General features: G+C 69.1%; 34 protein-coding genes. 18 read left to right on the top strand and 16 right to left on the bottom strand.

Annotated elements, in window-relative coordinates:
• Positions 1-154: 154 nt before the first annotated feature.
• The 5 genes from OP498_RS16695 (at position 155) to OP498_RS16675 (ending at position 5,949) form a co-directional block, all read left to right on the top strand.
• Positions 155-751, top strand: a complete 597-nt coding sequence (locus tag OP498_RS16695; RefSeq protein WP_280549722.1) for a DUF4124 domain-containing protein — start codon at positions 155-157, stop codon at positions 749-751.
• A 481-nt stretch (positions 752-1,232) separates the two neighbouring features.
• Positions 1,233-2,279, top strand: a complete 1,047-nt coding sequence (gene glnL / locus OP498_RS16690; RefSeq protein WP_280549724.1) for a nitrogen regulation protein NR(II) — start codon at positions 1,233-1,235, stop codon at positions 2,277-2,279.
• The gene (gene glnG, locus OP498_RS16685; RefSeq protein WP_280554483.1) at positions 2,272-3,684 is read left to right on the top strand and encodes a nitrogen regulation protein NR(I); all 1,413 of its coding nucleotides are present in this window, start codon (positions 2,272-2,274) and stop codon (positions 3,682-3,684) included. The genes glnL and glnG overlap by 8 nt, the downstream gene beginning before the upstream one ends.
• Positions 3,685-3,803: 119 nt before the next feature.
• Positions 3,804-5,153, top strand: a complete 1,350-nt coding sequence (locus tag OP498_RS16680) for a deoxyguanosinetriphosphate triphosphohydrolase (RefSeq protein ID WP_280554482.1) — start codon at positions 3,804-3,806, stop codon at positions 5,151-5,153.
• A 7-nt stretch (positions 5,154-5,160) separates the two neighbouring features.
• Positions 5,161-5,949 carry a ribonuclease I gene (locus OP498_RS16675; protein WP_280554481.1) on the top strand — a complete coding sequence of 263 codons (789 nt, stop codon included), beginning with the start codon at positions 5,161-5,163 and terminating at the stop codon, positions 5,947-5,949.
• Here the strand turns inward: OP498_RS16675 and OP498_RS16670 are convergent, their stop codons facing one another.
• On the bottom strand, positions 5,950-6,861 hold the full coding sequence (locus OP498_RS16670) for a nuclease-related domain-containing protein (RefSeq protein WP_280549743.1): 912 nt from the start codon (positions 6,859-6,861) through the stop codon (positions 5,950-5,952).
• A 95-nt stretch (positions 6,862-6,956) separates the two neighbouring features.
• On the opposite strand from OP498_RS16670, the gene OP498_RS16665 reads away from it, so the two are divergent.
• A complete protein-coding gene (locus OP498_RS16665) occupies positions 6,957-7,835 on the top strand; it encodes an NAD-dependent protein deacetylase (RefSeq protein WP_280554479.1) in 879 nt (292 codons plus the stop codon).
• Here OP498_RS16665 and OP498_RS16660 read toward each other — a convergent pair.
• The 5 genes from OP498_RS16660 to OP498_RS16640 form a co-directional block, all read right to left on the bottom strand.
• Positions 7,816-8,190 carry a translation initiation factor Sui1 gene (locus OP498_RS16660; protein WP_280549749.1) on the bottom strand — a complete coding sequence of 125 codons (375 nt, stop codon included), beginning with the start codon at positions 8,188-8,190 and terminating at the stop codon, positions 7,816-7,818. The two genes, OP498_RS16665 and OP498_RS16660, sit on opposite strands and share 20 nt — an antisense overlap.
• Positions 8,191-8,298: 108 nt before the next feature.
• Positions 8,299-8,982 carry an HAD-IA family hydrolase gene (locus OP498_RS16655; RefSeq protein ID WP_280549755.1) on the bottom strand — a complete coding sequence of 228 codons (684 nt, stop codon included), beginning with the start codon at positions 8,980-8,982 and terminating at the stop codon, positions 8,299-8,301.
• Positions 8,983-9,178: 196 nt separating this feature from the next.
• Entirely contained in the window at positions 9,179-10,243 is a 1,065-nt protein-coding gene (fba, locus tag OP498_RS16650) for a class II fructose-bisphosphate aldolase (RefSeq protein ID WP_280549756.1), read from the bottom strand.
• A gap of 88 nt (positions 10,244-10,331) precedes the next feature.
• Positions 10,332-11,498: a phosphoglycerate kinase gene (locus OP498_RS16645; protein ID WP_280554478.1), complete on the bottom strand. Its 1,167-nt coding sequence runs from the start codon at positions 11,496-11,498 to the stop codon at positions 10,332-10,334.
• Between the two features lie 38 nt (positions 11,499-11,536).
• Entirely contained in the window at positions 11,537-12,601 is a 1,065-nt protein-coding gene (locus OP498_RS16640) for a glyceraldehyde 3-phosphate dehydrogenase NAD-binding domain-containing protein (protein WP_280549758.1), read from the bottom strand.
• A 174-nt stretch (positions 12,602-12,775) separates the two neighbouring features.
• Between OP498_RS16640 and OP498_RS16635 the strand changes: the two genes are divergently transcribed.
• The gene (locus tag OP498_RS16635) at positions 12,776-13,828 is read left to right on the top strand and encodes a class I fructose-bisphosphate aldolase (RefSeq protein WP_280554476.1); all 1,053 of its coding nucleotides are present in this window, start codon (positions 12,776-12,778) and stop codon (positions 13,826-13,828) included.
• Between the two features lie 91 nt (positions 13,829-13,919).
• Here OP498_RS16635 and tkt read toward each other — a convergent pair whose 3' ends face one another.
• Complete coding sequence (gene tkt / locus OP498_RS16630; protein WP_280554474.1) at positions 13,920-15,926, bottom strand: transketolase; 2,007 nt, start codon at positions 15,924-15,926, stop codon at positions 13,920-13,922.
• 233 nt (positions 15,927-16,159) lie between these two features.
• Between tkt and metK the strand changes: the two genes are divergently transcribed.
• The 3 genes from metK (at position 16,160) to ahcY (ending at position 20,673) form a co-directional block, all read left to right on the top strand.
• Entirely contained in the window at positions 16,160-17,380 is a 1,221-nt protein-coding gene (gene metK, locus OP498_RS16625) for a methionine adenosyltransferase (RefSeq protein WP_280549765.1), read from the top strand.
• Between the two features lie 93 nt (positions 17,381-17,473).
• A complete protein-coding gene (gene ligB, locus OP498_RS16620; RefSeq protein WP_280554472.1) occupies positions 17,474-19,156 on the top strand; it encodes an NAD-dependent DNA ligase LigB in 1,683 nt (560 codons plus the stop codon).
• A gap of 107 nt (positions 19,157-19,263) precedes the next feature.
• Entirely contained in the window at positions 19,264-20,673 is a 1,410-nt protein-coding gene (ahcY, locus tag OP498_RS16615) for an adenosylhomocysteinase (protein ID WP_280549769.1), read from the top strand.
• Positions 20,674-20,950: 277 nt separating this feature from the next.
• On the opposite strand, the gene OP498_RS16610 is transcribed toward ahcY, so the two are convergent.
• Positions 20,951-21,886, bottom strand: coding sequence for an AEC family transporter (locus OP498_RS16610; RefSeq protein WP_280549771.1), 936 nt, complete (start codon positions 21,884-21,886; stop codon positions 20,951-20,953).
• Positions 21,887-22,026: 140 nt separating this feature from the next.
• Here OP498_RS16610 and metF point away from each other — a divergent pair, with 140 nt between their 5' ends.
• On the top strand, positions 22,027-22,875 hold the full coding sequence (metF, locus tag OP498_RS16605; protein WP_280554469.1) for a methylenetetrahydrofolate reductase [NAD(P)H]: 849 nt from the start codon (positions 22,027-22,029) through the stop codon (positions 22,873-22,875).
• A gap of 72 nt (positions 22,876-22,947) precedes the next feature.
• On the opposite strand, the gene OP498_RS16600 is transcribed toward metF, so the two are convergent.
• From OP498_RS16600 to prlC, 5 genes are all read right to left on the bottom strand, one after another.
• The gene (locus OP498_RS16600; protein WP_280554468.1) at positions 22,948-25,134 is read right to left on the bottom strand and encodes a TRAP transporter permease; all 2,187 of its coding nucleotides are present in this window, start codon (positions 25,132-25,134) and stop codon (positions 22,948-22,950) included.
• 93 nt (positions 25,135-25,227) lie between these two features.
• Positions 25,228-26,214, bottom strand: a complete 987-nt coding sequence (locus tag OP498_RS16595; RefSeq protein ID WP_280554467.1) for a TAXI family TRAP transporter solute-binding subunit — start codon at positions 26,212-26,214, stop codon at positions 25,228-25,230.
• Positions 26,215-26,524: 310 nt separating this feature from the next.
• Positions 26,525-28,237 (bottom strand): Na/Pi symporter, encoded by a 1,713-nt coding sequence (locus tag OP498_RS16590; RefSeq protein ID WP_280554465.1) that lies wholly within the window; start codon positions 28,235-28,237, stop codon positions 26,525-26,527.
• 5 nt (positions 28,238-28,242) lie between these two features.
• Entirely contained in the window at positions 28,243-28,488 is a 246-nt protein-coding gene (locus OP498_RS16585) for a YheV family putative zinc ribbon protein (RefSeq protein WP_280554463.1), read from the bottom strand.
• Between the two features lie 53 nt (positions 28,489-28,541).
• Positions 28,542-30,590, bottom strand: coding sequence for an oligopeptidase A (gene prlC / locus OP498_RS16580; RefSeq protein WP_280554461.1), 2,049 nt, complete (start codon positions 30,588-30,590; stop codon positions 28,542-28,544).
• 104 nt (positions 30,591-30,694) lie between these two features.
• On the opposite strand from prlC, the gene OP498_RS16575 reads away from it, so the two are divergent.
• The 3 genes from OP498_RS16575 (at position 30,695) to OP498_RS16565 (ending at position 33,387) form a co-directional block, all read left to right on the top strand.
• On the top strand, positions 30,695-32,035 hold the full coding sequence (locus tag OP498_RS16575) for a sodium-dependent transporter (RefSeq protein WP_280549786.1): 1,341 nt from the start codon (positions 30,695-30,697) through the stop codon (positions 32,033-32,035).
• Positions 32,036-32,085: 50 nt separating this feature from the next.
• Positions 32,086-32,628, top strand: a complete 543-nt coding sequence (locus OP498_RS16570) for a gamma carbonic anhydrase family protein (protein ID WP_280549788.1) — start codon at positions 32,086-32,088, stop codon at positions 32,626-32,628.
• 87 nt (positions 32,629-32,715) lie between these two features.
• Positions 32,716-33,387 (top strand): metal-dependent hydrolase, encoded by a 672-nt coding sequence (locus OP498_RS16565; RefSeq protein ID WP_280549790.1) that lies wholly within the window; start codon positions 32,716-32,718, stop codon positions 33,385-33,387.
• Here OP498_RS16565 and OP498_RS16560 read toward each other — a convergent pair.
• The 3 genes from OP498_RS16560 to OP498_RS16550 are packed head-to-tail and all read right to left on the bottom strand — an operon-like array spanning position 33,363 to position 37,430.
• Complete coding sequence (locus OP498_RS16560; RefSeq protein ID WP_280554459.1) at positions 33,363-34,745, bottom strand: sigma-54 dependent transcriptional regulator; 1,383 nt, start codon at positions 34,743-34,745, stop codon at positions 33,363-33,365. The genes OP498_RS16565 and OP498_RS16560 overlap by 25 nt on opposite strands.
• Positions 34,738-36,648 carry an ATP-binding protein gene (locus OP498_RS16555; protein WP_280554458.1) on the bottom strand — a complete coding sequence of 637 codons (1,911 nt, stop codon included), beginning with the start codon at positions 36,646-36,648 and terminating at the stop codon, positions 34,738-34,740. The genes OP498_RS16560 and OP498_RS16555 overlap by 8 nt, the downstream gene beginning before the upstream one ends.
• A gap of 8 nt (positions 36,649-36,656) precedes the next feature.
• On the bottom strand, positions 36,657-37,430 hold the full coding sequence (locus OP498_RS16550) for a GntR family transcriptional regulator (RefSeq protein ID WP_280549797.1): 774 nt from the start codon (positions 37,428-37,430) through the stop codon (positions 36,657-36,659).
• A 332-nt stretch (positions 37,431-37,762) separates the two neighbouring features.
• Here OP498_RS16550 and OP498_RS16545 point away from each other — a divergent pair, with 332 nt between their 5' ends.
• Genes OP498_RS16545 through OP498_RS16530 form a run of 4 tightly spaced genes read left to right on the top strand, consistent with a single transcriptional unit; the run spans position 37,763 to position 43,504 of the window.
• Positions 37,763-38,518 (top strand): (Fe-S)-binding protein, encoded by a 756-nt coding sequence (locus OP498_RS16545; RefSeq protein ID WP_280549799.1) that lies wholly within the window; start codon positions 37,763-37,765, stop codon positions 38,516-38,518.
• Positions 38,515-39,981 carry a LutB/LldF family L-lactate oxidation iron-sulfur protein gene (locus OP498_RS16540; RefSeq protein WP_280549801.1) on the top strand — a complete coding sequence of 489 codons (1,467 nt, stop codon included), beginning with the start codon at positions 38,515-38,517 and terminating at the stop codon, positions 39,979-39,981. Before OP498_RS16545 ends, OP498_RS16540 begins: the two co-directional genes overlap by 4 nt.
• The gene (locus tag OP498_RS16535) at positions 39,981-40,661 is read left to right on the top strand and encodes a lactate utilization protein C (protein ID WP_280554456.1); all 681 of its coding nucleotides are present in this window, start codon (positions 39,981-39,983) and stop codon (positions 40,659-40,661) included. Before OP498_RS16540 ends, OP498_RS16535 begins: the two co-directional genes overlap by 1 nt.
• Positions 40,658-43,504 carry an FAD-binding and (Fe-S)-binding domain-containing protein gene (locus OP498_RS16530; RefSeq protein WP_280554454.1) on the top strand — a complete coding sequence of 949 codons (2,847 nt, stop codon included), beginning with the start codon at positions 40,658-40,660 and terminating at the stop codon, positions 43,502-43,504. Before OP498_RS16535 ends, OP498_RS16530 begins: the two co-directional genes overlap by 4 nt.
• Positions 43,505-43,757: the final 253 nt, after the last annotated feature.

Here is a 43,757-nt window from a genome sequence, read left to right as displayed (position 1 = left end):
GCGAGATTGCATCATCCCCTTCTTGGATAGTGTATGAAAGAAAGGGGTTCCGCCATGGCGGAACCCCTTTCTTTCATACACTATCCAAGAAGGGGATGATGCAATCTCGCATGGCCGTTGCCGTCGGGCGGCGGCGACGACGCAGGGGGTAGGCATGAACAAGGCACTCGTGATTCTGGCGCTGGGGCTCTCGGTCAGCCTCGCGGCCCAGGCCCAGACCATCTATCGTACCACCGACGCCCAGGGCAACGTGGTGTTCACCGACAACCCGGAGCGCGGCGGCGAGGAGGTCGACCTCAAGCCGCTGACCGTGGTGCCCGGCCGCGACGAGACCCGCGAGGCCGGGGCGCCGGCCGTGGTCGGCGGTAGTGGCAGCGGCAGTGGCGGCGGGACAGCCGCCGGGCCGGGGCAGCCCTTCATGCCCTACGATAGCTTCGGCATCCTCTCGCCCCGCCAGGAGGAGACGCTGCCCACCGGGGCCGCCGGCAACGTCCAGGTGACCCTGGGCATCCAGCCGGACCTGCGCGAGGACCATCGGGTGCGCCTGCTGGTGGACGGCCGGATCAGCCAGACGGCCATGCACACCGATACCTTCGTGCTCAACAACTTGAATCGCGGCGAGCATGTGCTGCAGGCCGAACTGCTGGATGCCAGTGGCGCGGTGCGCCATCGCACGTCGCCGGTGACACTCTACGTGCAGCGGGCCAGCGTCAACCTGCCCCAGAACCCCAACAATCCAGCCAGCAATTAGCTTCCCCTTCGCCGGCCACATCGGCCGCTGTGTCCGGACGGCACCCACAGGCCCTGTCGCGAGCCCCTGCCACGCGACGAGGGGCGCCTCGATGCCTTCGAACATGCCGACCGGGTGAGCGAGGGCAGCGCCTTCGAGCACCTGGAGCGATTGCGCGACGACGCTACCTCACGCCACCCCGATGACGAACGGGAGTGGCCGGCAACCCCGCACCATCGCCACCCACCTCGTGCCTTCCCGTTTCCGGAGGGGCGCTGACCTTCCTGCTCGACGTTCTCCCGCTGCACGACATTGGGCGTTCGGCACTTCCCTGCACTAAAGTGGTGCACAAAGCCGGTGCGCCCCTGCCCCGATACGGCGCCATGCCGTGCGCCATGGAGTGGCGCGCTTCTTGCAAATGTTTTGAAAGACAAGTCTTGAAAGACAAGTCGTGAGAGCGCCTCTCGAGGGAGGCCACCATCGGACCGGGCAGGACCTCTCCATGTACCAACGCTTGATGGAACACCTCACCACGGCGGTGCTGCTGCTCGATGGCGAGCTGCGGCTGCGCTGGATGAATCCGGCCGCCGAGGCGCTGCTGGCGATCAGCCTGAGTCGCCTCAAGGGGTTGCCCCTGCCCTCCCTGGTGGACGGCGGATCGGAGGTCGGCGAGCTGCTGGCCAAGGCGCGCGACGAGTTTCACCCCTTCACCCAGCGCGAGGCGCGCCTGACCCTGGTCACCGGCGAGGTGCTGACCGTCGACTACACCGTCTCGCCGCTCTCCGCCGACGAGCTGCTGTTGGAGGTGGAGCCTCGCGACCGGCTGCTGCGCATCTCTCGGGAGGAGGCGCTGCAGACCCGTCAGGAGACCATCAAGGTGCTCGCCCGGGGGCTGGCCCACGAGGTCAAGAACCCCCTGGGCGGTATCCGCGGCGCGGCCCAGCTGCTGGAGCGCGACCTCGACGACCCCGGCCTTAAGGAGTTCACCCGCATCATCATCGAGGAGGTCGACCGGCTGCGCGACCTGGTCGACTCCATGCTGGGACCCAACCGGATGATTCGCCACGAGCCGCTCAATATCCACAAGGTGCTGGAGCGGGTGCGCTCGCTGCTGATCGTCGAGCAGCCGGGGGTGTGGGTCGAGCGCGACTACGACCCCAGCCTGCCGGACCTCGCCGGGGACGAGTCCCAGCTGATCCAGGCCGTGCTCAACGTGGCGCGCAATGCCGTGGAGGCCATGACCGAGGCCGGCATCGCCGCGCCGCGGCTCACGCTGCGCACCCGCGCTCGCCGCCAGTTCACCCTGGGCGCCGAGCGCCACCGGCTGGTCTGCGAGGTGGCGATCATCGACAACGGGCCGGGCATCCCCGCGTCGCTGCGCGAGACTCTCTTCTATCCCATGGTCTCCGGCCGCGCCGAGGGCAGCGGCCTGGGGCTCTCCATCGCGCAGTCGATCCTGCACCAGCACCATGGGCTGATCGAGTGCGACTCCGAGCCCGGCCATACCCAATTCCGATTGCTGATTCCGCTGGAGAAGCGCCATGACTGATGTCGCACGCGTGGTGGTCATCGACGACGATCGCGCCATTCGCTGGGTGCTGGAGCGTGCCCTGGCCCAGCCCGACCTCGAGGTCGAGACCGTCGATCGGGCCGATCGTGCCCTGGAGCGCCTGCTCGAGGCGCCGCCGGACGTGCTGGTCACCGATATCCGCATGCCGGGCATCGACGGTCTGGACCTGATGGCCAAGGTGCGCGAGGTCCATCCGGAGCTGCCGGTGATCGTGATGACGGCGCATTCCGACCTCGACAGCGCTGTGGCCTCCTATCAAGGCGGCGCCTTCGAGTACCTGCCCAAGCCCTTCGACGTGGACGAGGCCCTGGCCCTGGTGCGACGGGCCGTGGCCCATGCCCGCGAGCGGCGTCGTCCGGTCAGCGTGCCCGAGGGGCTGGATGCCGAGATCATCGGCGAGGCCCCGGCCATGCAGGAGGTGTTCCGCGCCATCGGCCGACTGTCGCACTCGCACATCACCGTGCTGATCAACGGCGAGTCGGGGACCGGCAAGGAGCGGGTGGCCCGGGCACTGCACCAGCACAGCCCGCGGGCTGGCAAGCCGTTCATCGCCCTGAACATGGCGGCGATCCCCAAGGACCTGATCGAGTCGGAGCTGTTCGGCCACGAGAAGGGCGCCTTCACTGGCGCGACCGCCCAGCGCCAGGGACGCTTCGAGCAGGCCGACGGTGGGACCCTGTTCCTCGACGAGATCGGCGACATGCCCGCCGAGACCCAGACCCGCCTGCTGCGGGTGCTGGCCGACGGCGAGTTCTACCGGGTGGGAGGGCACACCTCGGTGAAGGTGGACGTGAGGATCATCGCCGCCACCCACCAGAACCTGGAGACCCTGGTGGAAGACGGGCGCTTCCGCGAGGACCTCTTCCACCGCCTCAACGTGATCCGCGTGCATCTGCCGAAGCTGGCCGAGCGTCGCGAGGACATCCCGCGGCTGGCGCGCCACTTCCTGGCCGAGGCGGCCAAGGAGCTCACCACCGACGTCAAGGTGCTGACCCCCGAGGCCGAGACTCACTTCACCCGGCTGCCCTGGCCGGGCAACGTCCGCCAGCTGGAGAATACCTGCCGCTGGCTGACGGTGATGGCCTCCGGTCGCGAGGTCCTCGTCGAGGACCTGCCGCAGGAGCTGCGTGAGCCCGGCGCCACCGAGGGCAACGCCGGCGACTGGCGCACCGCCATCCGCGACTGGGCCGACCGGGCCCTGGCCGCGGGCCACACCCACCTGCTCGAGGAGGCGGTGCCGGACGTCGAGCGCATCCTGATCGAGACGGCGCTCAAGCACACCGGGGGACGCAAGGGCGAGGCCGCCGAGCTGCTGGGCTGGGGGCGCAACACGCTCACCCGCAAGCTCAAGACGCTGCTGCCGGCGCTGGCAGACGGGGAGTAGGCTTGGTTACAAGCGGCCCAGCCGCCAGGCGTCGTGTTCCGTGCTAGCTGTGATCTCTCGGTAGGCTGGGCGCCGGCGCTCGGGGCTGCCAGAATGGGCCATCCAAGGAGAGAACACCCATGACGCAGATGAGCTGGGAGCGGCTGCTCGATCCGGGTCGCCTGCATGACCGGCGCGGCGAGCGCCCCGGTGGCGGCCGCGACGAGATCGGCCGCAGCCCCTTCCACAAGGACCACGACCGCATCGTCTTCGCCGGCTCCTTCCGGCGCCTGGGGCGCAAGACCCAGGTCCACCCGCTGACCGACAACGACCATATTCACACCCGGCTGACTCACTCCCTGGAAGTGGGCTGCGTGGGGCGCTCGCTGGGCATGATCGTCGGCGAGCGGCTGAGTGGCCGGCTGCCCGACTGGATCACCCCGGCGGACTTGGGGGTGATCGTGCAGGCCGCCTGCCTGGGCCACGACATCGGCAACCCGCCCTTCGGCCATGCCGGCGAGTACGCCATCCGCGACTGGTTCGCCCGCGCCGCGGCCGATGGCAGCGGCCTGCTGGAGGGGCTCTCGGCGCCCGAGCGCCAGGACCTGCTCACCTACGAGGGCAATGCCCAGGGCTTTCGCATCGTCACTCAGGTGGAGTACAACCAGTTCCGCGGTGGCATGCGCCTGACCACGGCGACGCTCGGCACCCTGCTCAAGTACCCCTGGACCGTGGAGCACGGCGGGGCGGCCGGCAAGTTCGGCTGCTACCAGAGCGAGCGCGAGCTGCTGGCCGAGGTGGCCGAGCTGTTGGGCCTGCTGCCCCGCGGCGAGGGGCGCTGGTGCCGCCACCCGCTGGCCTGGCTGGTGGAGGCCGCCGACGACATCTGCTATGCGCTGCTCGACCTGGAGGATGGCCTGGAGATGGGCATCCTGCGCTTTGAAGAGGTCACCGAGATCCTGATCCAGATCGCTGGCGGCGAACCCGCCGACTACGCCACCATGCAGCGCCATGGGGTCTCCCAGCGGCGGCGCATCGCCGCCCTGCGCGGCGCGGCCATGGAGCGGGCGGTGAACGACGTGGGGGCGGTGTTCGTGCTGCACGAGGCCGAACTGCTGGGCGGGCGCCTCAAGGACGACCTGCTGGAGCTCTGTCACCCGGACCTGGGCTGGGGGGTGAAGGCGGCCAAGCAGCTGGCCCGCGAGCGGATCTTCCAGAACGAGCGCAAGGCCAAGCTGGAGATCGGTGCTTATACGACGCTGGGAATACTTCTGGAGGCCTTTATCGGTGCCGCCCATGAGCTGCACCATACCGGCCGGTCCACCTTCAAGCACCAGCGCGTGCTGGCGCTGATCGGCGAGAACACCCCGCGCCCTTCCTGGAGCCTCTACGACAGCTACCGGCGCATGCTCGACTTCATCGGCGGCATGACCGACCACTACGCCGTGGACCTGGCCCAGGAGATGGGCGGCCGGCTGCGGGGGGATTGAGATGGCGATGCTGCGGGCCGCAGCGGCTGGTTGGCGAAGTGCGCTGCTCGGGCTGGTGCTGCTGCTGGCGGCCTTGCCGTCCCTGGCCGAGGCACCCCTCGAGGGGCTTCCGGCCGAGGGCTTCGACCACTACACCCTGGCGCTGACCTGGCACCCCGGCTTCTGCGAGAGCCGCTCGCGCCCACCCCGGGAGTGCCGTGAACCGGACCTGCGCGAGGGGGCCGAGCGGGGCTTCGTGCTGCACGGCCTGTGGCCCTCGCTGCCCGCGCGCTTCGCCGAGCGTGGCATCGACCGGCGCCGCTGGTGGCGCGAGGGCTGCTTCCTCGAGACGCCGCGACCCGACGGCAGCTTCTGCCGCGCTCATCCGCCTCTCGACCTGCCGGAAGCGCTGGGCGACGCCCTGGACGCCGCCATGCCGGGGCGTGCCAGCTGCCTGGGCCGCTACCAGTATGCCAAGCACGCCGCCTGCCTGGCGTTGCCCGAGGCGGCGTACTTTTCGGCCTCGGTGGCCCTGGTCGAGCGGGTCAACGCGAGTGCCTTTGGTGCCTTCGTGACCCTCAACCAGGGCGGCGAGGTGGCGCGCAATGACCTGATCAATGCCTTCGAGGCGGCCTTCGGTCAGGACACGGGGCGTGCGCTGCGGCTGGAGTGCGGTGGGCGCGGCAATCGCCTGCTCACCGAGGTGCGCATCGGGATCGCGGCCGCTCGCCTGGCGGACTTCCCGGCGGCCGAGAGCCTGGTGCGCCAGGACCGTGGCCGCTGCGCGACCCGGGTGCGGATCACCACCTTCGACTGATCAGACCGAGGGGCCCGCCAGGGTCGGCAGGTCCAGCAGGCTGGCGCGATGGCGCAGGACCGTGATCACCGCGTCGTGGGTGGCATCGTCGACCTCGCCCAGCCGGGTCGCGGTGAGCTGCCTGGCCAGGTCGCCGCCACCGACCACCAGCAGGTCGTCCGCTGCCTGGCTGGTGTCGATCTCCCAACCGGGCAGGGCCAGCACGCCCTTGACCGGTACCGGACCGCCGACCTGGCGTTCGAGCCAGCCGGTCAGCCAGCGCGTGGCCTGGCGGGTCTTGCGCAGTGGGCGACGCTCGTTCCAGCCCGGGAAGCGCAGGCGATCCGGCTCCACGGCGACCAGGCTGACCTCGCGGCCGCCGGGCGTGATGGCGGGGGTGCGGGCGCGGGTCTCGACCACGAAGATGCCGTGGGGGGTGACCGCCACATGGTCGATGGTATAGCCATCGCCGGGCACGTCGTGGAAGACGTAGTAGGGGTGCGCCTCGGGGCGGATCATCCGCTCGAGCTCCTGGCCCACGGCGAGTTCGCAGGCCAGTCCCAGCTTGAGCCGGCGGATGCGCTGGAAGTCGCGGATCAGCAGGAAGCAGAACACCAGTGCCAGCAGGGTGCAGAGCGCGCCGTAGAGCGCCCACTCGATCCAGTTCTGCTCGCTGGAAAAGAGCATGCGGCCCATGCCGTAGACCAGCGGCGCCAGGGTGACGATGGGGCCCAGGGCGCCGTCGAGGAAGAGGCCGGCGAAGGCGCGGTCGAGGCGGTCGCGCAGGGCCTGTCCGGGCTCGCGCAGCGGGTGGGCGTCGAAGGGCGAGCGCACCCGGGCATCGTGCAGGTTGCGCAGCGCCATCACGATCACCGCGGTGGCCGCCAGCGGGAACAGGAAGATCAGCGGGAGCAGGTATTCCAGCCAGGCCATCGGGATTCCTTGCCCTGAGGGGGGGAGGGTCCATTCTAGACAACCTCCCCCTCGCGGGGCCATGCTCTTTCGGTGTGATTGGTGAGGGGGCGAGTGTGAATCAGGTTCTGAGTGGCACCTCCGGTGATCTTGAGGCGCTTGCCGACTTCGTCGCGCGGCACCCGCGCCTGGCGGTACTTACCGGCGCCGGCATCAGCACCGCCAGCGGCATTCCCGACTATCGCGACGACCATGGCGATTGGAAGCGCCCGCCGCCCATGCAGCACCAGGTGTTCATGGCCAGCCATGCGGCGCGCCAGCGCTACTGGGCACGGGCCCTGGTGGGCTTTCGTACCCTGCAGGAGGCCAGGCCCAATGCGGCCCACGCGGCCCTGGCGCGGCTCGAGGCGCTGGGCCATGTCAGCGGGGTGATCACCCAGAACGTTGATGGCCTGCACCAGCGGGCCGGCTCGCGGCGGGTGATCGACCTGCACGGCCGTGCCGACATGGTGCGCTGCATGGGCTGCGGTGCCCGGCGCATGCGCCATGACCTGCATGCCGAGCTGGCCGAGCGCAACCCGCACTGGCTGGAGGCCGGCGCCCGGGCGGGCCCGGACGGCGACGCCGACCTGGAGGCCGACTTCTCGGGGTTCCGGGTGCCCGACTGCACGCGCTGCGGCGACGGCATCTACAAGCCCGACGTGGTGTTCTTCGGCGACAGCGTGCCGCGCACCACCGTGGAGGTCGCCTTCACCCTGCAGGCCGAGAGCGATGCGCTGCTGGTGGTGGGTTCCTCGCTGATGGTCTTTTCCGGCTTCCGCTTCGCCCGGGCGTCGGCCCGGGAGGGCCGGCCCATCGCCTGTCTCAACCTCGGCCGCACCCGGGCCGATGCGCTCTATGCGCTGAAGGTAAACGCCCCGGCCGAGGCCCTGGCCTCGCTGTGCGAGCTGCTGGCGGGCGGCGCGCCCCGAGGCATCAACCGCCGGCCAGCCTGACCCGGTAGCCGCGCTTCTCGAGTTCGCCCTTGAGCAGCTCGCGGTGGTCGCCCTGGATCTCGACGACGCCCTCCTTGACCGCCCCGCCAGTGCCGCAGCGCTTCTTCAGTTGCTTGGCCAGAGCCTTGAGCTCGCCTTCGGGCAGCGAGATGCCCTCGAGGGTGGTCACGCCCTTGCCCTTGCGGCCGCTGGTCTCGCGGCGGATGCGCACGATGCCGTCGAGCTCGGCCAGACGGGCCCGTTCGGCCAGCTCGGCACACTCGCACTCGGCCAGGGGCCGGCGGCACTCCGGGCAGGTATCGCCATGTTCGGTGGAGTAGACCAGGCCGCCGAGCTGATCCTTCAGGGATGCCATGTCGGCCTCCTCGCGTTCGAGAGTGTCCGGACGATGATAGCCCTGGCGTGGGCGGTCTGCATCCGCGGCCGCTGTCCACAGGCGGTGTGGCAGGAGGAGCGGTGGATATCAGGCGTGGGCAGCCAGGGCGCGGCCACTCTCCAGGTGGCCGATCACCGTGGGCAGCTGGAACATGTTGCTGATCATGATGGCCCCCTCCGGCGTTTCCTCGACGTCGGGGAAGCGATTGAGGTGGATCACCGTCATACCGGCCGCCAGCGCGCCCCTGACGCCCACCAGGGCATCGTCGATGACCACGCACTCCTCCGGCGCGAAGCCCATCAGGCTGGCGGCATGGCGGAACAGGCAGGGGTCGGGCTTCCAGCAGTTGGCCGTATAGGCGCTGAACAGGCGCTTGCCGAATACCTCGGCAAGCCCGGTGGCCTCGAGCGAGGTACGGATCTTGTTCTCCGGGCCATTGGAGACCACCCCCATGGGATGGCCGGCGAGAGCGGCCAGCGCCTCGGTGGCGCCATTGATGGCGATCAGCTCGCTGGCCAGGCGTCGGTTGAGGTTGGCGCGCATGCGACACTCGAGGGTGTCGAGTCGCGCCGGGTCCACGTGGCCGTGGCGGCGCTCCAGTTCGGCGACGATGTGGCGAAAGCGGGCCCCGCGGAACTCTCCCATGTAGTCGCTGGCCTGGAAGGGCAGGCCGGCGTCGGTCAGGCTCGACGACATCTCGTCGGCGAGCAGTGGCTCGCTGTCGACCAGGGTGCCGTCGCAATCGAAGAGCAGGCAGAGGGGGCGTGCCATCACCGGGCCTCACGAAGAATCAGAACGTTATATGCTCATTGTTACAGATGTCGGGTCTTCCTGCCCAATATTAAAGCCCAGTTTCCCTTTTTTGTGAACAGTGTTCTTGAATGGTGCGATGCGGCATCGGCGATGCCTGGCGCGCAACGACAAGGGCGGCCCCTTGGGGCCGCCCTGACGGTTCAGGCTGACGGGATCACGATACCTTGGGGTCGAGCTCGCCGCGCTCGTAGCGCAGGTACATGGCTTCGAGGTCGATCGGCGTGATCTTGCTGGCCTGGCCGGCGGTGCCGAAGGCCTCGTAGCGCGCCTTGCAGATCGCCTTCATGGCCGCCGTGGAGGCCTTGAGGAACTTGCGCGGATCGAACTCGGCGGGGTTCTCGGCCAGGAAGCGGCGCACCGCCCCGGTGGAGGCCAGGCGCAGGTCGGTGTCGACGTTGACCTTGCGCACGCCGTGGCGGATGCCCTCGACGATCTCTTCGACCGGCACGCCGTAGGTCTCGGGCATCTTGCCGCCGAACTCGTTGATGATCTCCAGCCACTCCTGGGGCACCGACGAGGAGCCATGCATCACCAGGTGGGTCTCCGGGATGCGCTCGTGGATCTGCTTGATGCGCTGGATGGAGAGGGTGTCACCGGTGGGCGGCTTGGTGAACTTGTAGGCGCCGTGGCTGGTGCCGATGGCGATGGCCAGGGCGTCGACCCCGGTGGCCTTGACGAAGTCGGCGGCCTCTTCCGGGTCGGTGAGCAGCTGGTCGTGGTCCAGCTTGCCCGCGGCGCCGATGCCGTCCTCCTCGCCGGCCATGCCGGTCTCCAGGCTGCCCAGGCAGCCCAGCTCGCCCTCCACCGAGACGCCACAGGCGTGGGCCATCTCCACGGTGCGGCGGGTGACGTCGACGTTGTAGGTGTAGTCCATCGGGGTCTTGCCGTCCTCGCCCAGGGAGCCGTCCATCATCACCGAGGAGAAACCGAGCTGGATGGAACGCTGGCAGACGGCGGGGCTGGTGCCGTGGTCCTGGTGCATGACCACGGGGATGTGCGGGAACTCCTCCACGGCGGCCAGGATCAGGTGGCGCAGGAAGGGGGCGCCGGCATACTTGCGGGCGCCGGCGGAGGCCTGGACGATCACCGGCGAGTCGGTCTCGTCGGCGGCCTCCATGATGGCGCGCATCTGCTCGAGGTTGTTGACGTTGAAGGCCGGCACGCCGTAGCCATGCTCGGCGGCGTGGTCCAGCAGCTGGCGCATGCTGATCAGAGCCATGGATTCACCTGTTCTGTATAGATAGGACGTCATGACGGCGTGGCCGCGGTGGCCGCGCCGGATAGTGGATATCGAGGGAGCGGGTGGCTCAGTGTGCGGCGGCGTCTTCCAGGGCCTTCACCGCCGGCAGGGTCTTGCCTTCCACGTACTCGAGGAAGGCGCCGCCGCCGGTGGAAATGTAGGAGACCTGGGCCTCGATGGCGTACTTGTCGATGGCCGCCAGGGTGTCGCCGCCGCCGGCGATGGAGAAGCCGTTGCTCTCGGCGATGGCCCGCGACAGCGCCTCGGTCCCCTTGCCGAACTGGTCGATCTCGAACACGCCCACCGGGCCGTTCCACAGGATGGTGCCGGCATCCTTGAGCAGGCCGCCCAGGCGGCCGGCGGTCTTCGGGCCGATGTCGAGGATCATCTCGTCGTCGGTCACCTGGTCGACCGGCTTGACCACGGCCTCGGCCGACTCGGAAACCTCGGTGGCCACCACCACATCAGAGGGCAGTGGAATCTCGACCCTCGCCATCAGTGCCTTGGCCTGGTCGACCAGGTCGGCCTCGTGCAGCGACTTGCCGACGTTGTAGCCGGCCGCGGCGATGAAGGTGTTGGCGATGCCGCCGCCGACGATCAGCTGATCGCAACGCTCCGAGAGCGCATTGAGGACCTCGAGCTTGGTGGAGACCTTGGAGCCGCCGACGATGGCGACCATGGGGCGTGCCGGGGTGGCAAGCGCCTTCTCCAGGGCGTCGAGCTCGGCGGCCAGCAGCGGGCCGGCGCAGGCGGTGGGGGCGAAGCGCGCCACGCCATGGGTGGAGGCCTGGGCGCGGTGGGCGGTGCCGAAGGCATCCATCACGAAGACGTCGCAGAGCGCGGCGTACTGCCGGGCGAGCGCCTCGTCGTCCTTCTTCTCACCCGAGTTGAAGCGCACGTTCTCCAGCAGCACCACTTCGCCGTCGGCGACCGTGACGTCACTGCCCAGGTAATCGGCGACCAGGCGTACCGGGCGGCCCAACAGCTCGCTCAGGTGTTCGGCCACCGGGGCCAGCGAGAACGCCTCGGCCGGCTCGCCCTCGGTGGGACGGCCCAGGTGGCTCATCAGCATCACCCGGGCGCCGCCGTCCAGGGCGGCCTGGATGGTCGGCAGGCTGGCCCGCAGGCGGGCGTCGCTGGTCACCTTGCCGTGCTTGACGGGCACGTTCAGGTCTTCGCGGATCAGCACGCGCTGGCCGTTGAGGTCGAGGTCGGTCATCTTGCGCACGTTCATGGGAGCAGGTTCCTCGTCTGGGGAAAGCCGAAGGGACGTCATCTGTCGGGGGTATCGGGCGGTGCCGGGGGCAGGGCGGCCAGGCGCCGGGCGACATCGAGCATCCGGTTGGCGAAGCCCCATTCGTTGTCGAACCAGCACAGCAGCTTGATCAGGCGGCCACCGGCCACCCGGGTCTGGGTGGCGTCCACGATACCCGAGCGCGGATCGTGGTTGAAGTCGACCGAGGCCACCGGCTCCTCGGTGTAGCCGAGCCGCCCGGCGAGGCGGTCACGGCTCGCCTCGCGCAGCAGGGCATTGACCGCCTCGGCCGTGGTGTCGCGGCGCACGCAGATCGACAGGTCCATGGCCGAGACGTTGATGGTCGGCACCCGCATGTGCAGGCACTCGAAGCGGCCGGCCAGGTGGGGCATCAGGCGGTTGATGCCGCGCGCCAGCCCGGTGTCCACCGGCACGATGGAGTGCATCGCCGAGCGGGTCAGGCGCAGGTCGGTCTGGTGGTAGGCGTCGATCACCGGCTGGTCGTTCATCGCCGAATGGATGGTGGTGGTCACGCCGTGTTCGATCTCGAGCGCCTCGTCGAGCACGGTGAGCACCGGCACCAGGCAGTGGGTGGTACAGGAGGCCGCGGAGATGATGCGGTGGTGCGCGGCCAGGGTATGGTCGTTGATGCCGCTGACGATGGTGGCATCGACGTCGCTCTCCGCGGGCTGGGAGAACAGCAGCCGGCCGGCGCCGGAGGCGAGATGGCGTTCGGCGGTGGTGCGGTCGCGAAAGCTGCCGGAGCACTCCAGCACCAGGTCGATGCCGAGCTCGGCCCAGGGCAGTCTCGCCGGGTCGGGCTCGCATAGCACCCGGATGGCCCGGCCGTTCACCACCAGACGCTCGCCCTCCACCGCCACGCTGCCGGGGAAGCGGCCATGGGTGGTGTCGTAGCGGGTCAGGTAGGCGATGGTGGCGAGGTCCGAGAGCTCGTTGATCGCCACGATCTCCAGCTGCGGTTCGTCGTGTGCGGGGTGGCGTGACGCCTCGCTCTCGACGAGGGCGCGCAGTACGCACTGGCCGATGCGGCCGTATCCGTTGATGGCGATGCGAAGGGCCATGGGGGGTGACAGGGACTCCGGAGCCGGGAAACACGAAGAGGCGATTCTAGCGCATTTGCGCCATCGACGTCTGCTCTGGCGAACTCGCCGGTTTTGCCAGCAGGGCGCCCGCTGGGTACGATTTTCCCCTACGCTGGGAAGTGCGCATTCACCGGTACCAAGGAGAGGAGTGAGATGAGCGATATCACCAAGCTGTTGGGCAGCGAGGCCGACACCCTGCTGGGACACGTCTGCCGTGGCGTGCCCGCCGAGACGATACACCCGCCCGGCCCGGACTTCGTTGACCGGGTGATGGCCCCGAGCGACCGTCGTCCCAACGTGCTGCGCAACATGCAGGCGCTCTTCGATCATGGCCGCCTGGCTGGCACCGGCTATCTCAGCATCCTGCCGGTGGACCAGGGCATCGAGCACTCGGCGGGGGCCTCCTTCGCGCCGAACCCGCGCTACTTCGACCCGGCCAACATCGTCGAGCTGGCCATCGAGGGCGGCTGCAACGCCGTGGCCTCGACCCTCGGCGGGCTGGCCGCCGTGGCGCGCCGCTACGCCCACCGGATACCGATGATCCTCAAGCTCAACCACAACGAGACGCTGAGCTACCCGGCGATCTATGACCAGACGCTGTTCGCCCAGGTCGAGCAGGCCTTCGAGATGGGCTGCGTGGCCGTGGGGGCGACCATCTACTTCGGCTCCCACGAGAGCCGTCGCCAGATCATGGAGATCAGCGAGGCCTTCGAGCGCGCCCACGAGCTGGGCATGGTCACGGTGCTCTGGGCCTACCTGCGTAACCCGGACTTCAAGAAGGACGGCACCGACTACCACGTGGCCGCCGACCTGACCGGCCAGGCCAACTACCTGGCGGCCACCCTCAAGGCCGATATCGTCAAGCAGAAGTTGCCCGAGACCAATGGCGGCTACCGCGAGATCGGCTTCGGCCATACCCACGCCAAGGTCTACGACGAGCTGACCTCGGACCACCCCATCGACCTGGCGCGCTACCAGGTGGCCAACTGCTACCTGGGCCGTGCCGGGCTGATCAACTCCGGCGGTGGCTCCAAGGGCGCCTCCGACCTCGGCGAGGCGGTGCGCACCGCGGTGATCAACAAGCGTGCCGGGGGCATGGGGCTGATCTCCGGGCGCAAGGCGTTCCAGAAGCCCATGGCCGAGGGCGTCGCGCTGCTCAACGCCATCCAGGACGTCTACCTGTCACCGGAAGTGACCCTCGCCTGACGCGATGGTGGCCACCAACGCAAGCGCGGGCCCGGCATCTGCCGGGCCCGCTTGCGTTCGGGACAGGGGGAGCGGCTATCGCCTGACGGGCTCAGTCCAGCAGGATTGAGGCCTCGGCAACCACGTGGTCCACGGTGAAGCCGAAGTGCTTGAACAGGTCGCCGGCCGGGGCGGACTCGCCGAAGGTGGTCATGCCGACGATCGCACCGTTCAGCCCCACGTACTTGTACCAGAAGTCGCGATGGCCGGCCTCGACGGCCAGGCGCGCGGTGACGGCGGCGGGCAGCACGGCCTCGCGATACTCGGCGTCCTGGCGGTCGAAGAGGTCGGTGGAGGGCATGGAGACCACGCGTACCGCGCGGCCCTGTTCCTCGAGCCGGGCCGCGGCGTCCATGGCCAGGCCGACCTCGGAGCCGGTGGCGATCAGGATAAGGTCAGGCGTCACCACCTTGTCCTTGAGGATACTCTCTTTCAATACGTACCCACCGCGCTGGATGTCGGCCAGTTGCTGCCGGCTGCGCGCCTGGTGCGGCAGGCTCTGGCGGGAGAAGACCAGGGCGGTGGGGCCGGAGCGACGCTTGATGGCAACGTCCCAGGCGGCGGCGGTCTCCACGCTGTCGCAGGGGCGCCAGGTGGCGAGGTTGGGGGTGGAGCGCAGGGTGGTCAGCTGCTCGATGGGCTGGTGGGTGGGGCCGTCCTCGCCCAGGCCGATGGAGTCGTGGGTGAAGACGTAGATCGTCTGTTGGCCCATCAACGCCGCCATGCGCAGGCTGTTGCGCATGTATTCCATGAAGATCAGGAAGGTGGCGCCATAGGGCACGAAGCCGCCGTGGACGGCGATGCCGTTCATGATGGCGCCCATGCCGAACTCGCGCACCCCGTAGTGCAGGTAGTTGCCCCCCGGCTCGGTGACGCTGATCGCCTGGGCGCCCTTCCAGAAGGTCAGGTTGGAGGGGGCCAGGTCGGCACTGCCGCCGAGCAGCTCGGGCATCTGGGGGCCGAGTTCGTCGAGGCAGGCCAGCGAGGCCTTGCGACTGGCCACGCTGTCGCCCTTGGCCTGGGCGGCCTCGATCATCGCCTCGCTGGTGATGCTGGTCGGCAGGTCGCCCTTGAGGCGGCGCTGGAATTCCCGGGCCAGCTCCGGGAAGGCCTCGGCGTAGCGCGTGAAGCGCTCCTTCCAGGCGTCCTGGCGGGCCTGTCCGGCCTCGGCGGCATCCCAGCCCTGGTAGATCTCCTCGGGCACGTGAAAGGGAGCATGCGGCCAGCCGAGCTGCTTGCGGGCAGCGGCCACTTCCTCGTCGCCGAGCGCGGCGCCGTGGCACTCCTCCTTGCCCTGCTTGTTGGGGGCGCCGAAGCCGATGATGGTCTTGCAGATGATCAGGCTCGGCCGGTCATCGTGGCTGCGCGCCAGCTCGATGGCGGCCTTGACCTCCTCGGGCTGGTGCCCGTCGACGTTGGGCACCACGTGCCAGCCGTAAGCCTCGAAGCGCTTGGCGGTGTCGTCAGTGAACCAGCCCTCGACCTCGCCATCGATGGAGATGCCGTTGTCGTCGTAGAAGGTGATCAGCTTGCCCAGGCCCTGGGTGCCGGCCAGCGAGCCGACCTCGTGGGAGATGCCCTCCATCAGGCAGCCGTCGCCGACGAAGCAGTAGGTGTGGTGGTCGATGATGGTGTGGCCGGGGCGGTTGAACTGGGCCGCCAGGGTGCGCTCGGCCAGCGCCATGCCCACGGCGTTGGCCAGGCCCTGGCCCAGCGGGCCAGTGGTGGTCTCGACGCCCGGCGCATAGCCGTACTCCGGGTGACCGGCGGTTTTGGCGTGCAGCTGGCGGAAGTTCTGCAGCTCCTCGAGGCCGAGCTCGTAGCCGGTCAGGTGCAGCAGGGAGTAGAGCAGCATGGAGCCGTGGCCGTTGGAGAGCACGAAGCGGTCGCGATCGGGCCAGTGCGGGTCGGCCGGGTTGTGGACGAGGTAGTCGTTCCACAGCACCTCGGCGATGTCGGCCATGCCCATGGGGGCGCCGGGGTGGCCGGACTTGGCCTTCTGGACGGCATCCATGGACAGGGCGCGTATGGCATTGGCCAGTTCGAAACGGGACGGCATGGGAAGCTCCTCGCCTGCGGCAGAAAGTAGGCAACGACACGGACGGGCCAGGGGGGACTTGGCCGGACGTGACTTCTGGCTGGGTGACGCCGCGAGACGGGGCGTCGCGGTCGAATTTGGGCGTCTATTGTCGCCGACTTGCCGCCCTGCATCAAATCGTGGATGCCCGGGGGAGTCGCAGCGTGTAGACTTCGCGACTGCCTATTGCTGATACGAAGAGGGCCGAGGACGCCATGAGCGAATACTCTCTGTTCACCTCCGAGTCCGTGTCCGAAGGGCATCCGGACAAGATTGCCGACCAGATCTCCGATGCGGTGCTCGACGCCATCATCGCCCGCGACAAGAACGCCCGGGTGGCCTGCGAGACCCTGGTCAAGACCGGCGTGGCCATCGTCGCCGGCGAGATTACCACCTCGGCCTGGGTCGATCTGGAGGCGCTGGTGCGCGAGGTGATCACCGGCATCGGCTACACCTCCTCGGACGTCGGCTTCGACGGCGAGACCTGTGGCGTGCTCAACCTGATCGGCAAGCAGAGCGTGGACATCGCCCAGGGCGTCGACCGCACCAAGCCCGAGGACCAGGGCGCCGGCGACCAGGGCCTGATGTTCGGCTACGCCACCAACGAGACCGACGCCTACATGCCGGCGCCGATCCACTATGCGCACCGGCTGGTGGAGCGTCAGGCCGAGCTGCGCAAACATGGCCTGCTGCCCTGGCTGCGCCCTGACGCCAAGAGCCAGCTGACCTTCCGTTACGACGCGGCGGGCAAGCCCTGCGCCGTGGATGCCGTGGTGCTCTCCACCCAGCACGACCCGGAGATCGACCAGGAGGAGCTGCGCAAGATGGTGCGCCGCGAGATCATCGAGCAGGTGATCCCCGCCGAGTGGCTGACCGCGACCACCCAGTACCACATCAACCCCACCGGCAAGTTCGTGATCGGCGGCCCGGTGGGTGACTGCGGCCTGACCGGGCGCAAGATCATCGTCGACACCTACGGCGGCACCGCCCGCCACGGTGGCGGCGCCTTCTCCGGCAAGGACCCCTCCAAGGTCGACCGCAGCGCCGCCTATGCGGGCCGCTACGTGGCCAAGAACCTGGTCGCTGCCGGCCTGGCCGACAAGTGCGAGATCCAGGTCTCCTACGCCATCGGTGTGGCCGAGCCCACCTCGGTCTCCGTCAACACCTTCGGTACCGGCCGGGTGGACGACGCACGCATCATCGCGCTGGTGCGCGAGCACTTCGACCTGCGGCCCAACGCCATCACCCGCATGCTCGACCTGCTGCATCCCATGTACCAGCTGACCGCGGCCTACGGCCACTTCGGTCGCGAGCCCTTCGAGACCCGCTACCGCTGGACCGACACCCAGGGCCAGGCGCATACCGAGACCTTCACGGCCTTCCCCTGGGAGAAGATCGACCGCGCCCACGCCCTGCGCCAGGCCGCCGGCCTGTAGGATATCGCCTACAGGCGATGACAGGTCCCGCTGGCAGCGCCATGCGGGGCCTGCTGCTATGGTCAGGGCAGACATTGCGTGGGAGCTGCTGTGATGCCCCGTTACCTGGCCAGCTGGCTGCTGGCCCTTGCCATCGCGTTTATCCCGTCCCTGGCCATGGCCTGTCCCGACTGGTCCGGCGAGCGGGCCGAGCGCGAGCTTGCCGCCCTGGCCGAGCGGCTGGCCGGGTGGGACGACGCCTATTACCGGCGGGGCGAGTCGCCGGTCTCCGATGATGTCTATGAGCAGGCCCGGGAGCGGCTCGCGGCCTGGCAGCGCTGCTTTCCCGGGCTGGACGTAGACGCCTCGCGCGACGACTCGCGGCCGGCCGGCCCGGTGCGCCATCCCGTTGCCCAGACCGGGCTCGCCAAGCTCGCCGACGAGGCCGCGGTGCGCCGCTGGCTGGCGCGCCGCGACGACGTCTGGGTGCAGCCCAAGGTGGACGGCGTGGCGGTGACCCTGGCCTATGAGCAGGGGCGTCTGGCGCGGGCGGTCAGCCGTGGGGACGGTCAGCATGGCCAGGACTGGACGGCGGCGGCCCGCCGCCTCCCGGCGATCCCCGCGCGGCTGCCGGAGGCCATCGATGTGGTCCTGCAGGGCGAGCTCCATCTGCGCCTGGCGGATCACGTCCAGGCCGAGGCGGGCACGGCCGGGGCACGCAGCGCGGTGGCCGGGCTGATGGCGCGCGATGCCCTGGAGGCCGACGCGGCGCGCCGCATCGGCCTGTTCGTCTGGGACTGGCCGGATGGTCCTCGAGACATGGGCGAGCGGCTCGAGGGGCTGAGGCGTTTGGGCTTCGGCGAGGCCGTTGCGCTGACCCGCCGGGTCGAGACCCTGGAAGAGGTGGCCGGGTGGCGGGAGCGCTGGTATCGCGGCCCGCTGCCCTTCGCCACGGATGGCGTGGTGCTGCGCCAGGGGAGCCGCCCGCCCGGGCAGGCGTGGCGGGCCGAGCCGCCGGGCTGGGCCGCGGCCTGGAAGCATCCGCCTCGGGAGGCGCTCGCCGAGGTGCGCGGCGTCGAGTTCCGCATCGGCCGTACCGGGCGCATCACGCCCTTGCTGCACCTGCATCCCGTCGCGCTGGCGGGCCGCACGATCCGCCGGGTCGGCCTGGGGTCGCTGGCGCGCTGGCGCGAGCTCGACATCCGTCCCGGCGACCAGGTGGTGATCGCCCTGGCCGGCCTGACGATTCCCCGGCTGGAGGCGGTGGCCTGGCGAGCCGCCGAGCGCCCGGCGATCGTCCCACCCGCGGCGGCTGACTACCACGCCTTGAGCTGCTTCCGGCCGCTGCCGGACTGCGAGGCGCAGTTCCTCGAGCGCCTGGCCTGGCTGGGCGGCCCGCAGGGGCTCGACCTGCCCGGCGTGGGGCCGGGCACCTGGCAGTCGCTGGTCGAGGCGGGGCTGGTCACCGGCCTGCTCGACTGGCTGGCCCTGGACGAACGGGCGTTGCGCCGCGCCCACGGCATCGGCGAGGTTCGTGCCGGGGCCCTGAGGGCTGCCTTCGAGACCACGCGGGCGGCAGCGTTTCCCCGCTGGCTGCAGGCGCTGGGGGCGCCGCCTGGCGTCGAGGCCGCTCTGCCGGCAGATTGGGTGACCCTGATCGGCTACGACCGCAGCGCCTGGTCGGCGTTGCCCGGGGTGGGCGCCGGTCGCGCCACGGCGCTGGTCGACTTCTTCGCCCATCCCGAGGTGCGGGCCCTGGCGCGGCGGCTGGGCGAGGCCGGCATCGACGGCTTCTAGGCACGCGCCTGCGTTGGTTGTCCGGGGTTGGGCTCACTGCCTATAGTGAGGATCAAGCTTTTCGTCCTGAACACATGCTTTTCGTCCTGAACAAGAGGTGCTGCACGATGAACCACCCCGCCGTTTCCGCGCCCGTGGCCACCGACTGCAAGGTCGCCGATCTCTCCCTCGCCGCCTGGGGACGTCGCGAGATCCGCATCGCCGAGACCGAGATGCCGGCCCTGATGACGATCCGCGACAAGTACCGCGCCGCGCAGCCGCTGGCCGGCGCGCGTATCGCTGGCTGCATCCACATGACCATCCAGACGGCGGTGCTGATCGAGACGCTGATCGATCTGGGGGCCAGCGTGCGCTGGTCGTCCTGCAACATCTTCTCCACCCAGGACCATGCGGCGGCCGCCATCGCCGCCGCGGGCATCCCGGTGTTCGCCTGGAAGGGCGAGAGCGAGGAGGCGTTCTGGTGGTGCATCGAGCAGACGGTGGCGGGCCCCGACGGCTGGACCCCCAACCTGGTGCTGGATGACGGCGGTGACCTGACGGCGCTGCTCCACGAGAAGCGCCCCGAGCTGCTGGACGCCATCCACGGCATCAGCGAGGAGACCACCACCGGGGTGCATCGCCTGCAGGAGATGCTGCGCGACGGCCTGCTCAAGGTGCCGGCGATCAACGTCAACGATGCCGTCACCAAGTCGAAGAACGACAACAAGTACGGCTGCCGCCACTCGCTCAACGATGCCATCAAGCGTGCCACCGACCATCTGCTGGCCGGCAAGCAGGCACTGGTGGTGGGCTATGGCGACGTGGGTAAGGGTTCGGCCGCCTCGCTGCGCCAGGAAGGCATGATCGTGCGCATCGTGGAGATCGACCCGATCTGCGCCATGCAGGCCTGCATGGACGGCTTCGAGGTGGTCTCGCCCTACCGGGCGGGCCTCAACCGCGGCCTGGAGAGCCTCGACGGTGAGCTGCTCGCGCGGGTCGACCTGGTGGTGACCGCCACCGGTAACATCCATGCCTGCGATGCCGCCATGCTCCAGGCGCTCAAGCCGGGTGCGGTGGTCTGCAACATCGGCCACTTCGACAGCGAGATCGATACCGCCTACATGCGTCGTCACTGGCACTGGGAGGAGGTGAAGCCCCAGGTGCACCAGATCTACCGGGACAGCAAACCGGGAAGCTTCGACCCCGACAGTCGCGACTACCTGATCCTGCTCTCCGAGGGTCGCCTGGTGAATCTGGGTAACGCCACCGGCCACCCCTCCCGGGTGATGGATGGCTCCTTCGCCAACCAGGTGCTGGCGCAGATCCACCTCTTCGATGGCCGCTTCGCCGAGCTGCCCGAGGGCGATCGGCGTGACGCCCTCGGCGTGACGGTGCTGCCGCGCCACCTCGACGAGGAGGTGGCCCGCTACATGGTGCAGGGCTTCGGCGGGGTGGTCACGCGCCTGACCGAGGAGCAGGCCGACTACACCGGCGTCGCCGTCGACGGCCCCTACAAGCCGGATGCCTATCGTTACTAACGCTATGTTGCTGGGCAGGGCTATCGCAAATAGATCGATCGCTCAAGGCTGATCCGGCGGTAAGCCCCGGGGTGCCGGACCATCGAGGAGGCGCTGTGAATACCTCCCTGTAAGCTACCGACGCCCTGCTTCGCTCTCGCATCCTGCTCCGCTTGCAGGGCCAGTGCTAGCCATCCATGGCCAGCCCGTTCGGAGGGATCCTCCTCACCCCTGGCGTAGGACCTCCTCTTCGGCCTGCCCCCGGCGCCTCTCGCTGTGCGTGATCAGGAGAGCTCAGTCACAGCCCGGCCAGTTGCATCATCAGCGTCAGGTAGAGCGGGATCAGCAGCGGCGCGGCCAGGGTGGTGATCAGCACCGCCAGGGCGCCCTTCTCCGGGGCGATGCCGAGCTCCATGGCCACCACCACCACGTTGGCGGCCATGGGCACCACGCCGATCAGCAGCAGCGCCAGGGCGAGTTCGCCCGAGAGCGGGATGAGTGCCTGCAGGCCCAGCACCCCGGCCAGCGACAGCAGTGGCCAGAGGCCATAGCGGATCGCCACGCAGGCGCCAATGAAACGCAGATCGAACTCCCGTACGCTGACCCGTCCCAGGGTCATGCCGATGATCATCATGCCGAGCAGGGTGTAGGTCGCCGGGAAGGCGGCCAGCCCCTGCATCACCGCGTCTGGCACCCCGAGCCCTAAGCCGCTTACCAGCAGGGCGGCGAGGAAGGCGTAGATCAGCGGCAGCCGGGCGATCTTGACCAGGCTCTGGCGCACCGAAAACTGCCCCCGGGCGCTCAAGTAGAAGCCCACCGTGAACTCGTAGAGGGTCACCCCCAGCACGCCGAAGAGATACAGCGTCACCCCCTGGGGCGGCAGCAGCACCAGGGCCACCGGCAGGCCGAAGTAGCCGGTGTTGCCGGTGCCGGAGGAGAAGGCCAGCAGGGCGCTCTCCGGTGGGGCGAAGCCCCGCCTTGCCAGCCGGTGGACGACCACGGCGATCAGGCTGGCCACCGTGAAGAGCGCCGCGGTGAGCAGCAGGTAGCCGGGCGTGGGGCCGCCCTGGACCAGCCCGCGGAAGAAGGTCAGCGGGGCGACCAGGTAGATCAGCAGAGTGGCGACGGGACGCGGGTCCACCGACAGCCGGCGGGCGGCCAGCCAGCCCAGGCCGATATAGGCGAGCAGGGTCCAGAGCGGGCCCATCAGGGTGCCGGGGTCGATCGGGGTCATGTCCTTCCTTGGGTCCTGGCGGCCGTGGGACCGCTTCTGCATGAACAGGATTGATGTGGCGTCGCGTATCTTTCATTGGTCGGCAGCACAGCCAGCCGTCAGAATAGCCGCAATATGCATCATTTTCATGAGGTAAGCCGATGAGCACGCAGGAACACCCGCTGGGGATCAGCTTCGAGTTCTTTCCGCCCAACACCGACGCCGGGCGCGAGAAGCTGGTCGGCGTTCGCGATGCCCTGGCCAGCCGCGCGCCGCGCTTCTTCTCGGTCACCTACGGTGCCGGGGGCTCCACCCAGGACCGCACCCTGAACACCGTGCGGATGGTGCGCGAGTCCGGTTTCACCACCGCGCCACACCTTTCCTGCATCGGCAGCGACAAGGGCGCGCTGCGCGAGCTGCTCTCGCGCTACCGGGAGGAGGGGATCGACAGCCTGGTGGCCCTGCGCGGCGACATGCCCTCCGGCATGGGCGGGGGCGGCATCGGCCAGCTGCGCTACGCCAACGAGCTGGTCGAGTTCATCCGCGAGGAGACCGGCGACCACTTCGAGATCGCCGTGGCCGCTTACCCGGAGTCCCATCCCCAGGCGTCGAACCTCGAGCAGGACCTGTCGAACTTCGCCCGCAAGATGAAGGCCGGGGCCGACATCGCCATCACCCAGTACTTCTTCAGCGCCGAGGCCTACTTCCACTTCGTCGAGCGGGCTCGTGCCCTGGGTGTCGAGGCGCCCATCGTGCCGGGCATCATGCCGATCACCAACTACACCAAGCTGGCGCGCTTCTCGGATGCCTGCGGGGCCGAGATCCCGCGCTGGATCCGCAAGCAGCTCGAGAGCTATGGCGACGACAGCGAGGCCATCGGTGCCTTCGGCGAGGAGGTGATCTCGCGGCTCTGCCAGCGGTTGCTCGATGGCGGCGCCCCGGGCCTGCATTTCTATACGCTGAATCAGTCGACCCCCTGCCTGCGTATCCTCGACAACATCACCGGTTGACGCGGCCTTCGCCGCAACGCAACGGGCCCCGCCAATGACGGGGCCCGTTGCGTTCCAGGGGAGGCGTCGCGCTCAGCCGGCGGGAACGGCCTTGCCCCTTCCGCCATGGCGGCCGCGCTGCATCATGAACATCAGCGCGCCGATGGCGAGGCCCGCGATGTCGGAATAGATGCCGCCGTAGATCATGAACAGCGCCCCGAGCAGCATCACCAGGCGCTGCCAGGTCTTGACCGGCCCGAAGAACCAGGCCTGGACGGTGGCCGACAGCAGCACGATGCCCAGGGTGGCGGTCACGCCCACGCGCAGGATCTGCATCCAGCTGCCCTCCATCAGCATGGCGGGGCTGTAGAAGAACATGAAGGGCACGATGAAGGCCGCCAGGCCGATCTTGAACGAGGCCACCGAGGTGCCCATGGCGTTGTCGCCCGAGATACCCGCCGCCGCATAGGAGGCCAGGGCCACCGGCGGGGTGATCGCCGAGACCACCGCAAAGTAGAACACGAAGAAGTGCGCCACCAGCGGCTGGATACCGATGTTGATCAGGCCCGGGGCGACCACCGAGGCGGCCACCGCGTAGGCGGCGGTCGTCGGCATGCCCATGCCCAGCAGGATCGAGATGCACATGGCGAAGAACAGCGCCAGCAGCTGGCTGACCCCGGCCAGGCCGAGCAGCAGCGAGGAGAAGCGCGCGCCGACCCCGGTCAGCGAGATCACGCCGACGATCAGACCGGCGCAGGCGCACACGGCGATGATCTGAATGGCCATGGTGCCGGCCAGCTGCAGGGCCCTGAGGATGGCGGGGATGCCCATCTTGTGGGGCGAGAACCAGCTCACCACGGCCGCCGAGGCGGTGGCCAGGGTGCCGGCGCGGATCACCGAGTAGCCCATGAACAGCGCGGCGATCAGGATGATGATCGGTGCGAACAGGTAGACTTGCTTGACCAGCTTCGAGAACAGCGGGATCTCGTCCTTGCGCATGCCGCGCATGCCCGTGCGGGCCGCCTCGAAGTCCACCATGAAGTAGATCGAGGCGAAGTAGAGGATGGCGGGAATCAGCGCCGCCACGGCGATATCGGTGTAGGGGATGCCGGTGATCTCGGCCATGATGAAGGCGCCCGCGCCCATGATCGGCGGCATGATCTGCCCGCCGGTGGAGGCCGCAGCCTCGATGGCTCCGGCACTGCGGGCCGGATAGCCCACCTTCTTCATCAGCGGGATGGTCAGCGAGCCGGTGGAGACCACGTTGCCGGCGCTGGTGCCGTTGATCATGCCCATCAGGCCGGAGGCGAAGATCGATACCTTGGCGGGGCCGCCACGGGCCCGGCCGGCGGCGGCGAAGGCGAAGTTGACGAAGTAGTCGCCCACCTTCGAGGCCTGCAGGAAGGCGGCGAAGATGATGAACAGGATGATGTAGGTCGAGGAGACCGCGGTGGTCGGCCCGAGGATGCCGGCGTCGGTGTAGACCTGGCTGAAGAAGCGGCCCACCGAGAGCCCGGGATAGCCCAGGAAGCCCGGCAGGTAGGGGCCAGCGAAGACGTAGAGCAGGAAGATGGCGGAGATCACCACCAGCGCCAGGCCGGCGACGCGGCGGGTCAGCTCGAGGATCAGCAGCGAGCCGGCGATGGCCGCGTAGGAGATGCCCATGGGCGCGAAGGAGGTGCCGGTGGAGGCGCGCAGCGGGCTGTTGAACATCACCAGCAGGTAGCCGGCCACGGCCAGGGCGCAGACCATCAGCACCAGGTCGGCCGGTGAGAGGCGGTCGCGGAACTGACGATAGCTCCAGGAGAGCAGGATGCCGGCCGCGGTGGCCAGTATCAGCGGATAACCGAAGTGCCAGGCCTCGATCTGCGGGGCGATGCGCATGGCGCCACCACTCATCGCCTGGTACATCATCACCACCCGCACCAGGGCGTAGAGGGCGGGGATGAGCATGGCGTAGCTCACCCAGGCGAGCCAGGTGGCAGAGCGGCGCTGGTCCTCGTTGGCGAAGCGGGTGCCGGCGTAGAGGCCGAAGCCGAGAACCAGGGCACCGGCGATGTGCACGATGCGAAACGACCAGGTCTCCAGCGGATAGACGTTCAGCGAGATCAGGTGAAAGCTGGAATAGACGATGGCCAGGGCACCGAAGAGCAGCCACTGCCCGCCGGTATAGAGTCGCCGGTTGGACTCCACGGCGGCGTCGTCGACGCCCTCGGCGTTGACCGTCTCGACGACGTCGTCATGCGGCGCGTCGTCACGGGATTCGGGGGTATGGGACATGGAAAGCACCCTAGAGGGGTTGTCGGAGGGGCACGGAAACGGCCCCCCGCCGGGCCCACTGTGGCCGTGGCGGGAGGCGGTCGGGTCAACGGATCAGAGCTTCAGGTCGTCCGGGATCTCGTAGCCGTTCTCCTCGTACCAGCGCACGGCACCCGGGTGGAACGGCAGTACCTTGTTGTACTTGATGTTCTCCGGGATGCTGGTGGCGGCGCTGCGGTGGACGTTGCGCATGCGGTCGTTGTTTTCCATGCTCAGCTTGGTGACCTCATAGACGAAGTCCTCTGGCAGGTCACAGCCGGCGATGGTGAAGTTCCACATGGAAACGGCGCGGGCATCCTCCTCGAGGGTCTGGTAGGTGCTGGCCGGGATCTGGAACTCGGAGACCGGGAAGCTCTCGAGCACCGTCTGCTGCTCCTCCTCGGTGAACTCGATGATGTTGACGTCGGTCTGCACCTCGAGCTGGCTGACGGCGGGGATCGGGATGCCGGCGGCGAAGGCGATGACGTCGATCAGGCCGTCCTGCAGCTGGCCGCCCAGGTCGGACCAGCCACCGTTGCGGCGGTCGAAGTCCACGCCCAGGGTCTCGAGCATGGCCGGGAAGTAGGTGTCGGAGGTGGAGGCCGCCGGGCCGAAGCCGATGCGGGCGCCGTCCGGGATGTCGGAGATCGACTCGATGCCGCTGCCCTCCAGCGCCGTGATCGAGAAGGGGGTCTCGTACATCGGGAACAGCGCACAGACGTTGTCCATGGGCAAGCCCGGGGCGAGCGGGCTCTTGCCGGCCAGGGCCTCGGCGGCCGGTCCCATGGTGGTCAGGCCGAGGGCGACGTCGCCGCCATGCACCAGTGCCATGTTCTGGGTCGGGCCGCCGGTGACCTCGCCGCCGCCGGAGAGGCCCAGCTCGTCGGCGATCAGGTTGGCCCAGCCGGAGCCGTAGACGAAGTAGGTGCCGCCCTGGCTGGCGGTGCCCACGGTGAAGCTTTCGGGCCAGTCGCTGCGGTCCGTCTGGGCCGAGGCCGAGGCGGCGACCAGCAGGGAGCCGGCCAGAGTGCCGGCGAGGATCCGTGAGGTTGCGTTGCGCATGGCGTATCTCCTGTATGCGGTTGTGCTCTTGTCATTTGCCCGGGCCGTCTTGCCCCGGGGCTGCATGCCATCTCCCCCCAGTGTGGTCATCGGCTGTGGGACCTGCCGTGAGCCAGGGCGGGGTGGCATCAACGCCTATCACAAAGCAATGGCCATGCCTGCTTATTGAAATATCCGGTATTTCATATGGTTGCAAGAAGTTCATTCGACCTTGGTCGAGGTGGGGATGGCGGGGTGGGGCCGGGATCCCGCACGGGACGGGGCTGGTGGTGTGCGGATTCCCGCACGGCGCCTCGCGCCAGGCGCGCCGTCAGGCGTCGTGCGGCGAGGTCAGGGCGGCCGTCAGTCGGCTGGCCTGGTGGAGGTCGTTCATCAGCGAGGAAGCGAGCCAGGGATCGAGGCGATGCTGGCGCAACCGTTCGGCCAGCTCGTGCTGCCAGTGGCGACGGACCTCTTCCAGGGGCGCCTCGATGTCGCGGGCTCCCGGGGCGTTGGCCAGGCGGTTGAGGCCCTCGGCGAGGGCCATGCGCAGGTCATCGTGGGCCTCGCGAAGGGGGCTCCCCGGTGCGGCGTGGCGCAGCAGGCTGCGCTGCAGCACCTCGCCGAAGCGCACCGCCTCGACCAGGCGCAGGGTGCGGGCATAGAGGGTCTCCAGGCGTGCCTCCTGGGCCGCGGTGAGGGGCGTGTCGATGCGCGAGTAGAAGTCGAGGATCTCCGCCATCAGCGGCTTGATCTGCTCGTGGTAGCGCACGTTCACCAGCGGCCACTCCTCGGGGACGATGGGCGCCTCGATCACGGCCCGGCTGGGCGGGTGGCCGATCGCCTCGGCGCTGGGCACCAGGATGGCCGAGGCGAGCAGGTGGTAGGTGCGCCGGTCGAGCCGTCGGCACTCCTGCTCGATGGCCGCGAGGGCCGTGTCGGCGTGCTGCAGGGCGTTGGTCTCCAGGTAGCGCGCCTGGGCCGGGGAGACTCTCGCCGGCTCGGGGAAGAGCCGCTCCAGGCCGCCGGCCAGCCGCGGGATCCAGGGCAGCATCAGCAGGATGCCCAGGCCGTTGAAGAGAGTATGGAAGAGCGCCAGCTTGAGCGGCCAGGCGGTGGCCGCCAGGCCCACCAGTGCGGCGAGCCGGTCCACCAGCGCGGCCAGCGGCAGCAGCAGGGCCAGGGCCACGGCCGCCGTGACCAGGTTGAAGATCACATGGGCCCCGGCCAGCCGCCGGCCGGCCGTGCTGGCGCCGAAGGCACCGATCACCGCGGTCACGGTGGTGCCGATGTTGGCGCCGATGGCGATGGCCAGGGCCGGCAGGTAGGGCAGCTGGCCGGAGGCCAGCGCCGTGAGGATGATCAGCAGGGTGGCGTGGCTGGACTGCATGACCACGGTGGCCATGACGCCGAACAGCACCAGCAGCGGCCAGTGCCAGAGGCGCTCGCCAGCCAGGCCGTCCAGGGAGAGGTCATCCTGCCAGGTCTCGAAGCCCAGCTTCATGAAGTCGATGCCCAGCAGCAGCAGGCCCACGCCGAGCAGCAGACCGGCGATGCCGGCGCGACTGCCCTGCAGCAGCCGCGAGCCCAGCAACCCTAGCGCCAGCAGCGGCATCGCATACTGGGCGAGGTCGGCCTTGAGGCCGAACCCGGCGATCAGCCAGGCGCCGGTGGTGGTGCCGAGGTTGGCCCCGAACAGCAGCGCGATGCCGGCGGGCAGGGCCACCAGGCCGGCGCCCACGAAGGACATGGCCAGCAGGGTCACCAGCGAGCTGGACTGGACCAGCGCGGTGGCCAGGGCGCCCACGGCGATGGCCCGCGAGGTGCGGCGGGTGGCGGCGTGCAGCCAGCGGTCCAGGGTACCGCCGGAGAGGCGCTTGATGGCCTCCTCCAGGTGGGTCATGCCCCACAGGAAGAGCCCCAGCCCGGCGGCCAGGGTGGCGAGGTCCAGCCGGGCGACCAGCAGCGCCGCCGCAGCCGCGAGCCCCAGCAGCTCGAGCAGGCGGCGCTGCGGCAGCAGGGTGACGGCCGTTCCCTGGCCCATGGGCGTCAGTGCCCTTTCGGGTCGAGGATCTTCACGGTCTGCAGGTCGCTGCGAGCCTGCTCCTCGCGTTCGCGATTGACCCGGGTCTCGAGCTCCGGCAGGGCCTCGTCCTCGATGGGCAACTGCTCGAAGAAGTCACAGCTGACGCAGTCGCGGTAGCGGATGCCGTTCTGCTCCCAGGCGCGGATACGGTCCATCTCGGCGCAGCGCGGGCAGATGGCCCCGGCGATAAAGCGTTTCTGGACGGCCATGGTGGCTCCTGTGGCGGCCCCGGCGGTATGGCCGGGGCGTGGGTGTCATGGGGTCAGGCGGCACGGATGCCGCTGTGGCGCAGCAGCGGCTCGACGCTGGGCTCGCGGCCGCGGAAGGCGCGGAACAGCTCGGCGGCGTCGCGGGAGCCGCCGCGCTCGAGGATCTCGGTGCGGAAGCGTCGGCCGGTCTCGGGGTCGAAGATGCCGGCTTCCTCGAAGGCACTCCAGGCATCCGCGGAGAGCACCTCGGCCCACTTGTAGCTGTAGTAGCCCGCCGCATAGCCGCCGGCGAAGACGTGGCCGAAGCCGTTCTGGAAGCGGTTGAAGTCGGCCCGCGGGACCACGGCGACGGCATCGCGCACCGCCTCGAGCAGCGCCTGGATGTCGGCGGCCCTCGGGGCCGCGAGCTCGCGGTGCAGGCGGAAGTCAAACAGCGAGAACTCCAGCTGACGCACCATGCCCATGGCGGACTGGAAATTCTTGGCCGCCAGCAGCCTCTCGAAGAGCGCCTCGGGCAGCGGCTCGCCGGTCTCCACGTGGCCGGCGATCAGGTCGAGCCCCTCGCGTTCCCAGCAGAAGTTCTCCATGAACTGGCTGGGCAGCTCCACCGCGTCCCAGGCCACGCCGTTGATGCCGGAGATGTCGGCGACGGTCTGGCGGGTCAGCATGTGGTGCAGGCCGTGGCCAAACTCGTGGAAGAGGGTGGTGACCTCGTCGTGGGTCAGCAGTGCCGGGGCGTCCCCCACCGGGCGGGTGAAGTTGCAGGTCAGGTAGGCCACCGGCAGCTGCACCGCGTCGCCTTCCAGGCGGCGGACCCGGCACTCGTCCATCCAGGCGCCGCCACGCTTGCCCTCGCGGGCATAGAGGTCGAGGTAGAAGCCGGCGATGGGGGCGCCGTGCTCGAGGATCCGGAAGTAGCGCACGTCGGGGTGGTAGTGCGGGGCCGTCGCGTCCTCCGCGAAGGTGACGCCGTAGAGGCGCTCGACCACCTGGAACAGGCCGTCGACCACCTGCGGGGCGGGAAAATAGGGGCGCAGCTGCTCGTCGGAGATGGCATGGCGCGCCTCGCGCAGCTTCTCGCTGGCGAAGCCCACGTCCCAGGGCGCGAGCGCCTCCATGCCCAGCTCGTCGCGGGCATAGGCCGCGAGTTCCGCATACTCCTCCTGGGCCTGGGGCACGGCGCGCGCGGCCAGGTCCTCGAGGAAGGTGACTACCTGGTCGGGCGATTCGGCCATCTTGGTCGACAGGGAGTAGTCGGCGTAGTCGCTGAAGCCCAGCAGTTCGGCCAGCTCGTAGCGCAGCGCGAGGATTTCCTCCATCACCGGGGCGTTGTCGTACTCGCCGGCGTTGGGGCCCTGGTCGGAGGCGCGGGTGACGAAGGCGGTGTAGATCTCGCGACGCAACTCGCGGTCCTCGGCGTAGGTCATCACCGGGAAGAAGCTGGGAAAGTCCAGGGTGATGCGGTAGCCGGCCAGGCCCTTGGCCTCGGCATTGGCCCGCAGGCTGGCCAGCGCGCTCTCGGGCAGGCCGGCGAGGCGGGTCTCGTCGGCGAGGTCCAGGTGCCAGGCCTGGGTGGCGTCCAGCAACTGGTTGGAGAAGGTGTTGGAGAGCTCGGAGAGGCGCGACTTGATCTCGCCATAGCGCTGCTTCTTCTCGGCGGGCAGGTCCACGCCGGCCAGGCGGAAGTCGCGCAGCGCATTCTCCACGGTGCGACGCTGGCCCTCGTCGAGGGTCTCCCAGGCGGGACCGTTGCGCAGCGCCTGCCAGGCCTGGAACAGCCCCTCGTGCTGGCCGATCCAGGTGCTGTAGTCGGAGAGCCGGCCCAGGCAGGCCTGGTAGGCCTCGCGTAGCTCGGGGTTGTTCATGGTGCCATTGAGGTGGGAGACCGGCGACCAGGCCCGCGCCAGGCGGTCGTTGAGGGCCTCCAGCGGGGCGGCCAGGCTGTCCCAGCCCGGGGCAGCGGTCTCGGCGCGCGCCACGAGTTCCTCGATGGCCGTGCGGTTTTCCGCCAGCAGCGCTTCGATGGCCGGCACCACGTGGTCGGGCCGGATGGCATCGAAGGGGGGCAGTTCGTGGGGGTCGAGCAGCGGATTGCGGGACATGTATACCTCGGGTCGGAATAGGGGAATGGGTCTTAGATGCGGGCGGCCGCGGCGGGTTTCAATGTGCTAGGCTTGCGCCCTTTTCAGGCTCGCGGAGTGGACCCATGAACGAGACGCTGGAGCGCTGGAGCACGCGGCGCGCCTTCATCCTGGCGGTGACCGGGGCAGCGGTGGGGCTCGGCAACATCTGGCGCTTTCCCTACATCGCTGGCGAGAACGGCGGTGCCGCCTTCCTGCTGCTCTACGTGGCCTTCGTGGTGCTGCTGGGGCTGCCGGTGATGATGGCCGAGATCCTGATCGGCCGCGCCGGGCGCCGCAGCCCCATGCAGTCGCTGGGCCATCTGGCCGGCCAGGCCGGGGCGAGCCCCCACTGGCGCTGGCTGGGACTGTTCGGCGCCTTCACGGTGTTCTGCATCCTCTCCTTCTACTCGGTGGTCTCGGGCTGGTCCATCGAATTTCTGGTGGCCGCGGTCAATGGTGACTTCGTGGGGCGCAGCGCGACGGAGATCGGCGCCGACTTCGATGCCTTCCTCGCCGACCCCGGGCGCATGACCTTCAACCATACCCTCTTCCTGATGATGACCATGCTGGTGGTCGCCGCCGGGGTGGCCAAGGGGCTGGAGAAGCTCAACAACCTGCTGATGCCGATGCTCTACCTGTTGCTGCTGGTGCTGGCGGGCTACGCGGCCACCACCGACGGCTTCGGTCCGGCGCTGGCCTGGCTGTTCCTGCCCGACCTCTCGGCGGTGACGCCCATGGTGATGCTGCAGGCCATGGGCCACGCCTTCTTCACCCTGGCGGTGGGCGCCTGTGCGCTGATGGCCTATGGCGCCTACATGCCCGACCACCAGAGCCTGCCCCGGGCCGCCGTCTCGGTGGCGGTGCTCGACGTGACGGTGGCCCTGCTGGCCGGGATCGCCATCTTCTCGGTGGTGTTCGCCCAGGGCATGGATCCCGGCGAGGGGCCGGGGTTGATGTTCGTGACCCTGCCGGTGGCCTTCGCCGAACTGCCCGGGGGCCCGCTGTGGCTGTCGCTGTTCTTCCTGCTGCTGCTGCTGGCCACCTGGACCTCCTCGATCAACCTGGCCGAGCCCATGGTCGCCACCCTGCAGGGCTGGGGCCTGCGGCGCGGGGCGGCGGCGGCCGTGGTGGGGCTGGCGGTCTGGGGGCTGGGGATGCTCTCGGTGTTCTCCTTCTCGAGCCTGGCCGAGACTCGGGTGTTGTTCGGCATGAATCCCTTCGAGCTGGTCAGCACCATTCCGCCGGAGATCTTCCTGCCGCTGGGCGGGCTCTTGATCGCCATCTTCGCCGCCTGGGTGATGCCCGAGGCGACCACCCTGCGCGCGTTGGATGCCGGCCCCAACGGCTTTCGTGCCTGGCGCGCGCTGCTGCGCTGGGTGTCGATCCCGCTGACGCTGGTAGTATTGTTGGCCGGACTGATCTGAGACGCCTGACCTGACCTGGCAAGACCTGACCTGACAAGAAGAGGTGAACAATGAGCGAGGCAACGAGCCTGCGGCCCTGGAAGGGCCTTGAGCCGCAGCTGGGCGCGCGGGTCTATATCGACCCGGCCTGCATGGTGCTGGGCGACGTGGTGCTGGGCGATGATTGTTCGGTGTGGCCCATGGCGGTGATCCGCGGCGACATGCATCGCATCCGCATCGGCGCGCGCACCAGCGTGCAGGACGGCAGCGTGCTGCACATCACCCACGCCAGCGACTTCAACCCCGAGGGGTTCCCGCTGACCATCGGCGAGGAGGTGACCATCGGCCACAAGGCGATCCTCCACGGGTGCACCCTGGGCAACCGCATCCTGGTGGGCATGGGCGCCATCGTCATGGACGGCGCCGTGGTCGAGGACGAGGTGATCATCGCCGCCGGTGCCGTGGTGACGCCGGGCAAGCGCCTGGAGGGCGGCCACGTCTACGCCGGCAACCCGGCCAAGGCGCTGCGCCCGCTCAAGGAGCAGGAGCGGGCCTTCTTTCCCTACACCGCAGGCAACTACGTCAGACTCAAGGACGAATACCTGGCCGGCTGAGCCTGTCGCCAGTTGGCAACTAGTTGTTTTTTCTGGCCATGTTGCGCATAATCTGGATGTTCATCCAGTATTTTTGAGTCTCTGCACATGGCCGATTTTCGTACCCATCTTGGCGTCGCCGTGGCCGGTGGCGCATTGCTTGGTCTGGGTGGCTGGCAGGCTACCCAGCTATCCGCCAGCGACGCCGCCTCCCTGGCCGTGTTGATCGCTTTCGGCGGGATTCTGCCGGATATCGACGCCGACAACTCCCATGCCATCCGCCTGATCTTCACCCTGCTCGCCGTGCTGTCGGTGGTGGTGGGCGCCCTGCTGTTGCAGGAATGGCTCAGCCCCGGGGCCCTCATCGTCGCCTGTGGCGGGCTGTATATCGGCGTTCGCTATGGGCTGAGTGCCGTGTTCAAGCATTTCTCGGTGCATCGCGGTATCTGGCATTCGCTGCTGGCTGCGCTGTTGTGCGGGCTGGCGACCACGGTGGCCAGTTATCAATGGCTCTCGCAGGGCGCCTGGATGGCCTGGGCCCACGGCGCCGGCCTGGCGCTGGGCTTCGGGATCCACCTGCTGCTTGACGAGCTCTACAGCGTCGACCTCACTGGGGCGCGTCTCAAGCGCTCCTTCGGCACCGCCCTCAAGCCGTTCGACTGGCGCGAGCCGGGCAACTCCCTGATGATGCTGATGGCGGCGGCGAGCCTGGCCCCCTGGCTTCCCCCCTGGGGGCCGCTGCGCGAGGTGCTCCGTCAGGGCGCCTCGCTCTGGCGGTAGTCCTCGGCCTTGAGGCCGTACTTCCTGAGCTTGTCGTAGAGGGTCTTGCGCGGCAGCCCGAGCTGCTCGCAGGCCTCACTGACGCGGCCGCGATGGCGGGCCAGGGCCTGGTCGATCAGGCTCTTCTCGAACAGCTCCACCTGCTGGGGCAGGGCCAGGTCGCCGCTGTCGCTGTCCACCCCCTCGAGAAGGGCGTCCAGGCGGTAGTCGCAGGTGGCGCCGAGCAGCACGTAGCGCTCGGCCAGGTTACGCAGCTCGCGCACGTTGCCCGGCCAGTCGTGGGCGAGCAGCGCCGAGATGCCGCCGGCATCCAGCGGCGGCGCCTCCAGGCCACTGCGGTTGGCGGCCACCACGGCGAAGTGCTGGAACAGCAGCGGGATGTCCTCGCGCCGCTCGCGCAGCGGGGGGATCGGCAGGGTGACCACCTCGAGCCGGTAGTAGAGATCCTCGCGGAAGCGTCCCGCCTCGGCTGCGGCCTTGAGGTCGACCTTGGTGGCGGCGATCACGCGCAGGTTCAGGGGCACCGGCACGTTGGCGCCCAACCGCTCGATGGAGCGCTCCTGGAGTACCCGCAGCAGCTTGACCTGCAGCGACAGCGGCATCGACTCGATCTCGTCGAGGAACACCGTGCCGCCCTCGGCATGCTCGAACTTGCCGATGCGCCGCTCCACGGCCCCGGTGAAGGCGCCCTTCTCGTGGCCGAACAGCTCCGACTCGATGATGCTCTCGGGGACGGCGCCGCAATTGATGGCCACGAAGGGGTGGCCGCCGCGGCGGCTGCGCTCGTGGATGGCCCGTGCCACCAGGTCCTTGCCGGCCCCGGTCTCGCCGAACAGCAGCACGTCGGTCTCCACCTGGCTGATGCGCTGGACCATGGAGGCGAGGCGATGGATGGCCGGCGCACGGCCCACCAGGCGCGGGCCCGGTGCCGATTGCTGGGCCTCGAGCTCGGCCTTGAGCTCGCGGTTCTCGAGGCTCAGGCGGCGCTTATCGATGCCGCGGTGCACCATCTCCACCAGGCGTTCACCGGCGAAAGGCTTCTCCAGGAAGTCCCAGGCGCCCTCGCGCATCGCCTCCACGGCGGTGGAGATGTCGCCATGGCCGGTGATCAGGATCACCGGCAGGTCGGGGTCGCGGCCGCGCACCTCGCGCAGCAGGGCCATGCCGTCCATGCCGGGCATGCGGATGTCGCTGACGATCACTCCGGGGAAGTCCGGCGTCAGGGCCGCCAGGGCGGCCTCGGCGCTCTCGAAGGCGCGGGGCTCGTAACCCGCGAGTTCCAGGGTCTGGCCGGCGGTGATGCGCAGGTGCGCCTCGTCGTCGATGATCATCACCGGAAGGGTCGCCGGCTCATGCATGGGTGTCGTGCTCCTCGGGCCTGGTGTCGCCGGTCGCCTCGGGACCGGGGTCGCGGGGCAGGGTAATGGTGAAGCGGGCGCCGCCGCCAGGGGCGTTGTCAGCCGCCAGCCGGCCGCCCAGGTCGTCGATGATGCGCGCCGAGATCGACAGCCCCAGCCCCAGGCCGCTGCCCGGCGACTTGGTGGTGTAGAAGGGCTCGAAGATCCGTCCCAGGTGTGCCTCGGTGATGCCGGGGCCGTTGTCGATGACCCGGATCCGCACCTCGTCGCCGTCGGGCGCGATGCTCAGCTGCAATCGCGGCGCCGCGGTCTGGGCCATGGCCTGCAGCGCGTTGCCGATCAGGTTGACCAGCACCTGCTCCAGGCGCACCAGGTCGGCGCGCACCCAGGTCTGCTCCTCGGGCCAGACGCGCTCGACGGTGACCCCGGCGTCGCGCAGCCGCGTCTGGAAGAGCCGCAGGGCGTAGTCGAAGCAGGCGGGGACCGAGACGCTGGTGGGCCTGTCGCCACTCTTGCGCGAGAACTGGCGCAGCTGGGCACTGATCTCGGCCATGCGGTCGGTGAGTTCGATGATCTGCGCCAGGTTGCCGCTCGCCGCCGCGGTGCGGCTGCGGGCCAGGAACTCGGCGGCATTCTCGGCATAGGCGCGAATCGCCGCCAGCGGCTGGTTGAGCTCGTGATTGATGCCGGCGGCGAGCTGGCCGAGCACGGCGAGCTTGGCGGCCTGGACCAGCTCGTCGCGGGTCTCGCGCAGCCGTTCCTCGGCGCGGCGGCGCTCCTCGATCTCGCCGGAGAGGCGCCGGTTGGTCTCGACCAGGTCGCGGGTGCGGCGCTGCACGTTGCGCTCCAGCTCGTCGCGGGCCCGGGCCAGGGTGCGCCGCTCCCGCTCGGCGAACTGTTCGCGCTCGCGGCGCAGCCGCAGGCGCTGCCAGCCGATGCCGCCGGCCAGGATCACCACGCCGTAGAGGCCGCCGGCCAGCAAGGCGGCGAGCCACTGGGCCTGAATCACCGGGGCCAGCGATCTAAGGATATGCATCTCCCAGCCGAACGCCGGCATGGGGCGCGACAGGCCCAGGTAGTCGTCCTCGGCCAGCGGGCCGCGCTGGAAGCCGACGCGCTGGCTGTGCTCGCCCGGGGTCTCGGTGATCTCGATGCCGGCGGGGGCCAGCGGCTCGTCGGCATAGCGGCGGGTGTCCAGCAGCGCCTCCCGCTCGTCGTCGGAGAGCGGCTGCAGGGCCCTCATGCGCAGCTCCGGGCGGCTGGCCATGAAGATGATGTCGTCCTTGTCGGTGACCAGCAGCTCGGCATCCTGCTCGGCCCAGCTCGCCTCCACGGCATCGAGCAGCACCTTCACCACCATGACGCCATCGGGGCTGGCGTCCGGTTCGGTGTCGTCGAGCCATACCGGGGCCGAGAAGTAGTAGCCGCGCTCCCGAGACTGCACGCCCAGGCCATAGAAGCGCCCGGCGTGACCGGCAATGGCATCCTGGAAATAGCTGCGGAAGGCGTAGTTCTGGCCGATGAAGGTGTCGGGACGGTGCCAGTTGCTGGCGGCCAGGGTGTCGCCGTGGCGGTCGATGAGGTAGATATCGGAGACCCCGGCGGTGGCCCGGAAACGGTCCAGCAGCCGGTTGAGCGGCATGGGGTCCTGGCTCTCCGGGGAGGCCAAAAAGCGCCTGACCATCTCCCGCGAGGCGAGCAGGGCGGGCAGGTAGTCGTGGCGAGAGAGGTGGCCGACCAGGCTCGCCGCCGAGAGGCGCAGCTCGTTCTCGGCATCCTGGCGCAGCCCCTGCAGGGCCTGGTCGCGGGCCAGCTGGGCGACCTGCCACATGGCGAGCACCAGTCCGAGGGGCACCAGCAGCCAGAGCAGCTGGCGGACCCGGCGGCGGGAGGGTATCGGCATGGCCGGCCTCAGCGGGAGGTCGTGGGCATGACCTGGGCGCGGCGCAGGGCGCGCTGGGCCCGGGTCTCGGCGCGCTCGACCTCGAGCAGCCCCTCTTCCACGAAGACCAGGTGCTCGTGGGCGCGGGTGCGGGCGTCCTCGGCCCGGCCCTCGAGGATGGCATCGAGCAGGGCACGGTGCTGGGCCATCAGCTTCGGCCGCGAATCGGGTTTCTCGAACAGGTGGGCCAGGTTGTCGACGATGCTCATCTCCAGCAGGTGGAAGATGCCACGGATGGAATGCAGCAGCAGCACGTTGTGGGCCGATTCGGCAATGGCCATGTGGAAGGCCGCGTCGGCGCGGGCCTCGAGCGCCGGGTCACGGCCCTTGAAGCAGGCCTCGAGCTCCTCGAACCGCGTGATCAGCAGCGCCTTGTCGGTAGGCGTGGAGCGCAGGGCCGCGTAGTAGGCGGAGAGGCCCTCCATGGCATCGCGGAACTCGAGCAGGTCGAGGTGGAATTCCCCGTGTCGCGAGAGCATCTCCAGCAGCGGGTCGCTGTAGCCGCTATTGAGCTCCTCGCTGATGAAGGTGCCGCCGCCCTGGCGGCTGGTCAGCAGGCCGCGGGCCGACAGCTTCTGGATGGCCTCGCGCAGCGAGGGGCGCGAGACGCCGAAACGCTCGGCCAGTTCGCGCTCCGGCGGCAGGCGCTGGCCGGGCTTCAGGCTGCCCTCGAGGATCAGCGCCTCGAGGCGCTCGGTGATGACGTCGGCGAGGCGCGGCTGTCGGACGGGTTGATAGGCCATGGCGGTGGCTCCGGAACACGTGGCGAAAGTCGGCATGGTATCGCCATCAAATTGGTATTACCAAACGCCGCGTCAACGACTCGCCGCCGCTGCCCCGGATTGCTTTGATTTATCCATTGACATCAAGGTGTTGGAAAGAGCGTTGAAGGCAATAGACTAAAGTATAGGCGGGCGGGGCTGGGAAGCGGGCAGCGTGCGTTTGACACTGCAGGTTCCGCCTCCTAATGTGCGGCAACGTCTTCGTGTCAATTGGCTTTACCAATTTACCGTAGCCCGAGCCAATGCTTTCAGCGCAACGCTGCCGTGCCCCTGCACTGTCCAGGATCCTGCCCATGACGCCAGTCAAGCTCTATCCGCCGAAGCCGGAGAAGGTCTACTTCTTCGGGACCTGCCTCGTCGACCTCTTGTATCCGGAGGCCGGCCTGGACGCTATCCGCCTGCTCGAGCGGGAGGGCATCGAGGTGCTCTTTCCCGAGGACCAGACCTGCTGCGGGCAGCCGGCCTACACCTCGGGCTACCAGCAGGAGGCTCGCGCGGTGGCGGCGGCTCAGCTCGACCTCTTCCCCGAGCCCTGGCCGATCGTGGTGCCCTCCGGCTCCTGCGGCGGCATGATGCGCACCCACTACCCCCAGCTCTTTGCCGGCAGCGACCTCGAGGAGCGGGCCAATGAAGTGGCAGGACGGATCCACGAGCTGACCGAATTCCTGGTCCATGTCTGCCACCTCAAGCTCGAGGATCGCGGCGCGCCGGAGAAGGTCGCCATGCACACCTCCTGCAGTGCCCGGCGCGAGATGGGGCTGGCCGAGACCGGACCGGCGCTGCTGGCCCAGCTCGGCAAGGTCGAGCTGGTGGAGCAGGCGCGCGGCGCCGAGTGCTGCGGCTTCGGCGGCACCTTCGCGGTGCGTCATCCCGAGGTCTCCGCCGCCATGGTGGAGGACAAGACCGCGGCCATCGAGGAGGCCGGCGCCCAGCGCTTCGTGACCTCCGACTGCGGCTGCCTGATGAACATCGGCGGCCGCTTCGCTCACCAGAAGACGCCGGTCGAGGGCGAGCATATCGCCAGCTACCTGTGGCGGAGGACCTCATGAGCGTACAGAGCCACGATGTTCAACCCCAAGGCGTTCAAACGTATAGTCCTCGCGAGTTTCACCGCCAGGCCCACGATGCCCTGGGCAATCCGCAGATCCGCGCCAACTTCCGCAAGGCGATGGATGGTCTGATGACCAAGCGCCGCGACAGCTTCGGCGACTGGGACCTGGAGACCCTGCGCGAGCTGGGCGCCAACATTCGCCTCAGGGCGCTCGCCAAGCTGCCCGACCTGCTCGAGCAGCTGGAGGCCAACTGCGAGGCCAACGGCATCCGGGTGCACTGGGCCGAGGACGGTGACCAGGCGTGCCGGATCATCCGCGAGATCTGCGAGTCCCACGACGCCAGCTCGGTGGTCAAGGGCAAGTCGATGGTCACCGAGGAGATGCACCTCAATGCGCACCTGGAGGAAGCCGGCATCGAGGCGCTGGAATCCGACCTCGGCGAGTACCTGGTGCAGCTCAACGAGCAGACGCCCTCGCATATCATCATGCCGGCGATCCATCTCAATACCGACGAGATCTCCGAGATCCTGCATGACAAGACCGGCACCGAGCGCACCCGCGACGTCGACTATATGACCGCGGCGGCCCGCTCCCAGCTGCGCGAGCGCTTCATGGCGGCGGACGTCGGCATCTCGGGCGTGAACTTCGCGGTGGCCGAGACCGGCACCCTGTGCCTGGTGGAGAACGAGGGCAACGGCCGCATGACCACCACGGTGCCGCCGGTCCACATCGCCGTGACCGGTATCGAGAAGGTCGTCGAGCAGCTGCGTGACGTGCCGCCCCTCTATGCCCTGCTGACCCGCTCGGCCACCGGTCAGCACGTCACCACCTACTTCAACATGATCAGCTCGCCGCGCAAGGACGGTGAGCATGATGGGCCCAAGGAGGTCCACCTGGTGCTGGTCGACAGCGGTCGCTCCAGCATCTATCAGGACGACGAGCTGCTCGACACCCTGCGCTGCATCCGTTGCGGCGCCTGCATGAACCACTGCCCCGTCTATACGCGGGTGGGTGGCCATACCTACGGCACCACCTACCCCGGGCCGATCGGCAGCATCCTCTCGCCCCACCTGATGGGCCTGGACGAGACCAAGGACCTGCCCACCGCCTCGAGCCTGTGCGGTGCCTGCGGCGAGGTCTGCCCGGTGAAGATCCCGATCCCCGACCTGCTGGTGCGGCTGCGCCGCGAGTCGGTGGGCGAGGGGCGCGGCAACGTACCCGGCGCCGGCGTCAAGCGCACCCGCAAGGAGGCCGCGGCCTGGAAGGGTTTCCAGTGGCTGGCCACCCATCCCGCCGTCTGGCGTGCCGGCACGGCGGTGGCCGGCAAGTTGAAGGCGCTGATGCCGGCGAAGCTGGGGTCCTGGACCGACTACCGCACCGCGCCCAGGCCGGCGGGCACCACCCTGCATGCGCTGGTCAAGCGTCATCAGGCGAACAAGACCCATGGGGAGGAGCGCTGATGCGTGCCCGCGACGCCATTCTCAAGCGCCTGCGCGAGCGCACCGACAGCCCCCTGAGCGCCCCCGAGAGCGACTTCGCCGTGGTGACCCATAGAGGCTGGAGCCAGGAAGAGCGCCTGGCCCGCTTCGAGCGCTGGATCGTCTCGGTGCACGGCGAGGTGATCCATGCCCCCCGGGATACCTGGACCGACACCCTGGCGAAGGTGCTCGCCGACAAGGGCGTGCGACGCCTGGCGCTGGGCAAGGAGCACCCGGTGGCCGCCGAGGCGCGCCACGCCCTGGCCGATGCCGAGGTGGAGCTGGTCGACGTCGACCGCGATATCGAGTCCTGGCAGCGCGAGCAGTTCGAGCGTGTCGATGCCGGCCTGACCTCCACCCGTGGTGCCATCGCCGAGACCGGCAGCCTGTGGCTCTGGCCGACGCCGGACGAGCCGCGCCTGATCAGCCTGGTGCCGCCGATCCATGTCGCCGTGCTCGACGCCGATACCCTCGAGGACACCTTCTTCGATGTGGTCGAGGCCCACGGCTGGGCCGATGGCATGCCCACCAACGCCCTGCTGATCTCCGGGCCCAGCAAGACCGCCGACATCGAGCAGACCCTGGCCTATGGCGTGCACGGGCCCCGTGCGCTGGTGGTCATCGTGCGCCATGCCGCTGCCGCGGCGGGGGGCGAGGCATGACGGCGGCGAGCGCCTGGCAGGACCTGAAGGCGGCGCTCTCGTCGGTGATCCCCGCCGAGCGGCTGATCGACGACCCCCTGCGCACCCTGGCCTACGGCACCGATGCCAGCTTCTATCGGCTGATTCCTCAGCTGGTGGTCCGCCCCGAAAGCGAGGCGGAGCTGCAGCACACCCTGGCGGAGTGCCGGGAGCGCGAGCTGCCGGTGACCTTCCGCGCCGCCGGCACCTCGCTCTCCGGCCAGGCGGTCACCGACTCGGTGCTGATCCAGTTCGGCCGCGGCTGGCGGGCTCATGAGATCCTGGACGAGGGCCGGGCGATCCGCCTGCAGCCCGGGGTCATCGGCGCCAGGGCCAACCAGCTGCTGGCCCCCTACGGGCGCAAGATCGGTCCCGACCCGGCCTCGATCGCCAGCTGCATGGTCGGGGGCATCGCCGCCAACAATGCCTCGGGGATGTGCTGCGGCACCGCCCAGAACAGCTACCGCACGGTGCGCGACATCCGCGTGATCCTGGCCGACGGCAGCCTGCTCGACACCGCCGACCCCGAGAGCGTCAGCGCCTTCCGGGCCTCCCACGGCGAGCTTCTGGTCGGCCTCGAGCGCCTCGCGGAACAGACGCAAGGCAGCGCGGCGCTGGCCGAGAAGATCCGCCACAAGTACCGGCTCAAGAACACCACCGGCTACGCCCTCAACAGCCTGGTCGACTTCACGGACGGCATCGAGATCCTCAAGCACCTGATGATCGGCTCCGAGGGCACCCTCGGTTTCATCAGCGCCATCACCTACGACAGCGTGGTCGACGAGCCCCTGAAGGCCGCGGCCCTGGCCTTCTTCCCCGACATGGGCACGACCTGCCGCGCGACCATCGCGCTCAAGCAGGCCCCGGTCTCCGCGGTGGAGCTGATGGACCGCGCCGCGCTGTGCTCGGTGCAGGACCAGCCGGGCATGCCCGACGCGCTCGGACGGCTGCCCGAGGGGGCGGCGGCGCTGCTGATCGACGTGCGCGGCAACGATGCCGCCGAGCTCGAGGCGCGCATGCAGGCGGTGCAGCGGGTCCTCGAGGGCATCCAGACCCTGGAGCCGGTCACCTTTACCCGTGACGCCGATACCTATGCCCTCTACTGGAAGATCCGCAAGGGGCTCTTCCCGGCGGTGGGGGCCGTTCGCGAGACCGGCACCACGGTGATCATCGAGGACGTGGCCTTCCCCATCGAGCGCCTCGACGAGGGCGTGCTGGCGCTCACCGAGACCTTTCACCGCCACGGCTACCGGGACGCCATCCTCTTCGGCCACGCCCTGGAGGGGAACCTGCACTTCGTCTTTCCCCAGGGCTTCGAGAAGCCCGGCGAGGTGGAGCGCTACCAGGCGCTGATGGACGAGGTGGCACGGCTGGTCGGCGTGGAGTACGGCGGGTCGCTCAAGGCCGAGCATGGCACCGGACGCAACATGGCGCCCTATGTGGAGCTGGAGTGGGGGCCCGAGGCCTATGCGTTGATGTGGGCGATCAAGGCGCTCTTCGACCCCGGGAACCTGCTCAACCCCGAGGTGATTCTCAGCCGCAACCCGACGCTGCACCTGGAAAACCTCAAGCCCCTGCCGGCGGCCGACGAGATCGTCGACAAGTGCATCGAGTGCGGCTTCTGCGAGGCGGTCTGCCCGTCGAAGGAGCTGACGCTCACCCCGCGTCAGCGCATCGTCATCGCCCGTGAGCTGGCGAGGCTCGAGACGCTGGGCGAGGCGATCACTGGGGAGGATGCGACGCGCCTGACCGCCCTGCGCGAGGAGTATCGCTACGCGGGCGACGAGACCTGCGCCGCCGATGGCCTCTGCGCTACCCAGTGCCCGGTGGGCATCAATACCGGTGACCTGGTGCGCGCGATGCGTCACGAGCGGGCCCTGGACAAGGCCGAAATCGCGCGGCGCATCGGCCGCCACTTCTCGGGCGCGACCCGCCTGGCCCGAGGTGGATTGAACGCGGCAGGGGTGGCGCGGGCCCTGCTCGGCACCGGCCTGATGGGCAAGGCCAGCGCTGGGGCGCGCCGCCTGAGCGGTGACCGGTTGCCCCAGTGGAGCCCGGCCCTGCCCAGGTCGGCGCCGATCCGGGTGCTGGAGCATGTGTCGTCGGGCGATGCCTCGCGGGACAAGGTGGTCTATCTGCCCTCCTGTGCTACCCGCATCTTCGGCACGGCCCATGACGACAAAGCCGAGGCACGCTCGGTGATGGAGATCACCCTGGCGTTGCTCGACAAGGCCGGCTACGAGGTGGTCCTCCCGGAGATGATTGGTCACCTGTGCTGCGGCATGGCCTTCCAGTCCAAGGGGCAGTTCGAGGAGGCGGCCCACAAGGGGCGCGAACTCAACCGCGAACTGCTGGTGGCGAGCCAGAACGGACGCTATCCGGTGCTCTGTGACACCAGCCCCTGCACCCTGCAGGTGCGGGAGTACCTGGACGAGCGACTCGAGATGCTGGAGCCGGTCGCCTTCGCCCATGACCATCTGCTGCCCCGGCTCGCCGTCACGCCCCTGGACGAGCGGGTCGCCGTGCATGTGACCTGCTCGAGCACCCGCATGGGACTCGCCGACAAGTTCGTCGGGCTGGCGCGGGCCTGTGCCCGGGAGGTGGTGGTGCCGGCGGAGATCACCTGCTGTGGCTTCGCTGGTGACAAGGGCTTCACGACCCCGGAGCTCAATGCCTCCGCGCTGGCGGGGCTGGCTGAGCAGGTGGCCGAGTGTAGTGCCGGCTACTCGAACTCGCGCACCTGCGAGATCGGCCTGAGCCAGCACGGCGGCATCCCATACCGCTCGATTCTCTCGCTGCTCGACCGGGCCAGCGGGTCGCCGTGACATATTTCTTCCCGAGGGTCTTGCGCGGTCCCGTGGGAATCCGTAGAGTACGCACTCGCTGCCGGCAACGGGCAACGTTGCAGGCGGTGATAAGTGGCAGAAGTGCTTGTTTCCATTTGGGTTTTTCGAAGAAGTTCTGGAGATTCCCGCTTGACGAACTCGCCGCATTCGGTAGAATGCACGCCACTCGTGACAGAGACCCGCTGAGGGCTTTTCTTGAATCAGCTGAGGGCTCTATCGGACGTCACCTCGC

The organism is Halomonas sp. 25-S5 (assembly GCF_029889845.1).
Lineage (GTDB): Bacteria > Pseudomonadota > Gammaproteobacteria > Pseudomonadales > Halomonadaceae > Halomonas.
This window is presented reverse-complemented; position numbering and strand designations above follow the sequence as displayed.

Coding starts and splice junctions, on each gene's coding strand:
- OP498_RS16695 (WP_280549722.1), top strand. CDS start 155: ATGAACAAGGCACTCGTGATTCTGGCGCTGGGGCTCTCGGTCAGCCTC.
- OP498_RS16635 (WP_280554476.1), top strand. CDS start 12,776: ATGAGCGATATCACCAAGCTGTTGGGCAGCGAGGCCGACACCCTGCTG.
- metK (WP_280549765.1), top strand. CDS start 16,160: ATGAGCGAATACTCTCTGTTCACCTCCGAGTCCGTGTCCGAAGGGCAT.
- OP498_RS16530 (WP_280554454.1), top strand. CDS start 40,658: ATGACGGCGGCGAGCGCCTGGCAGGACCTGAAGGCGGCGCTCTCGTCG.
- ahcY (WP_280549769.1), top strand. CDS start 19,264: ATGAACCACCCCGCCGTTTCCGCGCCCGTGGCCACCGACTGCAAGGTC.
- tkt (WP_280554474.1), bottom strand. CDS start 15,926: ATGCCGTCCCGTTTCGAACTGGCCAATGCCATACGCGCCCTGTCCATG.
- OP498_RS16535 (WP_280554456.1), top strand. CDS start 39,981: ATGCGTGCCCGCGACGCCATTCTCAAGCGCCTGCGCGAGCGCACCGAC.
- OP498_RS16545 (WP_280549799.1), top strand. CDS start 37,763: ATGACGCCAGTCAAGCTCTATCCGCCGAAGCCGGAGAAGGTCTACTTC.
- ligB (WP_280554472.1), top strand. CDS start 17,474: ATGCCCCGTTACCTGGCCAGCTGGCTGCTGGCCCTTGCCATCGCGTTT.
- OP498_RS16610 (WP_280549771.1), bottom strand. CDS start 21,886: ATGACCCCGATCGACCCCGGCACCCTGATGGGCCCGCTCTGGACCCTG.
- glnL (WP_280549724.1), top strand. CDS start 1,233: ATGTACCAACGCTTGATGGAACACCTCACCACGGCGGTGCTGCTGCTC.
- OP498_RS16645 (WP_280554478.1), bottom strand. CDS start 11,498: ATGAACGTGCGCAAGATGACCGACCTCGACCTCAACGGCCAGCGCGTG.
- OP498_RS16675 (WP_280554481.1), top strand. CDS start 5,161: ATGCTGCGGGCCGCAGCGGCTGGTTGGCGAAGTGCGCTGCTCGGGCTG.
- fba (WP_280549756.1), bottom strand. CDS start 10,243: ATGGCTCTGATCAGCATGCGCCAGCTGCTGGACCACGCCGCCGAGCAT.
- OP498_RS16670 (WP_280549743.1), bottom strand. CDS start 6,861: ATGGCCTGGCTGGAATACCTGCTCCCGCTGATCTTCCTGTTCCCGCTG.
- OP498_RS16560 (WP_280554459.1), bottom strand. CDS start 34,745: ATGCATGAGCCGGCGACCCTTCCGGTGATGATCATCGACGACGAGGCG.
- OP498_RS16570 (WP_280549788.1), top strand. CDS start 32,086: ATGAGCGAGGCAACGAGCCTGCGGCCCTGGAAGGGCCTTGAGCCGCAG.
- OP498_RS16600 (WP_280554468.1), bottom strand. CDS start 25,134: ATGTCCCATACCCCCGAATCCCGTGACGACGCGCCGCATGACGACGTC.
- prlC (WP_280554461.1), bottom strand. CDS start 30,590: ATGTCCCGCAATCCGCTGCTCGACCCCCACGAACTGCCCCCCTTCGAT.
- metF (WP_280554469.1), top strand. CDS start 22,027: ATGAGCACGCAGGAACACCCGCTGGGGATCAGCTTCGAGTTCTTTCCG.
- OP498_RS16640 (WP_280549758.1), bottom strand. CDS start 12,601: ATGGCCCTTCGCATCGCCATCAACGGATACGGCCGCATCGGCCAGTGC.
- OP498_RS16565 (WP_280549790.1), top strand. CDS start 32,716: ATGGCCGATTTTCGTACCCATCTTGGCGTCGCCGTGGCCGGTGGCGCA.
- OP498_RS16575 (WP_280549786.1), top strand. CDS start 30,695: ATGAACGAGACGCTGGAGCGCTGGAGCACGCGGCGCGCCTTCATCCTG.
- glnG (WP_280554483.1), top strand. CDS start 2,272: ATGACTGATGTCGCACGCGTGGTGGTCATCGACGACGATCGCGCCATT.
- OP498_RS16680 (WP_280554482.1), top strand. CDS start 3,804: ATGACGCAGATGAGCTGGGAGCGGCTGCTCGATCCGGGTCGCCTGCAT.
- OP498_RS16585 (WP_280554463.1), bottom strand. CDS start 28,488: ATGGCCGTCCAGAAACGCTTTATCGCCGGGGCCATCTGCCCGCGCTGC.
- OP498_RS16655 (WP_280549755.1), bottom strand. CDS start 8,982: ATGGCACGCCCCCTCTGCCTGCTCTTCGATTGCGACGGCACCCTGGTC.
- OP498_RS16590 (WP_280554465.1), bottom strand. CDS start 28,237: ATGGGCCAGGGAACGGCCGTCACCCTGCTGCCGCAGCGCCGCCTGCTC.
- OP498_RS16550 (WP_280549797.1), bottom strand. CDS start 37,430: ATGGCCTATCAACCCGTCCGACAGCCGCGCCTCGCCGACGTCATCACC.
- OP498_RS16555 (WP_280554458.1), bottom strand. CDS start 36,648: ATGCCGATACCCTCCCGCCGCCGGGTCCGCCAGCTGCTCTGGCTGCTG.
- OP498_RS16595 (WP_280554467.1), bottom strand. CDS start 26,214: ATGCGCAACGCAACCTCACGGATCCTCGCCGGCACTCTGGCCGGCTCC.
- OP498_RS16660 (WP_280549749.1), bottom strand. CDS start 8,190: ATGGCATCCCTGAAGGATCAGCTCGGCGGCCTGGTCTACTCCACCGAA.
- OP498_RS16540 (WP_280549801.1), top strand. CDS start 38,515: ATGAGCGTACAGAGCCACGATGTTCAACCCCAAGGCGTTCAAACGTAT.